The 57671-nt window shown below is 40.6% G+C and carries 54 protein-coding genes, 2 tRNA genes and 1 pseudogene (1 of these 57 running past the window's edge); 37 read left to right on the top strand and 20 right to left on the bottom strand.

From position 1 onward, the window contains the following. On the top strand, positions 1–787 hold the 3' portion of the coding sequence (locus FTU06_RS06670; RefSeq protein ID WP_180108842.1) for a cation acetate symporter. 929 nt of this gene lie to the left of the window's left edge; the window shows 787 of its 1716 coding nt (coding positions 930–1716); its start codon lies off the left edge, out of view; its stop codon occupies positions 785–787. An 88-nt stretch (positions 788–875) separates the two neighbouring features. On the opposite strand, the gene FTU06_RS06665 is transcribed toward FTU06_RS06670, so the two are convergent. Then, positions 876–1250 carry a hypothetical protein gene (locus FTU06_RS06665; protein WP_180008801.1) on the bottom strand — a complete coding sequence of 125 codons (375 nt, stop codon included), beginning with the start codon at positions 1248–1250 and terminating at the stop codon, positions 876–878. Between the two features lie 254 nt (positions 1251–1504). Between FTU06_RS06665 and FTU06_RS06660 the strand changes: the two genes are divergently transcribed. Further along, positions 1505–2200, top strand: a complete 696-nt coding sequence (locus tag FTU06_RS06660) for an ion channel (protein ID WP_180145665.1) — start codon at positions 1505–1507, stop codon at positions 2198–2200. 55 nt (positions 2201–2255) lie between these two features. On the opposite strand, the gene omp33-36 is transcribed toward FTU06_RS06660, so the two are convergent. Further along, the gene (gene omp33-36 / locus FTU06_RS06655) at positions 2256–3140 is read right to left on the bottom strand and encodes a porin Omp33-36 (RefSeq protein WP_180145662.1); all 885 of its coding nucleotides are present in this window, start codon (positions 3138–3140) and stop codon (positions 2256–2258) included. A 1100-nt stretch (positions 3141–4240) separates the two neighbouring features. On the opposite strand from omp33-36, the gene FTU06_RS06650 reads away from it, so the two are divergent. Continuing rightward, on the top strand, positions 4241–5947 hold the full coding sequence (locus FTU06_RS06650; protein WP_180145658.1) for a GGDEF domain-containing protein: 1707 nt from the start codon (positions 4241–4243) through the stop codon (positions 5945–5947). 59 nt (positions 5948–6006) lie between these two features. On the opposite strand, the gene FTU06_RS06645 is transcribed toward FTU06_RS06650, so the two are convergent. Then, positions 6007–6816, bottom strand: coding sequence for a toxin-antitoxin system YwqK family antitoxin (locus FTU06_RS06645; RefSeq protein WP_171262640.1), 810 nt, complete (start codon positions 6814–6816; stop codon positions 6007–6009). Between the two features lie 202 nt (positions 6817–7018). Between FTU06_RS06645 and blaOXA the strand changes: the two genes are divergently transcribed. Further along, positions 7019–7870, top strand: a complete 852-nt coding sequence (blaOXA, locus tag FTU06_RS06640) for a class D beta-lactamase (RefSeq protein WP_373684696.1) — start codon at positions 7019–7021, stop codon at positions 7868–7870. Positions 7871–8280: 410 nt separating this feature from the next. Here the strand turns inward: blaOXA and FTU06_RS06635 are convergent, their stop codons facing one another. Both FTU06_RS06635 and uvrA read right to left on the bottom strand, forming a co-directional pair. Further along, entirely contained in the window at positions 8281–8652 is a 372-nt protein-coding gene (locus FTU06_RS06635; RefSeq protein WP_180063012.1) for a hypothetical protein, read from the bottom strand. A gap of 199 nt (positions 8653–8851) precedes the next feature. After that, positions 8852–11683: an excinuclease ABC subunit UvrA gene (gene uvrA / locus FTU06_RS06630; protein WP_180063011.1), complete on the bottom strand. Its 2832-nt coding sequence runs from the start codon at positions 11681–11683 to the stop codon at positions 8852–8854. Positions 11684–11936: 253 nt separating this feature from the next. Between uvrA and FTU06_RS06625 the strand changes: the two genes are divergently transcribed. From FTU06_RS06625 to FTU06_RS06615, 3 genes are all read left to right on the top strand, one after another. Next, on the top strand, positions 11937–12290 hold the full coding sequence (locus tag FTU06_RS06625; protein WP_180145783.1) for a DUF1304 domain-containing protein: 354 nt from the start codon (positions 11937–11939) through the stop codon (positions 12288–12290). Positions 12291–12354: 64 nt separating this feature from the next. Continuing rightward, positions 12355–12693 carry a GlpM family protein gene (locus FTU06_RS06620; protein WP_180145655.1) on the top strand — a complete coding sequence of 113 codons (339 nt, stop codon included), beginning with the start codon at positions 12355–12357 and terminating at the stop codon, positions 12691–12693. A 188-nt stretch (positions 12694–12881) separates the two neighbouring features. Continuing rightward, complete coding sequence (locus tag FTU06_RS06615) at positions 12882–13604, top strand: hypothetical protein (protein ID WP_180145652.1); 723 nt, start codon at positions 12882–12884, stop codon at positions 13602–13604. 111 nt (positions 13605–13715) lie between these two features. Here FTU06_RS06615 and tenA read toward each other — a convergent pair whose 3' ends face one another. Next, positions 13716–14381: a thiaminase II gene (gene tenA / locus FTU06_RS06610; protein ID WP_180145649.1), complete on the bottom strand. Its 666-nt coding sequence runs from the start codon at positions 14379–14381 to the stop codon at positions 13716–13718. A gap of 207 nt (positions 14382–14588) precedes the next feature. Here tenA and FTU06_RS06605 point away from each other — a divergent pair, with 207 nt between their 5' ends. The 4 genes from FTU06_RS06605 (at position 14589) to FTU06_RS06590 (ending at position 18442) form a co-directional block, all read left to right on the top strand. Continuing rightward, entirely contained in the window at positions 14589–15674 is a 1086-nt protein-coding gene (locus FTU06_RS06605; RefSeq protein ID WP_078190525.1) for a DUF475 domain-containing protein, read from the top strand. 155 nt (positions 15675–15829) lie between these two features. Continuing rightward, positions 15830–17194: an MFS transporter gene (locus FTU06_RS06600; protein WP_180145646.1), complete on the top strand. Its 1365-nt coding sequence runs from the start codon at positions 15830–15832 to the stop codon at positions 17192–17194. A gap of 51 nt (positions 17195–17245) precedes the next feature. Beyond that, a complete protein-coding gene (gene ssb / locus FTU06_RS06595) occupies positions 17246–17833 on the top strand; it encodes a single-stranded DNA-binding protein (RefSeq protein ID WP_078190523.1) in 588 nt (195 codons plus the stop codon). Positions 17834–18181: 348 nt separating this feature from the next. Further along, positions 18182–18442, top strand: coding sequence for a helix-turn-helix transcriptional regulator (locus FTU06_RS06590; RefSeq protein ID WP_180145643.1), 261 nt, complete (start codon positions 18182–18184; stop codon positions 18440–18442). Between the two features lie 68 nt (positions 18443–18510). Here FTU06_RS06590 and FTU06_RS06585 read toward each other — a convergent pair whose 3' ends face one another. Next, positions 18511–18882 carry an XRE family transcriptional regulator gene (locus tag FTU06_RS06585; protein WP_180145640.1) on the bottom strand — a complete coding sequence of 124 codons (372 nt, stop codon included), beginning with the start codon at positions 18880–18882 and terminating at the stop codon, positions 18511–18513. Positions 18883–19140: 258 nt separating this feature from the next. On the opposite strand from FTU06_RS06585, the gene FTU06_RS06580 reads away from it, so the two are divergent. The 11 genes from FTU06_RS06580 (at position 19141) to FTU06_RS06530 (ending at position 34428) form a co-directional block, all read left to right on the top strand. Beyond that, on the top strand, positions 19141–19407 hold the full coding sequence (locus tag FTU06_RS06580; protein ID WP_180145637.1) for a hypothetical protein: 267 nt from the start codon (positions 19141–19143) through the stop codon (positions 19405–19407). A gap of 150 nt (positions 19408–19557) precedes the next feature. Next, positions 19558–21039: a class I SAM-dependent DNA methyltransferase gene (locus FTU06_RS06575; protein WP_180145634.1), complete on the top strand. Its 1482-nt coding sequence runs from the start codon at positions 19558–19560 to the stop codon at positions 21037–21039. After that, positions 21036–22229 (top strand): restriction endonuclease subunit S, encoded by a 1194-nt coding sequence (locus FTU06_RS17080; protein ID WP_180145629.1) that lies wholly within the window; start codon positions 21036–21038, stop codon positions 22227–22229. Before FTU06_RS06575 ends, FTU06_RS17080 begins: the two co-directional genes overlap by 4 nt. A 187-nt stretch (positions 22230–22416) precedes the next feature. Then, on the top strand, positions 22417–23790 hold the full coding sequence (locus FTU06_RS06565) for a WYL domain-containing protein (RefSeq protein WP_180145626.1): 1374 nt from the start codon (positions 22417–22419) through the stop codon (positions 23788–23790). A 10-nt stretch (positions 23791–23800) separates the two neighbouring features. Beyond that, positions 23801–25030: a PD-(D/E)XK nuclease family protein gene (locus tag FTU06_RS06560; protein ID WP_180145623.1), complete on the top strand. Its 1230-nt coding sequence runs from the start codon at positions 23801–23803 to the stop codon at positions 25028–25030. 248 nt (positions 25031–25278) lie between these two features. Continuing rightward, positions 25279–28719, top strand: coding sequence for a DEAD/DEAH box helicase family protein (locus FTU06_RS06555; RefSeq protein ID WP_180145621.1), 3441 nt, complete (start codon positions 25279–25281; stop codon positions 28717–28719). 28 nt (positions 28720–28747) lie between these two features. Then, positions 28748–29185 (top strand): hypothetical protein, encoded by a 438-nt coding sequence (locus FTU06_RS06550; protein WP_180145618.1) that lies wholly within the window; start codon positions 28748–28750, stop codon positions 29183–29185. Positions 29186–29508: 323 nt separating this feature from the next. Continuing rightward, positions 29509–30045, top strand: a complete 537-nt coding sequence (locus tag FTU06_RS06545; protein WP_180145615.1) for a fimbrial protein — start codon at positions 29509–29511, stop codon at positions 30043–30045. Between the two features lie 22 nt (positions 30046–30067). After that, entirely contained in the window at positions 30068–30766 is a 699-nt protein-coding gene (locus FTU06_RS06540; RefSeq protein ID WP_180145612.1) for a molecular chaperone, read from the top strand. 27 nt (positions 30767–30793) lie between these two features. Next, a complete protein-coding gene (locus FTU06_RS06535; protein WP_257234308.1) occupies positions 30794–33343 on the top strand; it encodes a fimbria/pilus outer membrane usher protein in 2550 nt (849 codons plus the stop codon). Next, a complete protein-coding gene (locus FTU06_RS06530; protein ID WP_180145606.1) occupies positions 33340–34428 on the top strand; it encodes a fimbrial protein in 1089 nt (362 codons plus the stop codon). The genes FTU06_RS06535 and FTU06_RS06530 overlap by 4 nt, the downstream gene beginning before the upstream one ends. A 113-nt stretch (positions 34429–34541) precedes the next feature. Here the strand turns inward: FTU06_RS06530 and FTU06_RS06525 are convergent, their stop codons facing one another. Next, a complete protein-coding gene (locus FTU06_RS06525) occupies positions 34542–34700 on the bottom strand; it encodes a hypothetical protein (RefSeq protein WP_180145604.1) in 159 nt (52 codons plus the stop codon). A gap of 74 nt (positions 34701–34774) precedes the next feature. Between FTU06_RS06525 and FTU06_RS06520 the strand changes: the two are divergent. From FTU06_RS06520 to ssb (FTU06_RS06510), 3 genes and pseudogenes are all read left to right on the top strand, one after another. After that, positions 34775–35074: pseudogene (locus FTU06_RS06520) on the top strand (transposase); the annotation flags it as partial. Between the two features lie 124 nt (positions 35075–35198). Continuing rightward, complete coding sequence (locus FTU06_RS06515; protein ID WP_180145601.1) at positions 35199–35582, top strand: hypothetical protein; 384 nt, start codon at positions 35199–35201, stop codon at positions 35580–35582. Between the two features lie 249 nt (positions 35583–35831). Further along, a complete protein-coding gene (ssb, locus tag FTU06_RS06510) occupies positions 35832–36410 on the top strand; it encodes a single-stranded DNA-binding protein (protein WP_373684695.1) in 579 nt (192 codons plus the stop codon). Positions 36411–36533: 123 nt separating this feature from the next. Here ssb (FTU06_RS06510) and FTU06_RS06505 read toward each other — a convergent pair whose 3' ends face one another. Next, on the bottom strand, positions 36534–36998 hold the full coding sequence (locus FTU06_RS06505; RefSeq protein ID WP_180065215.1) for a hotdog fold domain-containing protein: 465 nt from the start codon (positions 36996–36998) through the stop codon (positions 36534–36536). Positions 36999–37130: 132 nt separating this feature from the next. Between FTU06_RS06505 and FTU06_RS06500 the strand changes: the two genes are divergently transcribed. Together FTU06_RS06500 and ahpC are read left to right on the top strand one after the other, a co-directional pair. Next, entirely contained in the window at positions 37131–37769 is a 639-nt protein-coding gene (locus tag FTU06_RS06500; RefSeq protein ID WP_180065216.1) for a TetR/AcrR family transcriptional regulator, read from the top strand. A 162-nt stretch (positions 37770–37931) separates the two neighbouring features. Next, positions 37932–38495, top strand: a complete 564-nt coding sequence (gene ahpC / locus FTU06_RS06495) for an alkyl hydroperoxide reductase subunit C (protein ID WP_078190520.1) — start codon at positions 37932–37934, stop codon at positions 38493–38495. Between the two features lie 69 nt (positions 38496–38564). On the opposite strand, the gene FTU06_RS06490 is transcribed toward ahpC, so the two are convergent. After that, the gene (locus FTU06_RS06490; RefSeq protein WP_168378962.1) at positions 38565–39488 is read right to left on the bottom strand and encodes a LysR substrate-binding domain-containing protein; all 924 of its coding nucleotides are present in this window, start codon (positions 39486–39488) and stop codon (positions 38565–38567) included. A 106-nt stretch (positions 39489–39594) separates the two neighbouring features. Continuing rightward, the gene (gene ycaC / locus FTU06_RS06485) at positions 39595–40221 is read right to left on the bottom strand and encodes an isochorismate family cysteine hydrolase YcaC (RefSeq protein WP_180022376.1); all 627 of its coding nucleotides are present in this window, start codon (positions 40219–40221) and stop codon (positions 39595–39597) included. Positions 40222–40548: 327 nt separating this feature from the next. Between ycaC and FTU06_RS06480 the strand changes: the two genes are divergently transcribed. From FTU06_RS06480 to FTU06_RS06470, 3 genes are all read left to right on the top strand, one after another. Continuing rightward, entirely contained in the window at positions 40549–41427 is an 879-nt protein-coding gene (locus tag FTU06_RS06480) for a pirin family protein (RefSeq protein ID WP_180025915.1), read from the top strand. 430 nt (positions 41428–41857) lie between these two features. Continuing rightward, a complete protein-coding gene (locus FTU06_RS06475; RefSeq protein ID WP_180145598.1) occupies positions 41858–43156 on the top strand; it encodes an FAD-dependent oxidoreductase in 1299 nt (432 codons plus the stop codon). Between the two features lies 1 nt (position 43157). Continuing rightward, positions 43158–43985 carry a cyclopropane-fatty-acyl-phospholipid synthase family protein gene (locus FTU06_RS06470; RefSeq protein WP_180145595.1) on the top strand — a complete coding sequence of 276 codons (828 nt, stop codon included), beginning with the start codon at positions 43158–43160 and terminating at the stop codon, positions 43983–43985. Positions 43986–44036: 51 nt separating this feature from the next. On the opposite strand, the gene FTU06_RS06465 is transcribed toward FTU06_RS06470, so the two are convergent. The 3 genes from FTU06_RS06465 to FTU06_RS06455 all read right to left on the bottom strand — a co-directional run bounded on the left by FTU06_RS06465 (position 44037) and on the right by FTU06_RS06455 (position 45048). Beyond that, a tRNA-Thr gene (locus tag FTU06_RS06465) sits at positions 44037–44112 on the bottom strand. A gap of 190 nt (positions 44113–44302) precedes the next feature. Then, positions 44303–44530 (bottom strand): hypothetical protein, encoded by a 228-nt coding sequence (locus FTU06_RS06460; protein ID WP_078190515.1) that lies wholly within the window; start codon positions 44528–44530, stop codon positions 44303–44305. Positions 44531–44957: 427 nt separating this feature from the next. Continuing rightward, positions 44958–45048, bottom strand: a tRNA-Ser gene (locus tag FTU06_RS06455). Between the two features lie 122 nt (positions 45049–45170). Between FTU06_RS06455 and FTU06_RS06450 the strand changes: the two genes are divergently transcribed. Then, the gene (locus tag FTU06_RS06450) at positions 45171–47051 is read left to right on the top strand and encodes a potassium transporter Kup (RefSeq protein ID WP_078193161.1); all 1881 of its coding nucleotides are present in this window, start codon (positions 45171–45173) and stop codon (positions 47049–47051) included. Positions 47052–47254: 203 nt separating this feature from the next. Here the strand turns inward: FTU06_RS06450 and FTU06_RS17075 are convergent, their stop codons facing one another. Next, the gene (locus FTU06_RS17075) at positions 47255–47971 is read right to left on the bottom strand and encodes a hypothetical protein (RefSeq protein WP_180009245.1); all 717 of its coding nucleotides are present in this window, start codon (positions 47969–47971) and stop codon (positions 47255–47257) included. A 264-nt stretch (positions 47972–48235) separates the two neighbouring features. Between FTU06_RS17075 and FTU06_RS06440 the strand changes: the two genes are divergently transcribed. Then, positions 48236–49324, top strand: a complete 1089-nt coding sequence (locus FTU06_RS06440; RefSeq protein WP_180110435.1) for a DNA/RNA non-specific endonuclease — start codon at positions 48236–48238, stop codon at positions 49322–49324. A gap of 117 nt (positions 49325–49441) precedes the next feature. Then, positions 49442–49690: a hypothetical protein gene (locus FTU06_RS06435; RefSeq protein WP_180063004.1), complete on the top strand. Its 249-nt coding sequence runs from the start codon at positions 49442–49444 to the stop codon at positions 49688–49690. Positions 49691–49789: 99 nt separating this feature from the next. Here the strand turns inward: FTU06_RS06435 and aqpZ are convergent, their stop codons facing one another. Beyond that, positions 49790–50476, bottom strand: coding sequence for an aquaporin Z (gene aqpZ / locus FTU06_RS06430; RefSeq protein WP_180145593.1), 687 nt, complete (start codon positions 50474–50476; stop codon positions 49790–49792). A 73-nt stretch (positions 50477–50549) separates the two neighbouring features. Continuing rightward, the gene (locus tag FTU06_RS06425) at positions 50550–51560 is read right to left on the bottom strand and encodes an AraC family transcriptional regulator (protein WP_180009251.1); all 1011 of its coding nucleotides are present in this window, start codon (positions 51558–51560) and stop codon (positions 50550–50552) included. Positions 51561–51671: 111 nt separating this feature from the next. Here FTU06_RS06425 and FTU06_RS06420 point away from each other — a divergent pair, with 111 nt between their 5' ends. Further along, on the top strand, positions 51672–52292 hold the full coding sequence (locus FTU06_RS06420) for a hypothetical protein (RefSeq protein WP_180145591.1): 621 nt from the start codon (positions 51672–51674) through the stop codon (positions 52290–52292). Positions 52293–52666: 374 nt separating this feature from the next. Here FTU06_RS06420 and hisF read toward each other — a convergent pair whose 3' ends face one another. Then, positions 52667–53428 (bottom strand): imidazole glycerol phosphate synthase subunit HisF, encoded by a 762-nt coding sequence (gene hisF / locus FTU06_RS06415; protein WP_306674445.1) that lies wholly within the window; start codon positions 53426–53428, stop codon positions 52667–52669. A gap of 110 nt (positions 53429–53538) precedes the next feature. Between hisF and FTU06_RS06410 the strand changes: the two genes are divergently transcribed. The 3 genes from FTU06_RS06410 to FTU06_RS06400 are packed head-to-tail and all read left to right on the top strand — an operon-like array spanning position 53539 to position 55575. Next, positions 53539–54489, top strand: a complete 951-nt coding sequence (locus FTU06_RS06410) for a homoserine kinase (RefSeq protein ID WP_180009257.1) — start codon at positions 53539–53541, stop codon at positions 54487–54489. Between the two features lie 27 nt (positions 54490–54516). Next, the gene (locus FTU06_RS06405) at positions 54517–55143 is read left to right on the top strand and encodes a DUF1294 domain-containing protein (RefSeq protein WP_180022370.1); all 627 of its coding nucleotides are present in this window, start codon (positions 54517–54519) and stop codon (positions 55141–55143) included. A 39-nt stretch (positions 55144–55182) separates the two neighbouring features. Beyond that, positions 55183–55575 (top strand): hypothetical protein, encoded by a 393-nt coding sequence (locus tag FTU06_RS06400; RefSeq protein WP_180145589.1) that lies wholly within the window; start codon positions 55183–55185, stop codon positions 55573–55575. A gap of 90 nt (positions 55576–55665) precedes the next feature. On the opposite strand, the gene FTU06_RS06395 is transcribed toward FTU06_RS06400, so the two are convergent. Both FTU06_RS06395 and hisA read right to left on the bottom strand, forming a co-directional pair. After that, positions 55666–56553: a DMT family transporter gene (locus FTU06_RS06395; protein WP_078193152.1), complete on the bottom strand. Its 888-nt coding sequence runs from the start codon at positions 56551–56553 to the stop codon at positions 55666–55668. Between the two features lie 82 nt (positions 56554–56635). Continuing rightward, entirely contained in the window at positions 56636–57367 is a 732-nt protein-coding gene (gene hisA / locus FTU06_RS06390; RefSeq protein WP_078190493.1) for a 1-(5-phosphoribosyl)-5-[(5-phosphoribosylamino)methylideneamino]imidazole-4-carboxamide isomerase, read from the bottom strand. Positions 57368–57671 lie beyond the last annotated feature (304 nt).

Below are 57671 nucleotides of genomic sequence, written 5' to 3'. Positions count from 1 at the left end.
AGTGGTTGTAGCAACAGGTTTCATTGGTTACTTCTACCTACTGACTTTCATCATTGGTTTTGGTGCGATCCTTTACGTTTCAAACAACCCACAATTCCTTGATGTTGCAAAAATGGCGGTAACTGGCAAGCTAGAGCTTGTTGGTGGTAACAACATGGCTGCGGTGCATTTATCTGATGCATTAGGCGGTGATTTGTTCATGGGCTTCATTTCAGCGGTGGCATTCGCAACGATTCTTGCAGTTGTTGCAGGTCTAACATTGTCTGGTGCTTCAGCTATTTCACATGACTTGTATGCAAACGTATTCAAGAAAGGTCAAACAACGCCAGAATCTGAACTTCGTATGTCTAAAATCGCGACTTTAGGTCTTGCGATCTTCGCGATGATTTTAGGTATCTTGTTCGAGAAACAAAACGTTGCATTCATGGTTGGCTTGGCGTTCTCTGTAGCAGCATGTGCAAACTTCCCAGTACTTGTATTGTCTATGTTCTGGAGAGGCTTGACCACTCGCGGCGCAGTGATTGGCGGTTTAGTAGGTCTGCTTACAGCAGTGACCCTAATTATCTTATCTAAAGCAGTTTGGGTAGATACATTTGGTATTTCTGAAACACCAATTAACCCGTTCAATGGTCCTGCAATCTTTGCAATGCCATTAGCATTCATCTGCTGCTGGTTGTTCTCTGTGACTGATAATTCAGCACAAGCACAAGCTGAGCGTAAAGCATTCGATGCACAGTATGTACGTTCACAAACTGGTATTGGTATCTCTGGTGCTTCAGATCACTAATCTGAATCGCCTAAAAAGCCCCTAATAAGGGGCTTTTTTTATATTTAGTGAATGATATGACGCAGAGGTTTGTAGACAAATCTCTGTCCTATTTGCGTGTATAATTTTCTCCATTGATCGACATTTTCCAATGGCCTTGATCATCTTGATAAGGCGAGCGCTGAATGGTGAATTGTTGAGAGAAATTATCCTGACCGATGCTAAAGCTCTGATCACCAAAACTGCTCAAATGGGCTTTTATTCGCGACTGTTCAGCACCACTGAAGGTTTGGTTGGCAATACTTTTTTCAGTATGTTCTTGATGGTAATACGTCACTTCGCCCGACGATTTGATCACTAATTCACTGTGGTTGTTTTGCCAAGTCCCCACATAATTTTCATGGCCTTTGAGGAGCGGACTGTTTTGTGTACAGGCAGAGAGCATGAGCAGACAGAGGGGAGCAAATACGAGATGTTTTTTCATAATGAAATCTACCACGCAGGAGATTTCTTTAAATGTGCGCCTGAATGCTGAAACTTACAATAAGCTTTTTGAGTTTCAAGGGTGATCAAAAAATTGAGGCAGAACAGTAGGCATATGTGATGTTTTTCAGGTCACGCTCAACAAATCTTTGCAGTAGAAGAAACTTGCTTCATGCTAATTTAAAATCAATCAGTTGATGATGCTTCAGATTGATCATTTCAGCGCATGATAAAAAAATATAGAGATTGAACATAATGCAAGGATTCGTGGATTTTTGGAAAAGCTTTAGACTTTTGCCCTCAGCATGGCTGTTACTGGTGCAGTTTCTGATCTTGATTTTAACTGCAATTACCCGAGAAAGCCTGTCTTTTCGTGCGCTGATTTGGGTGCTTGGGGTATTGGTATTGTTGATCATCGCCAAAGTAATTCGCCAAACTCCGATGTTTACGATTCTTGGGCTGAGTTTTGTTGGCTGTGCAGTATTGTTTTCTACTTTGATTATGCTGGGTGTAAATCATCCGAATATTCAAATTATTGCGCATGGTTTTGAAGCCTGTGCGTATTTTAGTGCCGCTTATGGCGTATTGCGTTATATGTTTGCAGATCGCTATTTAACCAAAGATGAACTCTTTGCAGCAGGAGCAGTTTTTACCCTCATCGCATGGGGTTTTGCCTTTCTCTATAGTATTTGTCAGCTGATTTATCCGGATAGTTTTGTGAATCCTGCAGCGCCGGGCATGCAGTCGTGGTTAGATTTATTATTTTTAAGTTTTAGTTTGCAGTCCGCAACGGGCTTGTCGGATCTCATGCCCGTGAGTGCGCCAGCACGGGTCTTGGCCATGCTTCAAATGTTCTGCGGGGTGATGTATTTGGCTCTCATCGTTTCACGCTTAATCGCCTTGCAATATATTGCCCATTTACCCGAACGTCATGAACCTAAAGACAAATAATGGCAGTAAAAAAGGACGCACATGCGTCCTTTTTGTCTTCAGGATCTAATATAAATTAGAAACGGAATTTAGCATTTACGCCAACAGTTTGGGTATCAAGCGCAACAACTTCTTTAGCATTAGCATTTACATAGCTAGCACCAACTGCAACAGCAGGAGTGATGAAGTAGTTTACATTCGCGCCCCAAGCTGAGTCTGGAGTACCTTCAAAGCTAGATTCAGCGTAAGAAGCACCAACGCTTAATTTAGGAGTTACGAAAAGATCAGTTTTGAATTGGTAAGCAGTGTCATCACCGTAGATGATGCCTGATTCGAAACCAATTGCCATGTTAGTGTCGTCGATTGCGCCAACATATTTAGCACGTGCAGTGATTGCGTCTTGGTCTTGACCAATAGTTGTAGCTTCAGCAACAGCTTTAGCAACACCGTTACCCATAACGTTGAACGCGTCAACAGCAGCTTGGTCAGCAACGCTAGTGTAACCAACAGCAACTAAGAAGTTTTGAGTTGGAAGCGCACCAACTTCTAATGCATAACGGTCGCCATTGCCTTCTAATTCTTTAGATACTTGGTTTTTAGAATCTAAAATAGTGTGGCTGTAAGACGCGCTTGCATATACAGGAACAATTTTAGTTGGAACATAAGCTTCAGCTTTAGCGCCAAAGTTATGAGCAACTACGTCAACACCTTGTGAACCAACTTCGCCGTAGTTGTAAGCAACAGATACGTTAGAAGCTTGGTTTAAGAATGCAGCTTCTGCTAAAGGGCCTTTTGTAGAGTCAACATTTTTGAAGTAGTAAGTACCTTGAACACCACCAATGAAATCTTTGTCATTTGTAGTTGTGTCGATGTATTCTGCTTGGCCTTGAACTTCAAATTGGTAAGCTTGAGCACCGGTCATGGCTAATAATAAAGCAGTGGCTAAACCGAGTTTTTTCATGATTTTCTACCAGTTGTTACAAATGGATTAAACATTGAGCATTGTATTGTAACAATATATTAAGTCAATGATCCTAAAGGTTATTATTCAGTCTCTGACTCAGATCTTTATTTCATAATAAGAAATTCAGTTTTTACTCTAACTAATAAGTCACTGAAAAAAAATCATTGAGAACAATTAAGTAAGTTTGATTAAATTCTTAATTAAAAAAATACACTTGAAAAAATACACAGCTTTTTAATCTAAAATAACAATTATTATTGTTATTTTAATTCAAAATAACATTTATTGTAGTGGGCAAATTCTAACGCTTTTCACGCATTTGAAGCGATAAATTGCGGTTTTGACTGCCGATTTGTTGGGCGAAAACTGTTTATTTGCATAGTAAATGGACGTTTTTGTTTTAAATCTGAGGTCCATTTCACTTAAATGAATATCTTGGTGATAAGTTTAATACCATTATGAAATACTTGGCTTTACATCAGGTTTTATTTGATTCATAATTTGCCAATCGAGTCGTTACACAGTTTAAAAGTGTGACTTTGACCCTGATTCTCCATAGTTTGTTTTTTATTCGCCCAGCTTTCCCCAAGGTTGGGCTTTTTTTTTGTCTAAAAATGGAACTTTACCGCAAAGATTATAGATAAAACGGAGATGGAATAAAAATAAATGCCCTTTTATGGTGCATATATTATTGGATTTATCATCGAGTTGTGTAGGCACAGACAAAAAAAATCCTGATTTTCATGGAAAATCAGGATTTTTTAGCCAAAATTTTCGGGAAACTAAAATATTCTGCTGAGGAAGAAATCTAGTGTGCCCTAATACGGTGCATTCTGCACCAATTTATTGCAATTGTAAATATTTATTTAAGCAAGTTCATAAAAAAATTTATTCCTTTCAAATATGTTGCTGTTTTTTTAGCGAATTATCTCGTTTCAAAGTGATAAAAATGTGACAGGTTAAACACATTTGTATAGAATTTAGAGCTATAAATGTTCACTTTACAAATTAATAAATTATTGATCATTAATTTAAATATTCCCGCGTTTAGTTGAGAAGTGGGTTGGGGTATGCAACAAGTGTGGGGCATAAAATAGATGGAAACATTACGAACAGAGCATATTAGTAAGCGCTTGCAACTTGCGATGCTAGTAATCGTCTTGTCTATCGTATTTATCAGTGTTCCATTGATTGTGAGCAGCAATCAAAATTACCTCAAAAGTGCCGAAGCGCTGAAAGAAATTCAGATGCTGAAAATGGTGGCAGATTTAACCAACCAAATTTCTCGTGAACGTGCGCCAGCTAACAGTGCAATGTCGAGTCAAGGTGAACAGCGCGAGCAAAAAATTATTGAGTTGGCTGAATATCGCCAAGGTGTCGATCAACAATATCAAGATACACTGAAAGTTTTAAAAGAAACGGGCTTTGCACCGATCGCCCAGCAGTTAGAGTCCAATTTATATCCGTATTTGTTGCAGGGTCGCAAAACGGTCGATCAATATATTGCTTTGCCGATACAACAGCGTGACGCTGAAAAAATGGATCATGCCATTTTGGCGATGTTTCAAGCTTGGGATCAAAGCTATATTGCCTTGCAGAAATTGGTCAATCATTCACATGGTAAAGATACCCGCGTATCGAATTATTACACGCTGATTTTATTACTGGCAGAATTACGTGATCAGGCGGGACAAGTCGCATCAAACATTATGGCTGCGGTATCGTTTCAACAGGAAATTCCAGAGCAAAATCTAGCGCGGACTTTACAAACCCAGCGTCAAACACGCTATTTATGGGAATTGATCAATGTCGTGCAGTCCGAACATGACAAAACACCCGAGTTTAAACAGTTACATCATGCGGTACGGACGAAATTTTTAGATAAAGGTTTACCGATTATCGACGGTTTGGCGCAAAAAAGTCTTCAACATCAGCGTTATCACATGGATGGTACTCAGCTCACTGATGCAATGGTGGATAAATTTGTTACAGTGGTGGAATTGCAAAGTTATATTTTAGATTACAGTCTAAAAGTGGCTGCGGACGAACAACGTGAAGCGCGAAATAAATTGATCTTTACGCTTTTTCTCTCGCTCGTGTCATTACTGACTGCAGTATTAACCATGTTCTATGCCAAGAAATGGGTGTTTGAACCTTTAATTCGTGCACGTAATCAGTTATTTAAGCTGGCTCGGCACCGACAAATTGATCAAGGCGTGATTGAACCCAGCAAATTAGGTTATCTCAGTTTATTTGACGCCATTCAGCATATTGAAAATATGCTAGAACAACGTGATGCCTTTGAGTTTCAGCTTAAACATATTGCCAATACGGACTCACTCACCAATGTTGCCAATCGTTTTGCTTTAGATGAATATATTAAATTTCGCGACAGCCAAAGTTCAGGTTTTTTACATACAGCACTGATCGTGATTGATATTGATCACTTTAAACAGGTGAATGATCGCTATGGGCATATTGTTGGCGATTTGGTGATTCAACATGTTGCCAATCAATTACGCCAACATATTCGTTCATCTGACTTGGTGGTGCGATATGGTGGAGATGAGTTTTTAGTCCTGATCGAGGGGATTGATATGCTCAAAGCCCAGCACATTGCCGAAACCATACGGCATGATATTCAGCATGTGAATTTCAATTTGGCAGAAGACGAAGCAGATCTCATCGTGACGGTGAGTATTGGTGTGGCAGTGGGTGCCAAAAGCTGGATCGATTTATTAGAGCGCGCAGACCAAGCATTATTTAAAGCCAAAGCTGCGGGGCGTGACCGTGTTTCAGCCTAAACGCAGCTTGATATTCATAAATATCTTGGCAGATTCATAAAGTTAGCTAGAAAAATCAATTAATCTTCATCTTTATATAATTTATTGCAGGCTTGTTGGTTCATTTGACTACCATCTTCATTCCAACACTGGGCTTGGGTAATTTTGCCTAAATCGTACTGAAGCACCGCTTCAGGTTGCCCATTGTCATACCAAATTTTATAACTGTTATGACGAACGCCATTACGATAATAACCTTGGCGTTCTAGTTTGCCGTTTTCAAACCACATTTTCAGCTCGCCAATCAATTTATTGTTTTGAAAATTGGCATAGGTCCACGGTTTACCATTACTGTACCAGCGTTGGCGCAGGCCATTTTCGATCCCATTTTTATAATTTTGAGAAAAAGCCAGTTGCCCATTTGGATGCCAAATTTTGTAATCCCCCTGAGATTCACCATTGATGATGCTACTTTCTTGCTCTTTTATCCCATTGGCAAACCAAAACTCAAGTTTGCCCTCGTACTCCCCATTTTTATAGGCAATACGGCTACGGGGTTTGCCGTTGGGGAAGAAACTTTCAAATACGCCTGAGCCTTGAATACCATCTGGAAAGTGAATTAAATGTTCACATTCACCATTTTTAATTTTGCTGTTGCTCAGAAAGATGGTGGTTAGGGCATTGCCATTGGCATAGACATATTGATTTTCATAGATCCCTTTGTGTGAAGTCGGGGTACTGAGGGCTTTACACTGCGGCTTATCTTTCCATGGGCTAAGATCAGGGTCTTCTTGTGAGACAAACAGCACCATGTATTCGTTTAGATAGCCATCGGCAAAGCTATATATTGGACATAATAAGAGACTGAAACTTAAGATAAATTTATTCATTGTTAGTATGCTTTTATATTTTAAAAAGTTAAAAATTATTCGTTGTTGAGTCCACGATAGGCGTCATCATAAGGATGTTTTGTTTAAAAATAAATAGTCGATATGCTAAGTTTGGAACAGATACAAGACTGTTGAAAAGTACACAATTCAGGTTTGAACTTCATCTTATACTGTGGACTTTAAACGCCATAAAAATAGTGCAATGAAAAAAATATATCTATCGTTGATGACTGTCCTGAGTTTGTCCGCATGTACAGCAAATGAAGGCATGTTGGATTCATCTCAACACTTAAAACAAACGGCTCAAGCCAATTTAGCAAATTCACGGGTGAGTGAAATTCCGTCTTTATTTAATCAAGCACAGACACAGGCGGTATTTGTCACATTTGATGGTCAGAGCATGAGCCATTATGGCAATGACTTACAGCGCGCCCAGACAGCATACATTCCTGCATCTACCTTTAAAATGTTAAATGCTTTAATTGGTTTGCAGCATCAGAAGGCGACAACCACTGAAGTTTTTAAATGGAAAGGTGAAAAACGTGCTTTCCCATCATGGGAAACAGACCTGACTTTGGGTGAGGCGATGCAAGCGTCTGCGGTGCCTGTTTATCAGGAACTCGCAAAGCGAATAGGCTTGGCTTTAATGCAACAAGAAGTCAAACGGGTCGGTTTTGGCAATGCCAATATTGGCAAACAGGTGGATAATTTTTGGTTGGTTGGGCCGTTAAAGATTACGCCTGAACAAGAAGTCAAATTTGCGTATCAGCTTGCGACAGAGAAATTACCGTTTGATGTCGCGGTACAAAAGCAAGTCAAAGATATGCTTTATATTAAAAGCCGTGGGGATGCGAAGTTATATGCCAAGAGTGGTTGGGGTATGGATGTAGAGCCGCAAGTTGGGTGGTATACCGGTTGGGTAGATGATGGTCATGGCAAGATCACGGCGTTTAGTTTGAATTTGCAGATGGCAGCAGGGGATGATGTGGCGGAGCGTAAGCAGTTAACTTTGGATGTGTTGGATAAGTTGGGTGTGTTTCATTATTTACGTTAATTTTTTGAGTTTTGAGTTTTGAGTTTTGAGTTTTGAGTTTTGAGTTTTGAGTTTGCATTGGGGTTGAGTTCCATTACGTAGGAGATTCATACTTTTGAAAGCACAAAAATAAGCAAAATGCTTTTGTTTGGTTGAAGGTACGTCCGAACGGTTCGAGTAGAATGTATAAAATGATGGCACGAATTTTATGGATGGATTTAGTTCAGGTTATTTTCAAAAAAATATGCTTTTCTAAACGTCCTTGCTTAGCATTGGGTTCGAGTTTCCATTGTGTAGGAGATTCCTACTTTTGAACGCACAAAAGTAGACAAAATGCTTTTGTTTGACTGAGGGCACATCCGTGCTGCCCCACTCAAACAGGCGACATCCATGTCGCCGTCATGTGATTGAATATTGTGAAGAACAAGAATTTATGTAGAAATGGCTTTGTTTAAGCTCGTATAAAGTAATTTTCTAGCCTCTAAAATTTCAAATCTATATTGAGCAGTTGTTTCAACATTGATAGCTCCATTTTTACAAAGTGTATAAGCGTTAAATTTTCCGAGTAATTCGCCATAAATTCTTAGCTTTTCTTGTTGTTCAATATATCCATGTATAAGAAGTAAACCTTCATTTTTGCTAAGCAAATTAAAGTCATTAAAAAGTGCATGTCTTAGAGGTTTAAGTCTGTCTGAAATCTCATTAAGAGCTAGTTGAGATTGTTTTGTTTCAAATTCAAAAATTGCCCAAATTTTTAAAACGAGATGATTTATTTCCTCGAGATCTTTGGAAATATTGGTCAATAAATTACGATTATATAGAAGGTTATCTTTTGCAACTGATGCTGAAATATTTGCCTTTTGATTTTAGTAGGTGATTACGCCAGTTAGCAGTGCTCCTAAACCAATTTTTACGGATGTATCAATTATCTCTAATAAAGTCATATAAATAAAAACGGTGAATGAATCACCGTTTTATCATGCACTTAAAGGAAAGAGAATCTTATTTCAACATCGGCTTTAAAAACTTCGCTGTATGCGACACTTTATTCTTCGCAACAACTTCAGGTGTACCTTCGGCAATAATCATACCGCCACCCGCACCACCTTCAGGGCCTAAGTCCACAATCCAATCGGCAGTTTTAATCACATCCAAATTATGCTCAATCACCACGATGGTATTACCCTTATTACGTAGCTCATGCAGGATGTCGAGCAATTTGGCAATATCATGGAAGTGCAGACCTGTCGTCGGTTCATCAAGCACGTACAAGGTTTTGCCTGTATCACGTTTCGCCAACTCACGTGCCAATTTCACACGCTGCGCTTCACCACCTGAAAGTGTGGTTGCAGACTGACCCAAACGGATATAGCCCAAGCCCACTTGGTTCAAGGTTTCCAAACGACGGTGAATCACAGGAATAGCATCGAAGAAATGCATCGCATCTTCAACCGTCATTTCTAAGACATCTGAAATATTACGACCTTTATAGCCAACTTCTAACGTTTCACGGTTATAGCGTTTGCCGTGGCAGGCATCACAAGGCACATACATATCAGGTAAGAAGTGCATTGCAACCTTAATCATCCCGTCACCTTCGCAGGCTTCACAGCGACCACCTTTCACGTTAAATGAGAAACGACCTGCCGCATAACCACGTGCTTTGGCTTCAGGAGTTTGCGCAAACAGTTCACGAATAGGTGTGAACAAACCGGTATATGTTGCAGGGTTTGAACGTGGTGTACGACCGATTGGGCTTTGGTCAATATCAACGACTTTATCTAGGAACTGTAAGCCATCAATCGAATCAAATTTCTCAGCCGTTAATGTGGTTGCACCATTCAATTGAGTCGCTGCAAGCGGCAATAATGTCCGGTTAATCAGCGTCGATTTACCTGAACCTGATACACCTGTCACACAGGTCATCACACCTAAAGGAATAGTCAAATCGACATTTTTCAGGTTATGACCCGCAGCACCCATTAACTTAATTTGCTCTTCAGGTTTTGGCGGTTGTGTGCGTGTTTTCGGCACATCAATACTGAGCTTTCCTGATAGATATTGACCAGTTAATGAATCTGGATTTGCCAAAATTTCATCATACGTCCCTTCGGCAATCACATGACCGCCATGCACACCTGCACCGGGGCCGATATCAATAATATGATCGGCGGCACGGATCGCGTCTTCATCATGTTCTACAACTAGTACGGTATTACCTAAGTCACGCAAACGTACTAGGGTTTCCAATAGGCGGTCATTATCACGCTGATGCAAACCAATAGAGGGTTCATCCAGCACGTACATTACGCCCATCAGGCCCGCGCCAATTTGCGAAGCCAAACGAATACGCTGAGCTTCACCACCCGACAGTGTTTCTGCCGAACGCGATAAACTTAAATAGTTCAAACCGACAGAGACTAGGAAGTGCAAACGTTCACGAATCTCTTTGAAAATCTTGTCAGCAATTTCGCCTTTGGCACCGCTTAAGTTGAGGTCTTGATAATAGCTTTCAGCATCGCCGATCGACATCTTGGTGATTTGCGCGATGGTTTTATCTTTAACTCGAACATGACGTGAAATTTCATTGAGACGTGAGCCACCGCAAGCATCACATGCAGCATTGGATAAATACTGCGCCAAATCTTCACGCACGTAGTTTGATTCGGTTTCACGGTAACGACGTTCTAAATGCGGCAAAATCCCTTCAAAGGCTTGTACTCGTTTATGCGAGCGACCACGTTCATCAATATAACTGAGGTCAACTTTTTCCTTGCCTGTACCATAAAGGAATTTCTTTTTGGTCTCGGCATCCAGTTCATTCCATGGGGTTTCCAAAGAATAGCCAAAATGATCAGCGACTTTCTGAATCATACTATAGTAATACGGACGTTGACGGTCCCAACCACGGATTGCCCCTTGGCTAATCGAAACTTCATTATTGGGAATCAATTTGTCAGCACTAAAATGGCTGCGTGTGCCTAAACCATCACAAACAGGGCATGCACCGAATGGATTATTGAAGGAAAATAGACGCGGTTCGAGTTCACCTACGGCACGCTCACATTCAGGGCAGGAGTGTTTGGCTGAAAATACGCGGTCTTCTTGTTCGCCTTTCATCCACGACAAAATGGCAATGTCGCCGCCCATGCGTAAAGCCGTTTCAAAACTTTCTGCAATCCGGTTACCAAGATCATCACGTACTTTAAAACGGTCAACGACCACTTCAATGGTGTGCTTTTTCTTTTTGTCTAATTCGGGTGGTGTGTCGATATCAATGACTTCACCATCGACACGGGCACGGACAAAACCCTGACCTTGTAATTGTTCAAATAAGTTGGTGTATTCACCCTTACGGTCACGGACCACAGGGGCAAGCAACATAAGCGCCGTGCCTTCTTCTAGACCTTTGACGGTATCGACCATTTCAGACACAGTCTGAGCCACCATCGGGAGGTCATGTTCAGGACAATACGGCGTGCCGACACGGGCATAGAGTAGACGTAAATAGTCGTAAATTTCGGTGATTGTTCCCACTGTTGAGCGTGGGTTATGGCTAGTTGATTTTTGTTCAATGGCAATCGCGGGACTCAAGCCTTCAATCGAGTCGACTTCGGGCTTTTCCATTTGCGAAAGGAATTGGCGCGCATAGGCAGATAAGGACTCGACATAGCGACGTTGACCTTCAGCATACAAGGTATCAAAAGCCAAAGAGGACTTCCCTGAACCAGAAAGACCCGTAATGACCACAAACTTGTCGCGTGGAATATCGAGTGACACATTTTTTAAGTTATGGGTACGTGCGCCTCGAATACGGATATGGCTTTGGCTCATGCAAGGGGTCCTAAAAGATTCATCGAAAAACCTATATATGATAGCGCATGAAAAATGTTCAAGCTTTATTTAAATGAAATTAAACGTCAGCCTATGACGGCTAAATTAACCTATTGTCAAAGCTGTAAACTTTATCTAGGGTAATTAATAGAAAAATTGCATTCATCCAGTTTGAGCTGTTAGGGATGGATCATCATTTGGCAGTTTAGGCAATCTATCCTAAGCGAGTTAAAACAAAAAGGAAAATCACATGATTGTTGGAAAAATTTTCATCGCCCTGATTGCATTCTTGCATATTTATTTTTTAATTTTGGAAATGTTTCTCTGGGATAAACCTTTAGGCATGAAAGCTTTTGGCAATAGTGCAGAAAAAGCAAAACTGACTAAGGTGCTGGCACAAAATCAGGGACTCTATAATGGCTTTTTAGCAGCAGGGCTGATTTGGTCACTGTTTGCACCTGAAAGCTATGCCGTTGCACTGGCGAATTTCTTTTTGGGCTGTGTGTTGGTTGCAGGGATCTACGGCGGCATCACGGCGAGTAAAAAAATTATCTATATTCAGGCGCTGCCAGCCTTAATTGCTTTAATAGTGGTGAATTTGGTCTAAGCAAATTATGTTTTGAAGCGTAGACTACGTGGCTTGATGAATTGATGTGTGGAAATGGCTAGGCATGCTGTCCTTATTTCTCAAAAGCTTAATGGGTGCATTTGTTGTGGTATTAATTGCCTTGCTATCTAAAAGTAAGGCGTTTTATATCGCAGGTTTGGTCCCATTGTTTCCGACTTTTGCGCTGATTGCCCATGTGATCGTGGCAAATGATCAGGGTGCATCCGCATTACAAAAAACAGCGTTGTTTGGACTCTGGTCTCTCATCCCATATTTCATTTATTTATTAATGGTGTACCTGCTCGCTACACGTATGAGCTTAACGGCATGTTTGAGTGTAGCAACGTTGAGTTGGGTGCTTGCTGCAGCTGTTTTGATTTATGCATGGCAGAGTTTTCAGTAAGCATCAAAGCCTATATCGATGCTGTTTCAGATTAACTTTTTATAGGTTCTAGATCATTTATAAAACAATAGATTTGTATTAAATTATGATGAATTTCCAATCGTTAAATGTGTGATTTTAAATGTAAGTATTTGAATATTTAATTATAATTCTGACAGAACAGCAAATAATCATGATAAGAGCAAATAATGTTAAAACAATTTTGGGTGATCATCTGCCTCATGTTTTCAAGCCAAATCCTGTGGGCTGAAGACAGTCAAATCCTCGCGTTTGAACAGTTTATTGACCCTGCAGCCGAGCAGCGTTATAGCGTGAGCGTGCCTGCGGTCGGGCAAAATGAACAGCTATGGTCTGTGGTCTATATGGTGCTGCAAACCAACCAAGTCCCTGAGAATACTGTTCTGGACTTTAAAGTCGTTCCCCAAGGCTTATTGTTGAAAAATAATCCTGCACAAAAAATACAAGAGTATGCTTTTGACGGCGTGCAGTTGGCACAGAAAAAAGACTATGTATTGTCCCAATTTTCCAATCTGAGTGAGCAACTGGAAGATCAAACGGGCAAGAAAGTGCAGGATGCATCGCTCTTTGATACTAGTCGTGCCCATGTATATGCCCGCGTAGAAGATTGGGTGCCTGACTATAATGCACAAGCAACTCAATTGAATATTGAACTGGGTAAACTTAATGAAATGCAGGTGAAAGGGCTGTATTTGATTTTAGGCAAAGGTGAAAAGCCCAAGGATTTATTGGCCATTGCTCAATTTGATCCGATGATCAAATCACAATTTCATTCAGAAGAGATGCAGGAACGCAAAGCAGCGCGTAGTGAATTGCGTGAAGCACGTTTTGCGATTTTTTTGGTGATTATCGCGATGGGGATTTTTCTCGGATGGTATCGTTTTAAACGCTAATGCTTAAAATGATCATGCAAGGTCATTCTAAAAACCGAATCCAACCGTATAAAAAAAGGATCTAAAAGCAATTTTAGATCCTTAAATTTTTATACAGCTTAAATCACAGGTTTATTCAACAGGCCATGTCCGCTGTTGATACGCGCTGTCCCAGAACATCCATTCTAATTTTGCGCCGTTCGTGTAAGCCGCATGCATTTTTTCACGTGTATCTGCATCACAGCGAGCCGCCACTCGATCAATGGTTTGAATCACGTTTTGTACAGAGCTGTTGAAGTCTTCACCTGAGTAGGTGTCGATCCATGCTTGGTAAGGGTTATTTGGCACGGATTGGCTGACAATGGCTTTGCCGACTTCAGCATAGATCCAAAAGCAAGGCAGGAGTGAGGCAAGGACCACAGGGTAACTTTCTGACCATGCTGTCGCTGTTAGAAACGAAGTGTAATGATGGCAGGCAAGGGTCAGTGGAGTATTTTCAAACTGTTCTTTGCTGATGTTGAAACCTTGCATAAAGTCGTTGTGCAGACTACGTTCCACCACGATGGCAATTTTTGCCGCTTCAGAAAACTGAATCACATCGTCGGCATCAAACGCCTTGGCTGCACACACCGCAAGCGCACGACCATAGGCCAATAAATAATGGGCATCCTGAATGACATAGTGGCAAAAGGCGTCGCGGCTTAAACTGCCCTGAGCCAATTCCTGATTAAACGGTAGATGGAGAATCTGCTGATATAACGCGGTATTACGTTGCCAAACTTCTTCAGAAAAACGCATTGAACATTCCTGTCGTTAAAAATGAAAGACGGGTCTACACCATGATGCGATGTAATTGAGAGCCTCCATCTTAGAGTGTTTATTCAAAATGTAACGAATAATTTTTGGTTTCAATTCTGAAAAACGGCATAATTGCGCCATAAACTTAGCTTCAAACTGGGTATTCCCTCATTTTGAAATCTTATTGAATGAATAGGTCGATCTATCATGATGAAACATTTTGGTTTCTCAATCGTCTTTACGATCGTGTGTCTTGCTATTTCTGCATATTGGGGTCTGAATCATGGCCCAAATGCAGGCGTGCAAGCCATGCTGACAGCACTGACCATTACTGCCATTTTAGCGGTGATGGAAGTGTCTTTGTCTTTTGACAATGCCGTTGTCAATGCATCTGTACTCCGTGGTTGGGATCATTTTTGGAAAATGATTTTCTTAACCGTCGGGATCGTGATTGCTGTCTTTGGTATGCGTCTGATTTTCCCAATTGTGATCGTGGCTGTAACTGCAGACATGGGTGCAATGGAAGTGGTTCAAATGGCGTTGAATGATCCAATTCAGTATTCAGCTAAATTGATGGCACATCATGCAGAAATTGCGGCCTTTGGTGGTGCTTTCTTATTATTGGTGTTCCTGAACTTCTTCTTAGATGAAGGGAAAGATACCCATTGGTTCCGTTGGTTAGAGCGCCGTTTGGCCAATCTTGCAAACGTTCCTGCAATGTCCGTGTTTATTGCTCTAATTGCGTTATTGGTGATGGCGGCAAACGTGGCTGAAGCCTCTCGTTTAGCAGTTGTGATGGCGGGTATTTGGGGAATCGTGGTGTATATCGGTGTCCAAGTACTGAGTCATTTATTGGGTGGTGAACCTGAAGTCGATGAAAACGGTAATGCGGTTGGACATGACGCAAATGGTGTACCGACAGGCGTGATCAAAGCCGGTTTTGGTGGTTTTCTTTATCTTGAAGTACTCGATGCCTCATTCAGTTTTGATGGTGTGATTGGTGCATTTGCGATTACTTCTGATGTGGTAATCATTATGCTTGGTCTTGCCATTGGTGCCATGTTCGTGCGTTCGATGACCATATACTTAGTGGATAAAGGCACCTTAGATGCTTATATCTTCCTTGAACATGGTGCGCATTATGCGATTGGTGCTTTGGCCTTCATTATGTTGGCGAGTGGCACAGGTCTGCATGTCCCTGAAGTGGTAACGGGCCTGATTGGTGTGGCATTTATTGTTTGGGCGGTGATTGCCTCAATTCAATATAAAAAGCGCCAAGAAAGTCTAGGCTAATTTAAATTTGCCTGAAATCTCCCAAAAAGCGCAGCATTAGCTGCGCTTTTTATTTGTCCAATTATCAGGATATTTAAAATCAATAAAAATCCTGCTTCGTTTTAAGCTGAATGTCCTATAATCCCATTCCAAGATTAATGAATTTTTAACCAGCTATGATGAATGCTCTTGAACGACGCTCAACTTTTGCTTTGAGTAGTATTTTTGCCTTACGTATGCTGGGGCTGTTCATGATTATTCCTGTTTTCTCTGTGGCAGGTCAGCAATATGCAGGGGCTACACCGGCACTCATTGGTTTAGCGGTTGGTGTTTATGGTTTGACCCAAGCGATTTTACAGATCCCGTTTAGTTTGATTGCAGACCGTTATAGCCGGAAACCGTTGGTGGTGATCGGGCTGCTGTTGTTCGCTTTAGGCGGTGCAATTGCGGCGATGTCCGATAGTATCTATGGCGTAATTATCGGGCGTGCGATTGCTGGTGGTGGCGCTGTATCTGCGGTGGTGATGGCTTTGTTAGCCGATGTCACACGTGAAGAACAGCGTACTAAAGCCATGGCGATGATGGGGATGAGTATCGGTTTGTCCTTTGTGGTGGCATTTAGCCTTGGACCTTGGCTCACAGGTTTAGTCGGTATCTCGGGTTTATTTTGGGTGACCACCATCATGGGACTTGCCGCGATTGCAATGTTGCTGTTGGTGCCGAAAGTGACACGTCATCACCGAAATTTCCAACAAGGTTATCTGACGCAGTTGAAGCAAGTGCTGAAAATGCCTGATCTAAATCGTTTACATGTTTCAGTCTTTTCATTGCATTTACTGCTCACCGCGATGTTTATCTATGTGCCGTCTCAGTTGATTGACTTTGCCAATATTCCCTTGCATTCACATGGTCTGGTGTATTTGCCGCTTTTGGTCGTGAGCCTGTTTTTTGCCTTTCCGAGCATTATTTTGGCGGAAAAATATCGCAAAATGCGCGGCATTTTCTTGACCGCCATTGGTGGCATTATTTTAGGATTGGGCATCTTAATTTTTGGTTTCGAATCTAAATATATTCTGCTTACTGGCTTAGGATTATTCTTTATTGCATTTAATGTGATGGAAGCATTATTACCGTCATGGTTATCAAAAGCGGCTCCAATTCAATCCAAAGCAACAGCCATGGGCGTGAACGCCAGCAGTCAGTTTCTGGGGGCATTTTTTGGTGGTATAATTGGCGGGCAACTTTTGTTGCTAAATGATACGGCAATGGGATGGGGCATCCTGACAGGTCTAGCTATTTTATGGTTGATCATTAGTTTTGGATTGGCTCAGCCGCGTTATTTATCGTCTATGGTGTTTAGTTTGCCTGAAGATAAAGAAACGGATGAATGGACTTCTCAGCTTTTAGCAATTCGTGGTATTGAAGAAGTTGTGGTGATGTCTGACCAGCAAGTGGCTTATGTAAAAGTGGATAAGCAGCAGATGGATGAATCTGCGCGACAACATTTAACGCACTTGTTAGGGAAAGAGGTAGCCATTTAAGCATAACTCTTATAAAGTAAATAATAGAAACAAATAGGAAGAATACGTCTGATGCGTGGTGTAAATAAGGTCATTTTAGTTGGTACTTTAGGTCGTGACCCTGAAACAAAAACTTTCCCAAATGGTGGTTCTCTCACTCAGTTCTCAATTGCAACGAGTGATTCATGGACTGATAAAAATACAGGTGAGCGTAAAGAGCAAACAGAATGGCACCGTATTGTGTTACATAACCGTTTAGGTGAAATTGCACAGCAATATTTGCGCAAAGGTTCTAAAGTGTATATTGAAGGTTCATTACGTACTCGTCAGTGGACAGATCAAGGCGGTCAAGAGCGTTACACGACTGAAATTCGTGGTGAACAAATGCAAATGCTTGACAATAACCGCCAACAAGGCGAACAAGGTCAAGGCGGCGATTTTGGTCAGCCTCGTTTTAATAACCAACAAGGTGGTTATAACAATAACCAAAACCAAGGTGGCTACGGTAATAACTCAAACCAAGGCGGTTATGGCAATAACCAACCGGCTCAAGGCAACAGCTATGGCAACAACAACCCAGGTGGTTTTGCGCCAAAACAACAGCCTGCACCGACACCGGCTCCTGCAGCAGCAGATTTAGATGACGACTTACCATTCTGAGACACTCTAAAGATATAGTTTTGTAAAGTTTATAAAATTGTTCTTTAGATATAGTAAGTTAAAAGAAAGTTTACAGGCATTAGAAATAATTCTGTAAACTTTTTTTTATTGTGTATTTGCTATATTACATACTTAGAGTTTCTGTAAAGTTGAGTGGTTAAACTCAATATATTTATATTCGATTGTTCATTTAAAAATACGATAAATATTCTTTTCGTATAAATACTTTGGAACTATCTGCATATTTAAAATATCCATAGAATAAAAAGTTTGCTATATGGCGAAATATTTGTAAAATTCGCTATAAGTTAGCTATATGGATAACAAATTTTAGGAGCATAAACTCATATGGCTAATAGAGGCGAAATAGGTAAAGATATACGTTTGGCAAGAAAAGCCTTGGGCTATACACAAAAGGCTCTTTCGGAAAGGATTAAAGTAAATATAACAACTATATCTGAAATGGAAAATGGTCGCTTTACAGGCTCATTTGTCATATTTGAACGTGTTATTGATGGTGTTGGCTTACAATTTGAAGTTGGTAAAAAAAGGCATATACTTCCACAATGGGATGAAATAGAAGCACTCTTTGCAGAAGATGATGAATAAAAATTATAGTGGTTTTATAGTCCACAAATTATCAATACGTGTCTAAAGTTTTGGTGGATTTTCAGTTTTCATTCCTTGTATCTAATAGCTTCAAGAAACTGTAATACTAAAACTAAGCCGTATGCAGTCTCAATTTGTTTTATTGGGATGCCACCGGTTACGCGATTTTTAGAGTTAAGGAAATGGTGCATCCAATCTAGATCGCCACCGTTTAAATCATATAAAGCTATATACAGTTTGATAAGTAATAATGCTAATTCACCTTGCTTTGAAGCTGGGTCTAATTTAAGTTGGGTTTTTAACCGACTTATTGTTGGCTGAGATACCCCTAGAATAGCAGCAAGTTGAGTTTGGGTTAGATTAAGTTGTTTAGCTGTATTGAAAAAAGATTTTGCTAAAATTGTTTTTTTATCAACAATTTGTGCTGAAAATATAGGCATGGCAAAAACTCATCTCATATATGTAAAATTGTATTTTTATTCGTGCTATAAATTCAAAATAATTAATGTTGGGTTTGTATCAATATACATTTTTAGGTTAAGACTTACCTAGATTTTTAGTCAGTTTTTATTCATTTGAATTAATGGCCGATAATTATATGAGTAACATAAAAAAACGATGCCTTAGTGTAAACCGAATTTTCTACTGTATCAAAAAGGTTTCAGATCAGACAAAAACTCTTAATAAGGAGGGAATTTATGGATGTTAAAGAAGTTAAACCTATTGAAGTAATTACTGATGTCCTATGTGATATTTGTGATCAATCAACTAAATTAGAGTTTGCGACATTCTCTGCTAATTGGGGATATTTTTCTCAATCTGATGGTGAACGATACAAACTTCAGTTATGTGAAAAATGTTTCTTTAATGTCTTAGATATATTAAAGAAACAGCGCATACTACTTAATTCGGATAAATTTTTTGATCAATCAGCACTAGAAAAATTTGGATTAAACTTTGATTAATATAATTAAATAAGTTTTTAACACTTTAAGTTTGTATTTAAAGAGAAATACTACATCCTTATAAAAATATCAGCCTCAATCTTTTAATATGATAGCTTTCTACTTTAATTTCTCCCACAATACTCTCAAAGAAATTTGAGAGTCATCTACGTGATTACAGGCGAAATTAAAAGCAAAATTGACCAGATTTGGAATGCATTTTGGAGTGGTGGTATTTCCAATCCCTTAGAAGTCATGGAGCAAATGACTTATTTGCTGTTTATTCGCCGACTTGATGAAATTCAGATCACCAAAGAAAAGAAAGCCAACCGTTTAAAAAGAGATGTTGAGCAACCGATTTTCACCGCTGAGCAAGATCATCTTCGTTGGTCGAAGTTCATTACTTTGGGCGATGCTGCAACGTTATATAACACAGTTGCCAATGAAGTCTTTCCTTTCATTAAAAACTTAGGTGCAGAAGACGAAACCACCTATAGCCATCACATGAAGGATGCTCGTTTTACCATTCCTACCCCTGCGCTTTTAACCAAAGTGGTGGATTTGGTTGCAGATGTGCCAATGGATGATAAAGATACCAAGGGCGATATATACGAATATATGCTTGGTAAGATCGCTTCAGCCGGTCAAAACGGTCAGTTCCGTACACCTCGCCATATCATTAAGATGATTGTGGAGCTGATGCAGCCTAAGCCAACCGATACCATTTGTGATCCTGCATGTGGTACAGCAGGATTTTTGGTGGCTGCAAGTGAATATTTAAACGATCACCACAGCACTGAGATTTTTGCCAATCCTGAAGCAGCAAAACGTTTTAGTGAAGAAACCTTCTTTGGTTATGACTTTGACAGCACTATGTTACGCATTGGTTCAATGAACATGATGCTACATGGTGTGGAAAATCCAAGTATTGAAAACCGTGATTCTTTAAGTGAAGCGCATTCACATATTGCTGAAAAGTACAGCCTGATTCTTGCCAATCCGCCATTTGCAGGCAGTTTGGACAATGAAAGTTGTGCCAAGAATATTCAAGCCGTAGTTAAAACCAAAAAGACTGAATTGTTATTTTTAGCCTTGTTCTTACGTCTACTTAAAACAGGTGGTCGTGCTGCGGTGATTGTGCCTGATGGTGTGTTATTTGGCTCATCGAAAGCGCATAAAGATTTGCGTCAAAAGATTGTGGAAGAGCAAAAGCTTGAAGCGATTATTTCAATGCCTTCTGGTGTGTTTAAGCCTTATGCAGGCGTTTCAACTGCAATTATAATTTTTACCAAAACCATGTCTGGCGGTACGGACAAAGTTTGGTTTTATGATATGCAGGCAGATGGTTATTCGCTGGATGATAAGCGTAATGAACTGGATGCATCTAAGCATGAAAATAATAACATGCCTGACATTATTGCCCGTTTTAAAAACTTGGAAGCGGAAAGCACTCGTAAAGCCACAGAGCAAAGTTTTATGGTGAATAAAGCGGATATTGCTGCCAATGGTTATGACTTGTCGATTAACCGTTATAAGGAAGTTGTGTATGAACAAGTGGAATATGAAGCACCAAGTCAGATTTTGGCGGATTTAGAAGCGCTTGAGCAGGATATTTTAAAAGGAATGGCTACGCTTAAGGAGATGCTTAAGTGAGTTATCCTTTAGTTTGTTTAGGTCAATTAGCAAAATTTATTAATGGAGATAGAGGAAAAAACTATCCATCTAAAGATTCTTTTGTTGATGCAGGGATTCCATTTATTAATGCTGGTTGTCTGTCTGATCAATGGTTATTAGATTCTTCTAAGTTTAATTATATATCTGAAGAAGCCTACGATCGTTTGAGTAGTGGCAAGATTCAAAAAAATGACATTTTATTTTGTTTAAGAGGTTCTGTTGGTAAGTTCGCTGTAATACGTGATGACAATAAAGGAGCTTTAGCATCTTCGTTAGTTATTTTACGAGTAAATGGTAAAGTTGACATTGAATATTTGAAGCATTATTTGGCGAGTTCACTGTGTACAAAAGAGTTAGATAACTATCAAAATGGTGCTGCTCAACCTAATTTATCTGCAAACGATTTTAAAAAGTTTTTGGTTCCACTCCCACCACTTGCAGAGCAACGTCGAATTGCGTCTATTTTGGATCAAGCGGATGAGTTACGCCAAAAACGTCAGCAAGCGATTGAAAAGTTAGATCAGCTTTTACAAGCCACTTTTATTGATATGTTTGGTGATCCTGTCAGTAATCCTAAGGGGTGGGAAATATTCAAAAGTAAAGCACTTTTTCAAGACCCTCCTCGAATTGGTACAACAACACCTGCAAATGGCGAAGGTATACCTGTTGTACGAGTAGGTGAATTAGGACAATTTTATATTGATTTTGAAAAATGCGGACGAGTGCAAATCTCTGAAAGTGATTTTAAAAAATATGAATTAAAAAATGGGGATTTAGTATTAGCTCGGGCAATAGGTAGTAAAAACCAGTTAGGGAAATGTTCGTATTTTTCAGAATATTTCGAGCCAGTATGTATAGATTCTCATGTAATGCGTTTAAGACCTGATTCAGAAAAAATGCATCCTTTATGGTTCTACTTTTTATTATCGAGTGATCAAGGTAAGAAAATACTTCAATCTAAAGGTGGTGCAACTGCTGTACAATTTAATATCAACTCCGCTCAAGCAAATGACTTAAATATTGCTTTACCTCCTTTAAGCGAACAGGCTAAGTTTGTTGAAATAGCTAATAAAATATTGAAAAATAAGGATAGCCATATTAAATCTTTAGAAAAAAATAATTTATTATTTAGTTCATTACAAAACCAAGCATTTAACGGCACTTTATAAAATTTAATTAAAAAATATGAGGGGAAATATACATGAGCAACTTTCAGTTTTTAGAAGCTGAAGAGTCCGTGTATATCCCCCTCTAAAATCTACTTACCTAAAATAAATATAAAAATTTAATAGCGAGACAAATCTTGTCTATCAAATGCATTATGCTAAACCAAGTTCAAGAAATAAGCATAAAACGATGAATACAAAAGAATCTTTCGTATCCCAATTTTTTCGGATTTTAAGTCTCTTTCAGGCTTTGCCAAGATCACCAAATCACCATATCTCTATTGAAGATTTACTTGAAAGCTTAAAAACAACCTATGAACCATTCCATGCTCCGCGTAAAACTCTGCAACGTGATTTAAAAACATTAAATGAAATTTTGCATCGAGGTCATATAGATCAAGTTGCAGCAAGCGGTCGCCGTTCTGCTTGTTACCGCTTGTCTTCAGATGCACAACTTAATTTAAATAAACAAAATATTATTCAAGATGAGTTTCAATCCCTTGCAACAATTCATAGTTACAATTTTTTAAAACCTTATTTCCCAGAATCTTGGCAAAAGACACTCTCTCAACAGTTTGAACAAGCTCAAAACACTTTAGAACTAAAAAACAAAAATGTATGGCTGACAAAATTTGGCTTTGCGTTAGACGGGGCTTTTCAAACGCATCTCAATCCAAAAAATGAAGTCAAAGAACTTATTTTTAAATGCATTCACCAAGATAACTCATGGTTAGAAATTTTATATCACCCTGAAGCTTTTGAAAGAGAAGCTACACGCTATACGATCAAGCCACACGGGGTCATTGTGAGAGGACGAAAGCAGTATCTCATCGCTTCTAAAATTAATCTTAATCGTAAAATCCAGATTCGTACCTTTAGCATGCATCGAATTTTACATGCTGAACTAACACCAGAAAGCTTAAGCATCGATATACAAGATATTGATATGCAAAAAGCCATTGAACAGTATGAGTTTGAAGGTTTCTACAATGATGACAATCAACCGAAAGAAATTCAGTTGAATTGCTCAAACGCCTTATTATCTGAGCTGAAATTTTCAGAAATTCATCCATCACAACAGATATGGAGTGATGATGCAGACGCTTATTTTACCTTAACCGCTGAAATGCCGATTACTCAATCTTTTCTTGAATGGTTGGTGCAGAAGGCTCAATGGATTGAAGTCGAATACCCTGAGGACTTAAGAGAAGAAGTCAAAAATAGAATTATAGAAATGGCACAAAATTATGCACTTGAAGTCATAGATGATGATATTGAATGGCAAGAGGATGTTGAGGAAAATTTCGATGAAGAAAGTGCAATACAGACGCTTGAAAGTATTCTCGCTGAGCCAGAGGACGATAATGTAATAACCCTACATGATCTGTTCCCACAAGCTGTTGAATTTGTTAGTGAGAAAGAGATGATTAGCACAGCTGAACTGCAAAGAAAATTAATGATTTCTTATAACTCGGCTGCAAAAATCATAGATCAGCTGTTACATGTGGATTTTATACAAAAAAGTGAAAGTGCAGGCAAATACTCAGTTTTAATTAAAAAATAAGGAAAGATGCATGGAAGATGCTCATGTGATACCTCTAAATTTGCAGACCGCTCAGGGTAGTTTAGAGCAATTTAAACAACTGATTGAGGCATCGCCTTTAGACCAGGAAGAAGATTCATTTATACCTTTAAGTATTTATCGGGCTGAAAATGCAATTCAAGCTTTTAAGAAGCTGCCTCTGACTAAAACATATCGCAAGTCTTTTATTGAAATAATGGGGCTGAGCCATTTAGAAAATGTAAGTTCAAAGACCCTTGCATTTTTTATGGACAGTAAAGAAGAACATAACTTAAAAGACCTTGTAGTCAATGCGTTGTTTAGTGTTATGGGTGAAAGTTTTCCCTATCAAATACATACGGAGAATATTGTTCTAGAAAAAAGGACTGATCTAGGACGCATTGATCTTTGGGTTGAAACTGACGAACACATCCTCGTGATAGAAAATAAGATTCATCATCATGCAAATAATAATCCTTTTCCAGATTATGTTTCACATGCACATGCCAATAATCCTAAGAATAAAAAATTAATCTTTATTCTATTGGTTATTAAAAAACCAGAAGTAACACCGGAAAATTATATCGTCGTGACTCACTTTGACTTGTCCAAACATATTTTAAAAGAGCTTGGGCAAAAGAGCTTACAGGCAGATCAATATTATCTTACTTACCTCATTGACTATATTTCAGCAATCGAAAAATTTAACCCACATTCGGAGTATGCAAAAATGCAAATGGACATCGTTAATTTTTATCGCAATAACCGTGAAATTTTAGAAAGTATTCAAGATGAGAATAATAAAGCATCTGTATATCAGTATTATGAACAAAAAGCGCGTGAAATTGTTGAGTTATTAAAAGATCAGGAAATAGATTGTTTTTCAGATGATACAGAATTTGTAAAATATGAAGGTGATTTATCTTCTATAGGTGGCGCCTTAAATAGCAATACATTGCAAACTACATTAGATGATAACCAACTAGAATTTAGGATTTTTAAAAGTACAGCATGTACCACTTTGTGGTTTAGTCGCTTTAAAGAGCAATATATGAAAAAACAAGATTCTCTTGAATTACAGGTATTTCTAAAAAATGAGAACATTCCTTTTTTTGAATATGATGGTCATCATGAACTGTTATTACTTGAAGAAAGTGAATCGATTTCTGCTGAAGAATTTGTAGAAAAAGCACACACTGTCATTAAAAAAATACTGAATAAAAGTGGTGTAGCTAACCATTAAAGTCACCGATTTTTTAAAGGCAAATGAGCTATACGGATTGTAAACATCCGTATAGTGCGTAAATTTTTAGCGTGAATGCACAGCTACAGACGGCTTTTAAAGACTGCTCTCAGTTGCCGGTATTTTATTTTTATAAAGCTATTATTCAAATTAACCTTATACTTTAGATAATTAGCTATTAAATCAAAAGGTTGATTCAGTTATAGTGTGAAAATAAAGCATATTTAAAAAAATTACTTGAGGGAATGATGAGCAATTTTCAGTTTTTAGAACCTGAATTTAAAAGCTTGGCAGTCACTGCCAAAGAAGCTGAAAAGCTTGTGTATATCTCCCCGCAATTTGCTCTTGCAGCAGCGCGTACTTCGCTTGAAAACCTCGTGCTGTGGCTGTATCAATACGACAAAAAACTCACTCAGCCTTACGATGCTTCACTGCATAACTTACTCAACGACCTCAAATTCAAAGACCTTATTCCGCCTTATATTTGGGACAAAATGGATAACATCCGCATGGTCGGCAATAGTGCCGTACATGGGAAAAAGTTCAATCAACTCACAACAGAAGAAACCGTAAAACACATCAGCCATTTATTCTTGATGTATGTCTGGTTTGAACGTAACTACGGTTCACCGTCCAAAGACCGTTCACAGCCGCATATCTTTAAAACCGAACTGATTCCAAATGCGGACAACACACAGCAAATCACTGCAAACAAAGAACAACTGCAGAAAGAAACTGAAGCCAAAGAAAAGCAATTTGCAGAACAACACAAAGCTTTACGTGAACGTGAACAGAAACTCTTTGAACTTTCGGCAAGTTTAGAAGAACGTGAAAAAATCCTCGCCAATATTGATGCAGAACTTGCCCAAAAGCGTGCCGAAGTCGAACAAGCCAAAATTGCTAACAGCAAAATTGAAGACCATACCGACTATAAAGAAGACGAAACCCGAAAACTTAAAATTGACCTCATGCTTGAAGAAGCAGGTTGGGACATTGGCACAACGGTTCGGGAAGAAGTTGCTGTTACAGGTATGCCAAGCCCATCGGGTAAAGGTGCAGTGGATTATGTGCTGTATGATGCCAATGGCTTGCCTTTGGCTGTGGTTGAAGCTAAACGTACCTCGGTTGATCCTGATATCGGACAGCAACAAGCCAAGCTCTATGCAGATTGCTTAGAGCAACAAACAGGTCAACGTCCTATCATTTTTTATACCAACGGCTACAAAACTCGAATTTGGAATGATGTGCAAGGTGGTCCACCACGTTTGGTGCATGGCTTCTATACACAAGCAGAACTCAAACGCCTGATCGAAAGACGTAAGAACAACCCTGATTTAAGCAGCTTCCCGATCAATGCGGACATTGTCGAGCGTTACTACCAAACACGTGCCATCAAAGCCATGCTCGCAGCCTATCAACGTAAAGAACGTGCAGGCTTATTAATTATGGCAACAGGCACAGGTAAAACCCGTACTGCTATTGCATTGGTCGATGTATTAATGAAAGCCAATGTGGTGCAAAAAGCCTTATTCCTTGCAGACCGTACTTCATTGGTCAATCAGGCACACAACGCCTTTAAAGCCAATTTAAAAGATGCCTCATTTGCCAATTTGCTTGAAGATAAAAACCAAGTCGGTCGAGTGTATTTCTCGACTTATCAAACCATGATTGGCTTGATTGATGAAAAAAATGCCGATGGTACACGCCAATTCGGTACAGGCATGTTTGACCTGATTATTATTGATGAAGCACACCGTAGCGTTTACCAAAAGTTTGGTGAAATTTTTAAATACTTCGATAGTTTGCTTGTCGGTTTAACCGCAACACCACGAGATGAAGTTGATCGTGATACCTATGGGTTGTTTGGCTTGGAAAGCGGTGTCCCAACCGATTACTACGATCTTGACCAAGCCATTGCAGATGGTTATCTCGTACCACCGAAAGCATATGATGTACCGCTTAAATTTATGCGTGAAGGCGTGAAATATGATGAGCTCTCAGAAGAAGAAAAACAGCACTGGGATAGTCTTAATTGGGGCAATCAAAATGCACCAGAAGAAGTCTCAGCCTCTAAAATCAATAAAGAGTTGTTTAATACAGGCACGATTGATTTAATGCTCAAACATTTGATGGTAAATGGCATTAAAACTGAAGGTGGGGATCGTCTAGGCAAAACGATTATCTTTGCCGTCAATCAAAAACATGCTCAATTTATTGCAGACCGCTTCAATGAAAACTATCCGAAATATGATGGTAAGTTTGCACGTGTGATTACCCATGCCACCAAATATCCACAAAGCCTGATTGATGACTTTAGTAAGAAAGACTTGCCTGAACCTCAAATTGCGATTTCAGTCGATATGCTCGATACAGGGATTGATGTACCTGAAGTGGTTAATCTTGTGTTCTTTAAAGCAGTACGTTCTAAAGTGAAGTTTATGCAGATGATTGGGCGCGGTACACGCCTTTGCAAAGAGTTGTTTAGTCCTGAAGAAGATAAGAAAGAATTTTATATTTTCGATTACTGCTCTAACTTTGAGTATTTCAACGATCATCCTGAAGGCGCACCTGTATCAACGACAGAACCTCTTGGACAACGTTTGTTTAAAGCGCGTTTAAATATCCTCAATTTGCTGAATGCAAAGGACTATGACACCGAAGAACTGAAAACTGTGCAGCAAGATATGCGTCAGAGTTTACAGACTGAAGTGAAGTCGATGAACAATGAGAACTTCATTGTGTTATCTGAACTTGAGCATGTAGAACATTTTAAGAATGATGATGCTTGGAACAACTTAGATGACCTTGCGATCGGTACATTACGAGAACACATCTCTAAACTACCGAATCAGCTTGAGCCTGAAGCCCTAGAAGCCAAATTGTTCGATATGCTGTGCTACAACTTAGAACTTGCTGTGTTGGAAAAAAATAATACAGCGATTCAAAACTATGCCAATAAAGTCATTGAAATCGCTTCTAAATTGGAAAGCAAAGCAAATATTCCTGTTGTTGCTGAACAGATTGCATTAATCCAAGAAATCCAAACCTTAGACTATTGGAAAGACATTACCTTACCGATGCTTGAAGCGATGCGTAAACGTATTCGTGGCTTGATTAAACTCATCGAAAAATCGACCTCCACCATTGTCTATTCCATGCTTGATGATGAGATTGGTGATGCTGTAATAATGGGTATTCCGATTGTTTCAAGTGGTGTAAACCTTGCGCAGTATCGTAAGCGTGTAGAGAGCTTCATTAAAGCCAATGAAAATCATATTACTATCGCTAAGTTAAAGCGTGGTTTAGCCCTTACACCGACTGACTTAAGCGAGCTAGAGCGCTTTGTTTTTGAAGCTCAGGAGGTAGAAAGCCGAGATAAATTTGAACAATGTTTTGGTACAGAAAAAACACTACCTCTTTTCATTCGCTCTTTAGTAGGTCTAGATCGTCAGGCTGTTCAACAAGCGTTCTCAAAATACCTACAAGGTTCAACGTATAACGAGAAACAGATCCGTTTTGTGGAAATGCTGATTGAGCATTTGACACAAAATGGAGTATTAGAAGCAACGCAGTTATATGAGCCACCATTTAACCAAATCCACTATGAGGGAATTGATGGTGTTTTTGGTGAAGCTGATGCTGATAACATATTTGGGGTTGTTGAAGCATTTAATGAAGCGGTGGCTTAAAGTTTTATTTTAGAGGGGGGAGATAGATATGTTTAAAAAGGGTTCTGAATGGAGAATATGGGATTTACACGTCCATACACCGGCATCTTATGAATGGAAAGGTACAAAGTTTAACAACAATAAAGAGCATGACGATAAACTTATCGATGAAATGATAAAACATCTAAATGAAGCCGAACCTGAAGTCTTTGCTTTAATGGATTACTTTACTTTTGAAGGGTGGTTTAAGCTTAAAAATCGTTTAAATGATGAAGATGCTCCAAAGCTAAATAAAAAAGTTTTTCCAGGGATAGAGTTAAGAATTTGTGCACCTAAAATTAGATTAAATGTACATGCTATTTTCTCTGATCAAGTAAGAGATCAAGATCTAAGAGATTTTCTAGCAGAACAAGAAATTGAGGAAAGTAATAAAAAATTATCAAACGATAATTTAATTCACTTTATTAGAAACACGGGTAAAGATTAGATCTCTTGCGAAAATATCATTTTTGACTATTTTAGATTTTGATATTTATTTAAAAATCAACGTTTATCACGGATTAAATTTTGACTAAAGCAAGAGGTCTAATATATCAAAAATTTAGTAAAGCGATTTTGAGCTGTTTCGTTGATATTTCCCTGTCTTGTTTACAAAAAATGTATCAAAGGAGTTTTCAAATATTTTTTTTCTGCTATGATTCAAAAAATGTAAGATATGTCACATTTTGTATTTTCTTTGTATTTGTGATCGTATTTTAGCAAGTCCCGCAATAAGCGGAAAAAATTATTGATTATCTTTAGGTTAAGCAAATGAAAACACAAATTTCTTTGGCATTCGCAGCAGTTTCAGCATTGGCTTTCACAACTTCAGCATTTGCTGCGGGTCAAATTAACTTTACTGGCGAAATTGTGAATGCCGCATGTGATATTAAAATCAACAACAGCAGCAGCAATGAAGTTGTTTTAGGCAAATGGCCAACGTCTATGTTTAAAGCAGCTGGCGATAAATCAACTCCAGCAAATTTTACGATTGATGTAGCCAACTGTGTTGCCGGCAACTATCAAGTTAACTTTGCAGGTACTGCAGATGCAACGAACACTAAACTGCTGAAAGCATCAGTTGCAACAGGTGTCGGCATTGCAATTGCAAACGCAAACAGTACATCAAATTTAGTGAATTTAAATACAGTAGTCGGTGCTGATTCTAACGCTGCTTTAACTGCGTCTGGCACTGACGGAAGTGCTGCAGGAACTTTGCCATTGCAGGCGTTCTATCAAGCGACTAGCAGTACTGTGACTGCAGGTGAAGCAGACGCAACTGTAAGCATTACATTGCAGCAAAAATAATTTAGCACCCTGAGGAACAGTCATGCGCCTGAATCCATCTTTATTCGCCATTGTTTTGTCCGGCCTTGCGTTTGCATCGCCAAGCAATGCTGCGATTCAGGCCATGGCTAGCCGCGTGATTTATCACAGTGACAGCAAAGCTGCCACGCTAAATCTGAAAAATAACGCGTCTAAACCTTATATTGTGCAAACTTGGCTGGAAGCTGGTGAAGATAAAACAGCTTCAGCTAAAGTGCCTTTTATTGTGACGCCGCCATTAATCAAAATTGAACCGCAAAAAGAATCTGTTTTACGATTCATTTATTCGGGTTCAGGCTTGCCGACAGACCGCGAAAGCCAAGTTTGGATTAATGTGCAGGAAATACCGCCAAAGCCGGAAGAAGAAAACACTTTACAGCTGGCAGTGCGTTCAAAACTCAAATTATTCTACCGTCCGCAGCAAATTGAAGATGATTTTCCGGCAGCGGTGAAAAAACTTCAGTGGTCTGTTGAACATGGCACATTGAAGCTGAAAAATAATAGCCCGTTATTTATCACGATCGGTGATTTAGCTTTAGGCAAAAATGGCCAGCCGATCACCCATATGAATCAGGATATGGCGCCGCCATTCCAAAGCATTGATGTGCTGCGCAACGTGCCGGAAAATGTAAAAAGCCTTAAATTTACCTATATCAATGACTATGGCAGCAATATTGAGATGCCCGAAGTTATTTTGAAATAATGATTTGAACTGCAGTTGGATTTGAACTTGCATTATTTAAAACTGTCTTTGCTTAGTCTGAGCCTTGCTGCATTAAATACACAGGCAGAAGATTCAGCGTTCAATACAGCATTTCTTAAAGATGTTACCGACCAAGTGGTTTTTGATGCTGTCACCAAAGGCTATAGCATTTTGCCGGGTGATTATGATTTCAGCATTTATCTGAATAATCAGCGCATAGAAAAAAGAAAAGTAAAATTCTATCAAAAAGATCAGAATGTTGTTCCTTGTGTTGATGCCAGTTTTATTGAAGACTATCAAATACTTTTAGACACTCAAACGGATGCGCAGCCATCTACGGCCTGTTATGACCTGACGGCATTGTCCGGCGCAAAACTGAATTTTGATGCTGGCCTGCAAACCTTGAATTTATCCATTCCACAGGTTTTTTTACAGCAGAATGCGCGCGGCTATATTTCACCAAAGCTGTATGATCAGGGGATTAATGCGCTGATCATAAATTACAGCGCCAATACGAATACCTATAAAAGCCAGTCAGGTCCTGATACGAGCAATAGCAGCCTATTATTGAACAGCGGCTTTAACTGGGGCGCGTGGCGTTACCGCAATCAGAGCAGCTTTTTAAAAAGCACCGGGCAGTCTGTATCTTGGGACAATGTCATCAATAAGCTTGAACGTGACATTATTCCATTAAAGGCGCGTCTGGAACTGGGCGATGCCAATACCCGCAGCGATATTTTTGAAAGCATTAATTTCCGCGGCCTGCAATTCAGCAGTGATGAGGCGCAATTGCCAATCGGCTTGCAAAACTATGCGCCTGTGATCCGTGGCACAGCGCGCAGTAATGCGCTGGTCGAAATCCGTCAAAATAATTACTTGGTGTACAGCATGAATGTTGCGCCGGGCAATTTTGAAATCGCCGATTTATCTGGCGTGAACGACAGCGGCGATTTGGAAATCAAAATTATTGAAAGTGACGGCTCCGTCCGTACTTATATGCAGCCGTATGCATCTATACCGAATATGGTGCGCGCTGGGCAGCATAAATATCAGATCACTGCAGGGCAATACCGCAGCGGTTCAGGCGCGGAGCTGCCGTATTTTGGCCAGCTGACCTATACGCTGGGCTTCAACAATTTTCTGACGCCGTATGTAGGCGTGCTGGTTGCAGAGGATTATCACTCCGTTGCAGGTGGCACCGCGTGGTCATTGGGAAATTGGGGCGCCGTTTCTGCCGACCTGAGCTATGCCCGCAATACCTTATTCAGCGGCCGTCAAGAAGACGGCTTAGCTGTGCGTGTGAACTATGCAAAATCCATCAATACACTGGGAACTGATATTCACCTGACCGGGTCTCATTACAGTGAGCAGTATTTCAGCTTTGCAGATGCTGTACAAGAAAAAGCGCAGTGGCAGAATGGCGCGTATAAGTATCAGTACCAAAACTCATCGGCAGTCAATGACCCCGCAAATTCTGCTGATATTCAAACACAGTCCTATTATTCGCCTGTGTTTTTCAATAGAAAAACTCAGTATCAAATTTCACTGAATCAGCGTCTTGGCAAATGGGGGCAGCTGTATGCCAATGTGTCCGATACTCAGTTTTGGCAAAAGGAATACAATCAGCACAATTGGCAGATTGGCTATAATAACAATATTCAGCGTATGTCTTATGGCCTGTATTATCAAAACAGCAGGAGCCTCTTCAGCGGTTCTGAGTATTCTGTTGGGCTGAATTTGAGCCTGCCGATTGATACGCCGAAATCCTTTAAGCAGCATGATGTTATTGTCAATAACAGCGCGCTCTATTCTGAAAGCTCGGGCGCAACCCTGCAAAGCGCGCTGTCTGCAAGCTTTTTGAAGGATAAAAACCTGCAGGCGCAGTTGCTGGCGGGGCATTCTGAAAAAAGCGGCGATCATTTTAATGTGAATGCAGCATATCGGGGAATCAAAGGCAATGCCAATGTCGGATATGCTTATGCAGATCAATACCAGCAGCTGTATGCAGGGGTGAGCGGCGGCCTGCTTGTGCATTCTCAAGGGGCAGTCTTCGGGCAGCAAATGTATAATTCGCCGATTTTGATTGAAGCCAAAGGCGCCAGCGATATCCGTATTGAAAATCAAACCGGTTTAAAATTGGATAAGCATGGCTATGCTATTATCAGCAGCAGCAACCCTTATGCAAAAAACCGTGTAGCGCTGCAGGCGGAGGATTTAGGGCAAAATATCTTTATTGATGAATTGGTGAAGAATGATATTGTTCCTACTAAATACGCGATTGTGAAAGTAAAATTTGATGTCAAGACAGGTTACAGCGTGCTGGTCAATTTGAATTATAAAGACCGTGAATTAGCGGCCGGCACGGAAATCAGCGATGTGAAAGGCCTTAACCGTTATGGCCTGGTGGGACTGAACGGCCAGGCTTACCTGACCAATGTTGAGTCAGGGCAGGTTTTGACCGCGAAATGGGGCAGTGCTGAAAACCAGCAGTGTCATTTTACTTTACCGCAGCTCAGCAGCCGTGATATTGGTTACGATGAACTGGCATTAACATGTGAAGCTGGAGAATCTAAATGAAGAGCAAATGGCTTCAGCTGTTTTTGAATGCATTTTTAATCGCCATCAGTTTAACCGCTGCGCAAAGCGCATCGGCTATGCGCTGCCTGTCCGGCGGCAAGGCGACCAGCAATTTTAATATTGACACAGCAAAAAACACCACCAATACCACAAACGTCGGCACCATTACGGTCACCAGCTTTAATGACGATGCCAATACCCTGCTTTGGGAATCCCAAACTTATTCGTCGACGTTTACCTGTTATGATGATGCAACGACCAACTCCAGTGAAGATGCTTATTTATATGTCGATGACGCTGCGAAACAATTAGCGACAGATTTTGGCAACTCTAATTTAATTATGGGCATCCGTTTTAATGGCCAAGAGTATCCCATTACAAAAACCACCGATAAAATCGCGACCGGCAAGCGCGCGCTCAGCTATCAATCTGATAATTACAGGTCTACGTCAACGGCCGCAAATAATTGCCGGCTGATTGGAAAATATGCGTCGGGACGGCGCTGCAGTGATCCTCAAACCATTACCTTAACCTATTCTTTATATATTAAGGCGCGCGGTTCAGGCAGCAACTTTCCTGCAACGGTGAAAAACTATGATGTTTTCCAGCTGGACGGTACTGGCGGGCGTAACGGCAACGGCAATTTTCAGGAAAAAGTCAGCGGGGTTCAAATCAATTATGTGGAATGTGTCCCTGTGCTGAGCACGCAGAGTGTGGATTTGGGCAAATACTATGCTTATCAGGATTTAAATACCGTTCTAAGAAAAACGCCATTTACCATTAATGTCACCATCAATGGCAAAGACTGCGCAAAATATCCTTTTGTTGGCGTGTTTAGTTCGGCGTATAAAGTGGATGATCAAACGGTCACTGCCATAGAAACAGGCATGAAAGATGTGGTGGGAATCCGCCTGTTTGAATCAGGAAACAGCGCGCCTTTGAGCTTAAATGACACGGTTGATTTTGGCTACAGTACAGGAACGCAGCTGAGTAAAAACTTTGAAGCGGGCGTATTGTTTCTGAAAAAGCCTGTAAATGCTGGAAAATTCACCTCTGTCATTAATTATGAAGTCTATTTTAAATAGCGGCTGAACCGCTGTAGCCTCGGTATTTATCAGGCTGAGGCAGTTTCCTGTGATGTTTACAATCTTGGAAATGAGCAGGAGCTTGAGCCTAAATTCATTCGGCCTGTTTGAGTCTAAGGTTTGGATTGACTGTGCAAAATATAGCGGATTGCATCTATGTATTTAGGATGCATGTGGCTGGCATCCATGCCCAGAAAATATGGCGCAGCCATCCAGAAAAAACTAAAGGCATAGCCATAATCATCTAAGGTTTGATATTGCCACTGTTCCACTAAGCTTAGAGCCTATCCAGTATTAATTTCATTCTTTTTTAGCAATTGAAAAAATAATTTGTTAAATTTCCCCCATGAGAAAACCATATCCCAGCGACATTAGTCGAGAACCTTTTAAAAAAATTGAACCGTTACTATTGAGCGGAAAAAAACAAACACGTCCAAGAGTCGTTGATGTCTATGAAGTATTTTGCGCATTGCTCTATATTCTAAAAAGTGGATGCCAATGGAGTATGCTTCCTCGAGACTTCCCACCTAAAAGCACTGTGCATTATTACTTCTCGATTTGGAATAAAAAGTCTTCAGAAACTGAACCTAGCATACTTGAGCAAGCTTTAAAAAAATTAACAAGAAAAGCTAGCTCATCCAGAAAATTTTTATACCTATTTTTTTAAAAATATCATTAGCTTAAATTTCATCACAATTTAGGCTCTAGGCTTTCTCATGCTCAAAAAAAGCCCTTATGAAATTTTTAGAATAATGAATTTGGAGCTAATAATGTCCAAAAAACAAGCTAAATCAAAGAAGAGTTTTAAGCTATCTCGTTTGAAACAAGTCAACTTAATTGAACGTTCGCTAAGAAAATATTCCAACATAATCGACCAAACAGTAAAACTTACTGTTGTTGGGGGTGGTGAGCAAAAAATTGCAAAAGAGAGACTGAAAAAGTCAATGATTAATCGCGTTATGAAAGACTATTTGAGCCTTACTCAACATACGTATCTTTTATCCATTGAAAGCAAAAGTCATGAGGATTGGTTTAAAAACCAAGCTAACTGTATTTTTTGGCTAGAGTTGTTTAGTTATCTTAAAAATAACAAAATAAAATGTGAATATAGGATTAATTTCTATAATAGACTTCTTGCGTTAGTCAAAAATTAAATAGGTATAAGCTATATTTTTATAAGATTTTAGCTAATTCAAAAATTAGGTAAAAGCATACTTTCGCAAGGTCTATTGAATTTACGCAGCCTCCAACATCTTTTTTAACAAAATAATTTAGCAAAAAATGAATTACGTGTTCAAAAAGTAGTCTGTTATTGTTAGGAAAATAAAAATAGAGTTAAAATATAAAATACTAATTTAATGAATTGATATAAAACAATTAAAAAATAATTATAGTAAATATTAGTGAGCAAAGTCATTTTAGTTGGTACTTTGGGTCGTGACCCTGAAACAAAAACTTTCCCAAATGGTGGTTCTCTCACTCAGTTCTCAATTGCAACGAGTGATTCATGGACTGATAAAAATACAGGTGAGCGTAAAGAGCAAACAGAATGGCACCGTATTGTGTTGCATAACCGTTTAGGTGAAATTGCACAGCAATATTTGCGCAAAGGTTCTAAAGTGTATATTGAAGGTTCATTACGTACTCGTCAGTGGACAGATCAAGGTGGTCAAGAGCGTTACACGACTGAAATTCGTGGTGAACAAATGCAAATGCTTGACAATAACCGCCAACAAGGCGAACAAGGTCAAGGCGGCGATTTTGGTCAGCCTCGTTTTAATAACCAACAAGGTGGTTATAACAATAACCAAAACCAAGGTGGCTACGGTAATAACTCAAACCAAGGCGGTTATGGCAATAACCAACCGGCTCAAGGCAACAGTTATGGCAACAACAACCCAGGTGGTTTTGCGCCAAAACAACAGCCTGCACCGACACCGGCTCCTGCTGCAGCAGATTTAGATGACGACTTACCGTTCTAATAAACCTTAAACACAGCGTTTAAAACGGTAGATCATCATCAAAAAAAGCCCTCAATCTTGAGGGCTTTTTTTCGCAGGTCTCATTTTGAAAGATCAGTTTCATTTTGCAATTGAGTCGACGACTTATGTTTTTGCAGAAACCCACATGGTAATCACGGCTTTAAAAACCGCTTCATTACGTGTGTTGTTCACCACGACATTCACCAAATAATCACTCCCTGCATTCCACGTAAAATTGGCATCGACAGGCGTGGCAATGGCCGTTAAATCTGTATCGGCTTTTTTCAAATATTCCACAGTCATGCCTTTGGGAATCCAACGATGGCTGCTCGGAACGGTCACATCGGTCATGGTTCCGCCAGCCAATTCAGCCATATTACACATGGCAATCGCGTGGACAGTGCCAATATGATTCAGCACGCTGCGCTGTTTTTTTATATGTAGTTCACAGTATTGGGGCTTTAATTCATCAAAAACAGGCGAAATGCTACTGAAATACGGTGCTTTCAAACACAGCAATTTAGAAAAAGTCCATTTCCCTGCGGGTTTGTTTTGGAAGGTCTTCCATAATTTTAATGCTTGGCTCATGCTTAATTATCCTTCATTATTCAGAATATAATTCTAATACAGAATAATATTCTGTTAATGGCGTAAATGACGTCACAGCTATTAAAAAAAGCCAACATTGTTTTAAAATGACCCGACAAAGGGAAGGTATCGATGTCGTCAAATCAAGCATTATTGCAACGAATTTACAACGGTCGCCGAGCGGAACTTAAACGGCAGATCTTAGGAGAAGCCCTCGCGTGTTTTTTAGAGCAAGGGATTGAAACGGCGACCATTGAACATGTACGAGACCGTGCAGAGACCAGTGTTGGCGCGATTTACCATCATTTTAAAAATAAAGATGGTTTAGTAGCAGCATTGTATTTTGCGGCATTGCAAGATCAATTTGCGAAAAGGGCAGACGCCTTGACACAGGCCCAATCGCTGCAGGAAGGCATTCAAGCTATTTTGTGCTCGTATATCGACTGGGTCGAAGCGTATCCTGATTTTGCAGGATTCTTGTATGCGGCAGGGTTTAGTATGCGTAAGGAAACGCTACAAGCCGAGTTAAAACAACATAATCTACAACGCAATAGCGCGCTGCTGGATTGGTTGACCGCACAATCCGATTGGCATTTGATCGAGCATTTACCCAAAGAATTAATGATGTCTTTGGTCTTAGGGGCAACGGAAAATTATTGTCGGGCATGGTTATCACATAAAGTCAAAACGCCACCATCACACTATAAACAACAGTTTATACAGGCTGCTTGGCAGGCCCTCTGTATGGATATAAAGCCTTGCTCTCATTGAAATTGATTGGTTTGCTCGATGGAAAGGCAAAGATTGATTTAAATAGTGAATCTAAAAATCCGATAGTTTTTATAAAAAAGTTCGGTTTTACCTATGGTTTGATATTTCGTATTCTAGCTTCAACAGATAAGCAATCCCTGAAATGAGTTAGAGGAATATCAAATGAGTTTAATTAATACTGAAGTAAAACCATTTAACGCTACCGCTTACCAAGACGGTCAATTTATTGAAGTTTCAGAAAAAGACTTCTACGGTAAATGGTCTGTGGTGTTCTTCTATCCTGCTGACTTTACGTTTGTATGTCCAACAGAATTAGGCGATCTTGCTGATCACTATGCTGAATTCAAAAAAATGGGTGTAGAAATTTATTCAGTATCTACTGATACACACTTCACGCATAAAGCTTGGCACGATTCTTCTGAAGAAATTAAGAAAATCGAATACCCAATGGTTGGCGATCCAACTTGGACACTTGCGAAAAACTTTGATGTTTTAATTGAAGCGGATGGTCTTGCTGACCGTGGTACTTTCGTGATCGACCCTGAAGGTAAAATCCAAATCGTTGAAATCAACGCAGGTGGTATCGGCCGTGATGCTTCTGAATTGATGCGTAAAGTAAAAGCTGCTCAATATGTACATGCACACCCAGGTGAAGTATGTCCTGCAAAATGGAAAGAAGGTGAAGCGACGCTTGCACCATCGATCGACCTAGTGGGTAAAATCTAATTTAGTGATCCAACCGTAGATTTAAAAAAGCCAGAACTCAGTTCTGGCTTTTTTTTGTGGTCTAGAACATTAAACTAAATAGCCATCATGCTCCGGAGCATAGTCACGAATTCCAGCGACTAAATAGTCAATTAATCTTTCCATGACTAGGCGCTGACCTTTTCGCGAAGCATATACCAATTGTACCGTACCGACATTTGAGCACCATTCGGGGAAGAGGTGAATTAAACGACCTGCCTCAATATCTGCTTGTACCGTTAAATACGGTAAGTCTGCGATGCCTAAACCATCGAGTACCGCATAATAAGCACCGGCTAAGTCATTGCTTTTAATCCGAGGTTGTAAGGCAATTTCAATCTGCTCTTGCTGTCCCGTATGATGCAAATGCCATTGATAGCGGTTTTTCTGTGTACCCAAAACGATACTCGGAAATTCTGTCAATTCGAAAATATGCTTTAACTCGCGTCCTTGTAAAAGTTCAGGACTAATCACTAAGCAATGCACGGTTTTAATCACGTCACGTACAATAATGCTCGAGTCTTCATTTTTACTAAAATTGGTACGAATCGCTAAATCAATGTCGTCATGCAAGACATCTACACGGCGGCTAGACAGCTCAAGTTCGACCTGAACTTTGGGATGATCTTTTAAAAATTGATTTAACAAGGGGCGAATTTGATGTTCCATCATGACCGGTGGACAACTAATTTTAACCAAGCCTTCAAGTTCACTTTTTTGCTTCAGGAGCACCTGATGCGCACATTCAACTTGTTCGATTACTTTTATGCATTCTTCATACAATTCTTGGCCTAATGTCGTGACCTTAAAGTGTCGGGTAGAACGCTGAATAAGGGTGACATTATATTTGGCTTCAAGATCTAAAATGCGTCGGCTTAATTTTGATTTTGTAATATTCGATGCTTCACTTGCAGCGCTAAAACCGCCATGTTTCACCACCAAGTAAAAGTAGTAATAATCATCAAATGAATGCATGGATCACCTTATGCAGTGAAAATTATTTCAATTCAAATCATCATACGTCAATTTATACATCAGGTATCAAAAAAGCGGCTCGAAGCCGCTTTTTACTACTGAAGGATTATTTCTTTTCAGTATTTTGCGTATAGCTGTTGATTAGGTTGCGGTAGTCCGGTATATGGTTGCCGAAAAGCGCACCTAAACCTTCAATATCATTACGCCAGTCGCGGTGTAATTCACACGCGGTACCAAACCACGTCATAAGCTGCGCACCCGCTTGCGTCATACGTTGCCAAGCTGAGTCACGGGTTAAATGGTTGAATGTACCTGAAGCATCGGTCACCACAAAGACGTCAAAGTCTTCTTCTAAAGCAGACAAGGTTGGAAATGCAACACAAACCTCAGTCACTACACCGGCAATAATCAATTGCTTTTTGCCTGTTGCTTTGACGGCTTTCACAAAGTCTTCATTGTCCCAAGCATTAATTTGACCTGGGCGTGCAATATAAGGTGCGTCAGGGAACATCTCTTTTAGTTCTGGAACCAATGGACCGTTTGGACCTTGTTCAAAACTGGTGGTGAGAATCGTTGGAAGATTAAAATATTTTGCGGCTGCAGCCAGTGCGAGCACATTATTTTTAAATTTATCTGGATCAATGTCGCGAACCAATGAAAGTAGACCTGTTTGATGGTCAACTAAAAGTACCGCGGCATTATCTTTGTCTAAACGAACGTAAGGTTTGCCCATTTTATTGTCCTCTTTCCTGTTTGCAAGTACGCAGGATCAGATGAAATCTGCGTGTTAACTAGATTTAGAATAGTTGTAAAAATGAGACAATGAAATGGGTTTAAATGAGAAGCTCAATCATAAAATTGGGATAATTCATCGTTATATATGACTTAAAGCTTAGAATTTCTGAATTAATGCTTGGTTTTGAGTGAGGTGCAGATTGTATGTCTGAGTATTGTTCTAAATTTGAGATATAGAATGCTATCTGGATGATGGCCATCAAGTATTTCAAAGCTTAAAATAAGCGCTATGTTCATCCTATCGTATGAATATAGGAGCTAAGAAATGAAAAAAGTAATTGGTGTTTATCGTAATCAGCAAATGCACTGGGTGGGCGATGGTTTTCCAGTCAAAAGCTTATTTTCCTATGATCGTCTAGGTCAGGCGATTAGCCCATTTTTGCTTTTGGATTATGCGGCACCTTATCAGTTCGATCCCACCACTGCACGGCATGGTGTAGGTTCACATCCACATCGTGGTTTTGAAACGGTGACTATCGCCTACAGCGGTGAAGTGACTCATAAGGACTCAAGTGGTGGTGGCGGCACAATTCAAACAGGCGATGTGCAATGGATGACCGCAGGGTCGGGTCTGGTGCATGAAGAATTTCATTCGCCTGAATTTGCTCAAGCAGGTGGTCTTTTTGAAATGGTTCAATTGTGGGTGAATTTACCGGCAAAAGACAAAATGACCCAGCCTCGTTATCAAGCGATCACACGCCAAGATATTCCTCGCATAGACATGGATGAAGGTGCAGGGCATATTCGGGTGATTGCTGGTGAAATGGGTGGTCACCTTGGGCCTGCACAAACCTTTAGTCCAGTGAATGTCTGGGATGGTGAATTGAAAGCTCAATATGAAACCACCTTACATGTACCTGAAGGGCATAACACCATTTTGGTGGTCTTGAAGGGTGAGGTTGTGGTGAATGAAAGCCATAAAGTTCAAGACAGTTCGATGGTCATGTTTGCCAAAGATGATATCGCCATTCAGCTACAAGCGTTGCAGGACACACAATTTCTGTTACTTAGCGGTGAGCCACTAAATGAGCCGATTCAAGGTTATGGCCCATTTGTGATGAATAGCAAAGCTGAAATCATTCAAGCCTTTGATGATTTCAATAACGGAAAATTTGGTGAAATTGCGCTAGCGCATGAGGCTTAAGTGAAATTCATGCCGTTGAAATAGCCGAAAAAAAAGCCTCTGAACAGTCAGAGGCTTTTTTATTGAGCGCTGTAGTATTTATAGTCGTCATGATTTAAATATCATTTTACTTTTTATAAATTGTGATGAATTTATCACTTTCTTATGTGGCGCATCTTAGCGAGACTTGGCTTTAAAGTAAACCGAAAGTTATAAAAATGGTTAATTTAATTGTTTGGTTTTATAGAGTAATTAAAATTTTAAAGAAAAATATGTTTAAAAAACAAAGCTTAAATTGTGTGCTTTTTGACTGTAAATATTTGTAAATTTAACTTAAAAACGGTTGTACTGAAATCCATACAAAAAGTGCGAATCTGGTATTTTTTAATAGCTATTTTTAACTTCTGATCAGTCATACTTTTAAACTGTGTTTTATAGATGGAAAAGAAAATTGGAAATTGCAGTCATCGGTAGTGGCATGGCTGGGCTGGCTACCGCAAGAATTCTTAAAGACGCAGGGCATAACATTACAATTTTCGAAGCTCTGCCTGGTCGTGGTATGGATAGCCACAGCACTGAGTTTGAAGGCGGCTTGATCGATGCCCCTTTGCGTGTGATGAATCCACACCTCTGGAAAAATACCTTAAGTTTGGCGACCCATTTAGGGATTAAAACTTTCCCAGTCCGTACCTATATGGCATGCAGTTGGCTATTTGAAGATCGTACAGAAACGTGGTTGACCACCAGTCGTAGCCGTATTGGTAATTTCCCAATTATTAATAACCGTAAAGGCTTACAACAATATGGCTGGCGTTTAGTCAAAGGGATGTTGCAACTCAAAGCAGCGATCACTCGATTTTTTAAATCAAAAAATCAGGACATCACGCTTGCCGAGTTCATTAATAAAAATGAAATTGAAGAAGTATTTTGGCATGGTGCGGTCATGCCTGTGTTGTATACCATTTGCACCTGTAACCCGAAAACGATTGGGGAATGGCCTGCGAAACCGTTGTTGATTTTCTTGCGTCAATTGACCAATGGCGATGCCTTGCTGCGTATCCAAGGTGGTACACCTGCGTTGGTTGATAAACTGATTGAAGGTTTAAATATTCAAAGTGGTACGGTAATTACCAAAGTGCACGAGCAAGACGATAAAGTCTTGGTGGAAACTGAGGCCGGAGCACATCATCTATTCGATCGTGTGGTAGTCGCGACACCAACCACCAAAACGGAAGAATTTTTAGATTCAACCCAGTTTGCTGACGATATTGAGCTCTTAAAGAAATTTAAATTTGAGCAAGGTCAATTGGTGATTCACACCGATCAAACAGTGATGCCGCCGAAGCGTAAAGATTGGTCTGTACTAAGTTATATGATGGATCGTAAATTTACCCGTCAGCAATTTACCGTATGGCTCAACTCCATTGAGCCGAGCTTGGTGGGTAAAACCCCTGTGTTCCAAACCTGGCAGCCAGTGACACCGATTGATCCTAAAAAAGTGATCTCTTCGGTCAGTTTGACACGTGCAGTGGTGGATTCACATACCGTGGCGCTGAATAAAGAGTTACAGCAACGACATTTATCCCCTGAACGTAAAGTCTTCTTCTGTGGTTCATGGTCTTGTGACGGTCTGCCGATTTTAGAGTCTGCGGTAACGTCTGCTATGCATATTGCAGAAATTTTTGGTGCACCATTGCCGTTTGTGGGTTTAAAACCTAAAGTGGAGGTAGCCCCTCAACTCGGTTACTAACATGAAATGGCTTCAAGCAATTCGTCAGCACATCCCTAGCCATAAATATGCGATTAACAGTCGACTACTCGGAGATGATGCGGAACTTGCTTGGAGCAATTTGGGCTATTGGGATGATGCAAAATCATCCTATCCTGCGGCCTGTCAAAAACTCGCTTTATATCTTGCCGAATCCATTCAATTAAAATCTACAGATCGTGTTTTAGACCTCGGTTGTGGGCAGGGTGCGAGCTTGGTTTTTTGGATGGAACATTTTCAAATTCAAAACTTATCCGCAGTCGAATTGCAAACCGCATGTGTGGAAAAAATCCAAAAAAATTTAAATTCAAAGATTAAAATCCAGCAAGATTCATTTTTGAATTTAAAAAATATTTATCCACAAAACGCTATGGATGCCGTACTGTGTATTGATGCTGCGTATCATAGTGAGTTGAATTCATTGCTTTTATCAGTCGTTGATGTTTTGAATTCAAAAGGACGTTTTGCTTTTCACTATTTGATGTTGGCCGATGCGTTTTTGAATTTAAATTCATTGCAGCGACTGAAATATCAAAGTCTGTTGAAAGCAGCAGATGTGAATTTGAAAAATTTAAATTCAAAGCAAAATTTACAACACCAAGTGCAACAGGCAGGTTTCGAAAATATCCAGATCGAAGATATCAGCGAATTCGTATTTCAGGGTTTTGCCGATTATATTCAAGAACAACAACGTCAGACGAGCCTGAGTCATGTGGATCAATTCAAAATCAAGATGACGGCAAAATTGTGCGAAAAGTTGTATCGAGACGGGCTGATTCGTTATGTGCAGATTAGCGCGAGGAAGCCATAAAAGAGTGGCTCTAAAAACATCAAAGCCTCACTAAAAAGTGAGGCTAAGAAATGGTGCCGGCACACGGATTCGAACTGTGGACCTACTGATTACAAGTCAGTTGCTCTACCAACTGAGCTATGCCGGCGTTGTGGAATGCATTCTACAGATTTTTTGAAGTGGTGCAAGTTAAAAAAACAGCAAATCGAATGTAATTTATACGTTTGATTTATTCAGCATTCAACCGATGTTTGGCTCTAAAAACCAGAAAAATAAAATTAGGCAATGTTTCGCCCACAAGATGTGGGCGAAAAAATAGGATGGATGAACGTTGAGTGCTATTTCATTCTTAAAATTTGGTCTAGATCCTGTGCGCATTCCTCAAGTGTATATGCCATCTCCAGTTGCATTTGGGGGCGGAGTTCATTGGCGAGCTTTCGCCATTCGTCAATCAGACGCTGTGCTTTTTGAATTTTATGTTTATTGATGTCTTTGGCAAGGGTTGGGGTATAGCCACCACGTTTGGCATTCTTGATCTGCTTAACATAATTCTGGCTGTTATTCATGTTCTCTCCCGAATAGCAGTGATATATGAAAGGTGTTTTTTAAGTTTTTCGTTGATCAAGTTAAAAGTACCGCAATCGCGTTTCAGTTCTATGATGTTTAAATTAATGAATAATTTTTTGAATAGCACCTATATTGAGAGGATGATTTATTTTTAGCATAGGCTTAAGTAATTGTCTTTAGAATATAAAATTTGTATTTGTAAATAAACGTGTCTTTCTTACTGCCAATAAAAAATCCATAAGTCGTGCATTAGGAAAAAACGTGTGATTTAAATCCATCAATCAGGACTCAAATACTGTGAAGTTATTGAGCTAAACAAATAGAAGATCAATTAGGGGAATATTTAATATTGAGAACAATAAAATTAAAAAAGGCCTAAATTTTATCAATTTAGACCTTCATTCTGCTTGGTATAGCAGTTTATTCTGGCGGTGAAAGAGGGATTCGAACCCTCGAAACGCTATAAACGTTTACACACTTTCCAGGCGTGCTCCTTCAGCCACTCGGACACTTCACCTTTTGCGCGGTGGATAATAGCGAAAAAAATATATTCTGCCAAGAGAAACAATTGAATTAGACAAAAACATCTTGAGCGGTGCTATGATTCGCAAAAATCCTGTCTAAATTGAAGACAATTATATGCAAAGTACTGCACAAAAAGCCGCATTGCCTGCCATCACCTTGGCAGCTTTGGGCGTAGTATTCGGAGACATTGGGACGAGCCCATTATATGCGCTGCGCCAATGTTTCCTCACAGCACACTTGGCGATTAGCGAAGCGTCTGTGCTGGGTATTCTGTCCCTGATTTTCTGGTGCATCATGCTGACGATTAGTTTTAAATACGTCAGCATCATCATGCGTGCAGATAACAATGGCGAGGGCGGTATTATGTCGCTGTTGGCCTTGAATCTACGAACCACACGAATTGCCGAAAACAAAAAAATTTACCTGATTGCCCTTGGCTTTATTGGGGCATCTTTGTTCTTTGGTGATGGGATCATTACCCCCGCAATCTCTGTGTTATCTGCGATTGAAGGCTTAAGTATTGCGACGCCGATGTTTAACCAATGGCTGCAACCCTTATCGATCGGTATTTTGGCGGGGCTATTTTTAGTGCAACGCCATGGCACAGGCACGATGGGTAAATTCTTTGGTCCCTTGACGCTTATGTGGTTTTTATCCATTGGTGGTTTTGGACTATGGAGTATTTCGCAAACACCATTTGTGTTGACCATGATCAGTCCGCATTGGGCTTTCAATTTTGTGGTACAGCAGCCCTATGTTGCATTCTTGACCATGGGTGCGGTCATCTTGACGATGACAGGTGGTGAGGCAATCTATGCCGATATGGGGCATTTTGGCCGACTCCCAATCCGCTTGGCATGGTTTATTGTGGTCATGCCGTGCTTGCTGTTGAACTATGCAGGCCAAGGTGCCTTGCTACTGCGTAATCCAGAAGCTCTAGCCAATCCATTTTATATGCTGATTCCTGAATGGGCACTGTACCCAATGATTGCATTGGCGACAGCAGCCGCGGTGATTGCCTCTCAAGCGGTGATCACAGGGGTATTCTCTATGGTCAATCAGGCGATTCAATTGCGCTATTTGCCGCGTTTGACAGTGAAACATACCTCCGAAGTTGAACGTGGTCAGATTTATTTGCCATTTATTAACTGGGCATTGTTTATCTCGGTGCTGATCTTGATCTTGCTGTTTGAAAACAGTGCGAATTTGGCCAGTGCGTACGGCGTAGCTGTGACCATGACCATGCTCTGCGGTACGATTTTGATCTCAGTTTTAGCTTATGGTTTATGGCGTTGGCCGGTTTGGAAAGTGGCGATTTTTGCAGTGCCATTTTTATTGATTGATTTGATCTTTGTTGCATCGACATCATTAAAAATCGCAGCGGGCGGTTGGGTTCCAATCCTGATTGGTGCGGTATTGTTTACGATTTTAATGACGTGGAAAGATGGACGGGCATTGGTGCTCAATCGGCTCGGTAAAGATGCTTTGCCTATTGACCTGTTTATTCGCAGTGTCAGCATGGGTAGTGAAACCAAGTTTGTTCCAGGTGATGCCGTATTCTTGACAGGAACGCCTGAGATCGTGCCTCATGCCATGTTGCATAATATTAAGCACAACAAAGTTCTGCATGAACGCAATATTATGGTTACGGTCAACACCCGAGATGTGCCATTTGTACCCGAAAATGAGCGGGTGATCACGGAAAAACTAGATGATCGATTCTATCGAATCACAATGTTTTATGGGTTTAAAGATCAGCCGAATATTCCTGCCGCTTTGGAGCATGCGTATCGTGAATTGGGCTTTGAATTTGATCTAATGCAAATCAGTTTCTTTATTTCCAGAGACCGTATTATTCATACCTTGGGTGAAGGCATGGCACCTTGGCGAGAAAAGCTGTTTATCTCTATGCAGCGAAATACCAGTCCAGTCAGCGACTTTTATCAAATTCCAACTAACCGTGTGGTGGAGTTGGGAAGTCAGATTGAAATTTAAGTCCTAGATTGAACTTTTAGGCATAGATTTAATAGTTAAACACGAAAAAGCCAGATCAATTCTGGCTTTTTTTTATCTGTGATAATTGAACTTTTTTAGTCCAAAGACATAGAGATCATTCTGTTGCTTTTTCTTGGGAGGAGTATGCGAGCAAAGCAACAGAATGAAGATGTTGCGTTATTTCATCCTTGAAAATACGCTGATTAGTTGATTGTCGCGTCTACATCTGCAGAGGCTTCAGGCGCAGCTTGGATGGCTTCGTCAGCAACAGGTGCTTCTGGGTTGGCTTGAATTGATGCGTCTGCAGGATTTGCACTTTGAGTTTCAGGTGCTGCCATAAAAGCATCCTGCTGTGCTTGAGGTGCTTCAGGCAATGCCGCTGATGCACTATCGGCATTGACTGGCGCTTCTGCAGAAGAGGCAATGACGGGTGCAGCATTGGCATCCGTTGCTACGGCTTCAGGTGCTTGCTGTGCTGTTTCCACAGGTGCTTCAGTTACCGTGGCTTCGGGTGGATTGGCCACTGCCGTTTGTTCAGTTGGCACAGACTGCTCTGTAGGTACAGCTGCTACACTTTGCTGTTCATTTGCGAGTGCATTTTCCGCTTCAGTCGCCGCTTGTTCAGCATTTGCAGGGACTGCAGGGGCATTCGGATCGATTTGGTTTGCCTGAGCCTGTTCAGGGTTTAAGGGCTGTTCTGTTGCAGCGGCATTGACTTGTCCGGCAGGTGCTTCAAGCAATTGAACTTGACCACTTGATACCAAGTCCTGAATAGAACCGGGTTGACCATTCACAGTGGTCACAATTTTGACTTTAGACAAGCTTTCTAAAGTGTCACCGGGTTGAATCGGCGGCTCTGCAAATGCTGCTGCGCTCATTAAACCTGAAATTAAACCTAAACCTAAAATTTTAGAATGCATAGTCACTCCGTATATTTTTATCGCAATTTTTCGTATTTTTACCTTGTCATAATTCTTGAGGCGAATTCAATGAAACATACGCAACTGCTTCATGACTTCCTATAAAGACCTGCACAACTGCGACATAAAGTTACATCAACTGCTGCTTTGTTAAACAATATTTGTGTGATTGTTAAGCAAATTAAAAAAGAAAAGTGTACTAAAATTTTCACCCTTGCTAAGCTGCGGAAAAATAGTCCTTTTTAGAAGTCATTGTTGTAAGTCATGGTCAAAAAGAAACGCAATTCAGCAAATCCGCTTTCACAGTTATTTGGGCAAAATGGCATAAAAGTGCTGTTAGGTCTGGTGGCAACAGGGAGCTTTGCAATTGCTTTCGGGCAAGAAAAAATTCAACAACTTGTTTCCATGAGTAGCAGTTCAAATAGCGCCTGTTTGGACCAGTTTTACCGTGAAGTACCGCCTTATTTGGTTCGTGAAAGCCTACACAAAAATAGTTTCCCCCTGTGTTTTAATGGCTTTAATGTCATGTATTCAGGAATATCCAAGACACCGCTTTGGGTTGCAGAAGCCTTAACCCCCGCACGGCTGAGTCAAAAAATTCCGCGTGAAGATAACTTTCATGAAGAGACTCGCGTGCCGTCTGAATATCGGGCATTGCTGTCAGACTATAAATCTTCAGGCTATGACCGTGGACACATGGCGCCCAATGCCGATATGCCCAATAAAGCTGCACAGTTAGACAGTTTTTCTTTGGCCAATATGGTGCCGCAAGCCCCAAAAAATAATCAGCAAGTGTGGCGCGAGTTAGAAGAAGCCACACGGGCGATAGTGACCAAACAAAAGCAAGATGTCTATGTGGTGACGGGGCCGGTTTACAGTGCGAAAAAATTAAAAACCATTGGGCAAGGGGTCATTGTGCCGACCGCCACTTATAAGGCGATCTATTTGCCGAAAAAAGGCGTTGCAGGCGTGTACTATGCAGACAATACCTTGCGTGATACCGCACCGACAGTCAAAGTGATGAGTATTTGTGCGCTAGAAGAACTGACTGGAATTAATTTTTTTCCAGAATTAACCGAAGACCAAAAGCGCAATACCTACCGTTTGCCACTCAAAGCCACCCAAGTCAAAGCAAATCAAGACATTGCTTATTTGCATTGGGATGCTGAAAGCCAGTGTGCTGCAGATGTCGCAGAAGACAAGATTTTAAGTTTGCAAAAAGACTTTAAATCGAGTGGTGGTTCTGTGGGTGAGACAACTACGGCAAGCAGTGGAAATGACAACAATCAAGATGCCTTGGTCAAACAATTGATTGAAGAAATTCTGCAATATCTGCTACAGATTTTGAAATAATCGAGCAGATAATAGCGCTGAACTGTGAGTGATGAAGAAGATCATTGCTTGCAGTTGAAATCTTTTTCACGTATTTCTATTGCTGCATCACTACAACAAAAAAGAAGGATATCTATCATGTTCAAAGCATTTGAAAATGACACAGCGTCGCATGCAATTCATGACTTAACACTAGAAAATGGCCAAGATCGAATTAATATTTATGGCAACCTACAGGTGACGAAAGACCAAGCTGGATTAGCTGCAGCGAAAGCTTTACAGGCATTTTTCAATGATGTGGTGACCACACTTGAGGCAGAAACCAACTTAGCTGAAAAAATAGTGCAGGGCGGTGAAGACAACGAAGTGGAAAATCCATTTCTTTAATGCTGTGTCATCGACCGTCGAAGGAAGCAATGCTCAATTCGGGATGAATGAAAAAAAAGCTCACAGATTGTGAGCTTTTTTTATGGTGTCTTCTTCTATTTATGCGTCTTTTGCCATCAGTTTATAGATGACAGCACCAATCACCGCGCCAATGATAGGGGCTACCCAAAATAGCCAAACTTGTGAAAGCGCAGCAGTTTCAGCAAAGAATGCCACACCCATACTACGCGCTGGGTTGACCGAAGTATTGGTGACGGGAATGCTGATGAGATGGATCAATGTAAGCGCAAGACCGATTGCAATTGGGGCAAATCCGGCAGGTGCACGTTTATCTGTTGCTCCCATGATCACAATCAGAAAGTCAGCCGTCAGCACAATTTCAATAACTAACGCTGAGAGCATAGAGTATTTGCCCGGAGATAACTCACCATAGCCATTGGTGGCAAAACCGCCGACACCGGTAAATCCGGCCTGACCTTGTACAATGATGAATAGAATAAATGCGGCGAGGGTTGCACCCAGCAATTGAGAAATAATATAGGGTGCTAGTTCTTTCGCTTCAAAACGACCACCGGCCCACAAGCCGATACTCACGGCAGGGTTAAAATGTCCCCCTGAGATATGACCCAGCGCATAAGCAGCCGTTAATACGGTTAAACCGAAGGCCAGTGCCACGCCAGCGAAGCCAATGCCAAGTTCAGGAAAGGCCGCAGCCAAGACCGCACTACCACAACCACCAAAGACCAGCCAAAATGTACCGATCAGTTCTGCTAAATATTTATTCATTTATCGAATATGCATAGATTTAATGGATTTTGCTGAAAATCACAATATATAAAATGATAGCTGTGTCACATTTTTAACTTACTGCTTCAATTTGCGATAAGCGCCATTGCTGTGGGGTCAAGTTTCGCCATTGTTTAAAAGCGCGTTGAAACGCACTCTGTTCTGAATAACCCAGCAGTAGAGCAATTTCCTGCAAACTTAAATGCGGGTCTCTTAAAAATTCTTCTGCCATCATGCAGCGGACCTCCTGCATACGTTGCTGATAGGTGCTGCCTTGTTGTTGTAAATGGCGTTGTAATTGTCGGACGGACAGATTCAGTTGCGTAGCGACATGTTCAATTTGGAACTGATTTTTTTGCAAACCCATTAAGATGGCTTGTTGTAAGCGTTGGTCGATTTGCGTGGTATTCGGCAGCTTTTCCAATAAAGACTGTGCCTGCTGCATTAACAGTTTTTGTAAGGTCTGATCGCCTTGGGAAAAGGGGCGAGACAGTTCTTGAATGGGAACAATAACCTTTGACTTTTCTTGGGAAAATCGAACTTTACAGCGAAAATATTGTTCATATTGTGCGACATTTTTCGGTGCAGGATTATGAAAATGCACTTCGTGTAAATTGATATCTTCAAAACGCATGAATAATTTTAGAAACTGCAGCATTAAGGCAATCGCAATTTCATCGGTCAATTGATTGGCCATATTCATGGGTAAATCATTCCAACCGATCGAGAAAAAATCATTTTGAATATCAATCAGCAATGGGCTGCCATCGAAGATTAAGCGATGAAAATCATGGTAGCGGAGCAGCGCTTCGCCCAAGTTTTCACAGGACAGAGCAATATACGCAATAATGCCAATATGTTTGGGTTGCACATGTTCTGCAATTTCTAAACCCAGCGCCGGCTTTTGGATCTTTTGATCTAAATCCATCAATAAATCACGCCAAATGGCATAATCAAAACGCTCTAAGTTTTGAACTTTATTCAATTTTTCAGGAATAGCAATGCCTTGGGCTTGGTGATAAGCATAGAGCAAATGGCCCAGTCCTCCATAGACCGATCCTGTATAGTCCTTGAGTTGTTGCATATTTTTTTAATTCTAAATTTTGTCGTGTTTTGTCAATAATATTAAAAAAAACGGTCAATATCTAGCCCTTTTCATTACCTATAGTGGAGCTAAGAAAAGGAGATATTGGTCATGTTAAAAGGTTTTATTGCAGGGTTGGTCGTCGCCAATGCCTTTGAATGGTTCGCACATAAATATGTTTTGCATGGGACGCATCGGTCAGGCAAGCCACGTTTTAGTCCAGTACCGAAAAGCATGAAATCACATTGGGAACATCATCGTGAAGTTCGAAAAACAGATTTTCATGATCATGGTTATGTTGAAGGTGTACAGAACTGGCGCACGAAAAATGAAATATTGTCACTGGTGGCAGTTTCAGCCGTATTTGTCCCGCTTTTTTATCCCATTTCCAAAGGAATGAGTTTGTCTGTGCTGTACTGTGCAGGGAATTATTATTATATCCATCGTCGCGCACATCTTGAGCCAGAGTGGGCGATGAAAAAGATTCCATGGCACTATGACCACCATATGAACTCAAATCAGGATGCCAATTGGTGTGTGACCAAGCCGTGGTTTGATTATATTTTAGGGACTCGGGTGATTTCCTCGGCGAAATTACAGGAACAAAACCCATTGGGTGTGCTACTGCCGACAGCGATTGCCAAGCCGTTGTCGCACTGGGTCAATCGGGTATTTCCTGCAAAGTGGGTGGCTGAGCGCGAAAAGCCAGTTGCACTTCTTGAATCGGTCTAATATGAATGCACTGTGCGTTTTGACAACAAGCTTTGCTACCCAATTGAGCTGTCGCAATTTGTCAATAAATTATGAATCTACTGTCAATCAAATACGGTGTAAATGCCCTATATTTAAATCATCAAAAGGCTTGTACACGACGAGTTGATTGATGAAGTTGCTATGTATATTTTTTCATTTGTTTTAAGTATCAGACCAAGTGCTGTAGTTTTTCTTGGTTTATAGGAGCCGACAAGGCTCCTTTTTTTATGTCTATAGTGGATGAATTAAATCGACGATTCGCTGCTACAACTCCATGGCGTTGCATCAAAAACACCAAAGCAAAAAAAGAGCGAATCATCGCTCTTTTTCAATCCTCATTGAAAACGAATCAATTAAAGACGCATTTCAATGCCTTGTTCTGCAAGATATTTTTTCGCTTCAGGAATGGTGTGCTGACCAAAGTGGAAAATAGAGGCTGCAAGCACCGCATCTGCGCCACCTTTTAAAATGCCATCGGCCAAATGTTGGAGATTACCGACACCACCAGAAGCAATGGTTGGAATGGTCACACGGTCATTGATGTTACGCATCAGTTCAAGGTCATAACCGGCTTTGGTTCCGTCAGCATCCATCGAGGTGATGAGTAATTCACCTGCACCGAAGTCCGCCATTTTTACTGCCCATTCGATGGCATCGATACCGGTTTCTTTACGACCACCGTGGGTGAAAATTTCCCATTTATTGTCGCCAGTTTTTTTTGCATCAATCGCAACCACAATACACTGTGCGCCAAAACGCTGAGAGGCTTCTTGTACAAATTCAGGGTTATAAATAGCCGCAGAGTTAATCGAAACTTTGTCCGCACCCGCATTTAATAACAGGCGGATATCTTCTACTTTACGCACGCCACCACCGACTGTTAATGGCACAAATACAGACTCAGCCATACGCTCTACCGTACGGTAAGTGGTATCACGACCATTTGAGGTTGCGGTAATGTCTAAGAAGGTAATTTCGTCCGCACCTTGTTCGTTATAACGGCGTGCAACTTCAACTGGATCGCCTGCATCACGAATATCAAGAAATTGAACACCTTTCACTACACGACCGTTGTCCACGTCGAGGCAAGGAATAATACGTTTAGCAAGCATAATTTTTTCCAAAAATAACAGCCGATTATGAAACTTCGCGACTTAGATGCTACACCTTAGTAGTCGGAGCGGTTATTCTATCAAAAATATGTAAGTTTTTTCGCAGGTTTTCTATGTCGGTTTATACCACTTTGACTTTAAAGGAAGTTCAGGATTTTGCAGCACCTTATGGACTGGAGGTGATTGACCTGATTCCGATTCAAGGCGGTATTCAAAATACCAACTATTTTATTGTTTGCGAAAATGGCACGCAGTATGTATTAACTGTTTTTGAAGAGATGGACGAGCAAGGTGCAGGGGAACTGGTCCCTGTACTTGAACATTTGGGGCAGGCTGGTCTAGCTGTGCCTGTACCGCTGAATCATTCGGGTAAAGCGATTCATAGCTTAAAGGATAAACCTGCACAGATTGCGCCACGCATGCAAGGTCAACATCCGATGCCTGCGAGCTTAGCGCAAGCAGAAGTGATTGCTGTTGCCCAAGCGAAAATGCATGTGGCTCTACAAGACTTCCCTTTGGAACGTGCAGAATATCGTGATCATGCTTATTGGTTACAAGTTTCACGCGATATTCGTCCAACATTAAATGAAGCAGATACCACGTTGCTCAACAATCTGTTGGGCTTATATGACATCTTAACGGCGATGTATCCAGACCGTCCTGCCGGTTTTATTCATTCTGATCTGTTCCGTGACAATACTCTATTTGAAGGCGATCAACTCAACGGTATTTTAGACTTTTATGAGTTAAATAAAGACGAACTCTTGTTTGATATTGCTATTACTTTAAATGACTTCTGTACTGAATATCCGGATGTGCATTTGAATGAAGACAAAGCCATTGCCTTTTTAAATGCATATGAAAGCGTGCGCCCATTAACCGCAGATGAAAAATCATGTCTAGAGTTATATTTGGCAATGGCGGCGGGTCGTTTCTGGATGATGCGTTTACAGGTGGCACAGAAAAATGCTGCAGAAGGCCGTACAGGGGATGATATTTTGCAGAAAAACCCTGCTGAAATGCGTAATATGCTGATTGAACGATTAAAATTCGTCACAGCATAAATTTTAAAAACAACGAGAGGGAAAAGCATGCGTGATCAAGGACGCTTAGTAGAATGGTTTGATGATAAGGGCTACGGCTTCATTCAACCGAACGATAGCACCAAAGATCGCGTATTTTTGCACATTAAAGACTTTTCCCGTCCCGGCCCACGACCAATCGTGGGCTGCGCGTTGGATTATGCTGTGATCTTAGACGAACGCGGACGCTTTCGTGCACAGCAAGTGCATTATTTAAAAGCCTCACAAACCAAAGCTACACAACGCCCCAATAAAAAAAATGTGGTGCAGATGCCGCGTCAGGCAGAGCCGATGCAAATCTTGTGCATCATTTATATCCTCGCCTTGGCGGGTTTGTCTGTGGCGGGTTTACTCAGTGGCATGGTGCTGCTTTTTGTAAGTATTATCAATGTCCTGACCTATTGGTTCTACGCTCAAGATAAAGAAGCTGCGCAAATGGGGAACCGACGCGTGCCAGAAAATACACTGCATCTTTTGTCTTTTTTAGGTGGGTGGCCGGCGGCATGGCTGGCTCAGCAACGTTTGCGGCATAAAACACAAAAACAACCATTTCGAAAAATATATTTCTGTACTATAGCCTTTAACATATTACTGATTTTATGGCTGATTTCACCATTTAATATCCTGCATATCTAGGGTGGAATGATCCGCAAAATCATCATGACGGAGAGCGAAATGAATTATTCCATTGATAAAGATCCAAACCGCCTGCTCACGATTATTTTGTATATTCTTTATATTGTGGCGATTTTTTCTGCCGGCTTGCTTGCGGTCCTCGCGTTGATTATCAATTACGTCAAATACAGTGATGTGCGCGGCACGATTTTTGAAAGCCATTTTACTTGGCAGATTCGCACGTTTTGGTGGTATCTCATTTGGAACATCATTGCTTTCGTGCCTTTTATTTTTCTGTTCTTTACCGGCAATAATGCCAATGCTTTTGCAGGTGTAGCACTGGGAGCGAGTACCTTCTGCGTCACGGTAATCGGACTGTCTTGGTTATGGATTGTGTACCGCGCGATTAAAGGTTTAATCCGTGTCAATGACAACAGACCGATGTATGAGTAATACGAGTTCAGAACTTTTTGGAATAAAAATCTTAGCATCAAAAAAGCGACCGTATGAGTCGCTTTTTTGATATAATAGAGGATGCAGAAATTAGCGTTTTTTTAACCATTTCGGCCGCCATTCACTCACAATCACACCAAGCACTACACACAGTCCGCCAATGAGAGCGAGCGGTGTTAAGCGTTCACCCGCAAGTCGCCCAATGATTGCGGCCCAAACCGGTTCACCTGCATAGATGATTGCCGCCTGTGCAGGATCAACCATACGCTGCGCCCAGTTCATCACCAGTTGAATCACGGCGCTGGCCAGACCCAATCCGCACAGTACAGCGATTAATGGCCATTCAAATTTGGGCAATGTGGTTTCACCTACCAGTGGAGCAAAGCAAAAACAGAACAGTGAGGCAAATGCCAGTTGTAGAACCGTCACTCTGCGTAGATTGACGTGGGGTGCAAAATAACTGATCAAGATAATTTCAAAGGCAATGGCAATCGACCCGAGCAGCGTAATGATTTGTCCAAAGTTGAGCTGAATGGCGCCAAAACCATTACCAGTTAAAAAGACCAAACCAACAAAAGCCAAACACACACCTAGCCATGTCATCACATGCGGTTTATGCCTAAAACACAGCCACATAAAAATCGGAACCAGTGGCACATACAATGCAGTTAAAAAAGCCGATTCACTGCTGCTGATGCTTTGCAGGCCGATTGTTTGCGTCGCATAGCCGATCGCAATCACCGCGCCGATACTTGCGCCCGCAATGACATCATATTGAGAAAAGTGTCTAAGATATTTGAGTGATAAAAGACTCACAGCCAATGTGGCTGCGGCAAAACGTAGACCGACAAACAGAACGGGACTGCTAAAATTTAAACCGTATTGCACGGTGATAAAACTGGCGCCCCAAATCATGGTAATCAGGATGAGTGCGAGCTGCGGAAACTTGGCTTTCCAAGCAGATTGTACGGTTGGCATGTGTATTTGATTGTTCGAAGAGGGGAAATAAAAATGAGAAATAAAAAAAGAGGCCCGAAGACCTCTTTTCTGCTCGGGCAAATTATAAGCTTTGTTGATCAAGCAGTAATTGAGCTTCACGAAGGTTCAATGTCCCTTCATAAATTGCACGACCAGTAATCGCACCTAAAATGCCCGGTTGGCCTTTTAAGTTACGTACGTCGTCAAGGTTAGTCACGCCACCCGATGCAATAACAGGTAAGCCTGAATACGTTGCAAGGTTAACTGTTTGTTCAACGTTCACACCTTGCATCATGCCATCACGTGCGATGTCGGTGTAGACAATGCTTGATACGCCAGCATCTGCAAAGCGTTTTGCCAAATCAGTCGCTTTCACGTCAGTGACATTTGCCCAACCATCTGTTGCTACCATGCCGTTCATGGCATCGATACCGACAATGATATGGCCTGCAAATTTTTTGCACGCTTCTTCAACAAATTCAGGCTCTTTTACCGCTTTTGTACCAATGATGACAAACGAGACGCCTGCATCAAGGTAGTGTTCAATGGTTTCAAGAGAGCGGATACCACCACCAATTTGAATTGGCAATTCAGGCTGTGCTTTAGCAATCGCTTCAACCACAGGCTTATGAATCGGTGTACCAGCGAAAGCACCGTTTAAATCTACCAAATGTAAGCGACGCGCGCCTTCATTTACCCAATGCTGTGCAGTTGCCACTGGATCGTCAGAAAATACGGTATCGTCTTCCATACGACCTTGTTTTAAACGGACACATTTGCCATCTTTCAGGTCAATTGCAGGGATGATCAGCATGCTTTCGCTCCTTGCTCAATCAAATTAAGAATGAATTTGTGCCTAATCTTATCAAATAAACGGCTATTCACTAAATGCTAATATCAGAATTGATGAATTAAAAAAGCCTGACATGTGTCAGGCCAGTGTAAATAGAGGATTGGATTTTATTCTTGGTCTATAAAAATGCGCTGTGTATTAGGGTCTGTTGACATTTGTTGATTAAAAAAATAGCGAGATAGTAAAATTAAATCGCCAAACCCAATTTTACACTCGCTATGCCTCGAACAATGCTAAATGATCAACACTGGTCCAAGTTACTTGC

The organism is Acinetobacter sp. YH12052 (assembly GCF_013419835.1).
In the GTDB taxonomy this organism is placed as follows: Bacteria; Pseudomonadota; Gammaproteobacteria; order Pseudomonadales; family Moraxellaceae; genus Acinetobacter; species Acinetobacter amyesii.
This window is presented reverse-complemented; position numbering and strand designations above follow the sequence as displayed.

Excerpts from the sequence above, each read along its gene's own strand:
- FTU06_RS06665 (WP_180008801.1), bottom strand. The coding sequence starts at position 1,250 with ATGAAAAAACATCTCGTATTTGCTCCCCTCTGTCTGCTCATGCTCTCT.
- FTU06_RS06660 (WP_180145665.1), top strand. The coding sequence starts at position 1,505 with ATGCAAGGATTCGTGGATTTTTGGAAAAGCTTTAGACTTTTGCCCTCA.
- omp33-36 (WP_180145662.1), bottom strand. The coding sequence starts at position 3,140 with ATGAAAAAACTCGGTTTAGCCACTGCTTTATTATTAGCCATGACCGGT.
- FTU06_RS06650 (WP_180145658.1), top strand. The coding sequence starts at position 4,241 with ATGGAAACATTACGAACAGAGCATATTAGTAAGCGCTTGCAACTTGCG.
- FTU06_RS06645 (WP_171262640.1), bottom strand. The coding sequence starts at position 6,816 with ATGAATAAATTTATCTTAAGTTTCAGTCTCTTATTATGTCCAATATAT.
- blaOXA (WP_373684696.1), top strand. The coding sequence starts at position 7,019 with ATGAAAAAAATATATCTATCGTTGATGACTGTCCTGAGTTTGTCCGCA.
- uvrA (WP_180063011.1), bottom strand. The coding sequence starts at position 11,683 with ATGAGCCAAAGCCATATCCGTATTCGAGGCGCACGTACCCATAACTTA.
- FTU06_RS06620 (WP_180145655.1), top strand. The coding sequence starts at position 12,355 with ATGCTGTCCTTATTTCTCAAAAGCTTAATGGGTGCATTTGTTGTGGTA.
- FTU06_RS06615 (WP_180145652.1), top strand. The coding sequence starts at position 12,882 with ATGTTAAAACAATTTTGGGTGATCATCTGCCTCATGTTTTCAAGCCAA.
- tenA (WP_180145649.1), bottom strand. The coding sequence starts at position 14,381 with ATGCGTTTTTCTGAAGAAGTTTGGCAACGTAATACCGCGTTATATCAG.
- FTU06_RS06605 (WP_078190525.1), top strand. The coding sequence starts at position 14,589 with ATGATGAAACATTTTGGTTTCTCAATCGTCTTTACGATCGTGTGTCTT.
- FTU06_RS06600 (WP_180145646.1), top strand. The coding sequence starts at position 15,830 with ATGATGAATGCTCTTGAACGACGCTCAACTTTTGCTTTGAGTAGTATT.
- ssb (WP_078190523.1), top strand. The coding sequence starts at position 17,246 with ATGCGTGGTGTAAATAAGGTCATTTTAGTTGGTACTTTAGGTCGTGAC.
- FTU06_RS06590 (WP_180145643.1), top strand. The coding sequence starts at position 18,182 with ATGGCTAATAGAGGCGAAATAGGTAAAGATATACGTTTGGCAAGAAAA.
- FTU06_RS06585 (WP_180145640.1), bottom strand. The coding sequence starts at position 18,882 with ATGCCTATATTTTCAGCACAAATTGTTGATAAAAAAACAATTTTAGCA.
- FTU06_RS06580 (WP_180145637.1), top strand. The coding sequence starts at position 19,141 with ATGGATGTTAAAGAAGTTAAACCTATTGAAGTAATTACTGATGTCCTA.
- FTU06_RS06565 (WP_180145626.1), top strand. The coding sequence starts at position 22,417 with ATGAATACAAAAGAATCTTTCGTATCCCAATTTTTTCGGATTTTAAGT.
- FTU06_RS06560 (WP_180145623.1), top strand. The coding sequence starts at position 23,801 with ATGGAAGATGCTCATGTGATACCTCTAAATTTGCAGACCGCTCAGGGT.
- FTU06_RS06555 (WP_180145621.1), top strand. The coding sequence starts at position 25,279 with ATGAGCAATTTTCAGTTTTTAGAACCTGAATTTAAAAGCTTGGCAGTC.
- FTU06_RS06550 (WP_180145618.1), top strand. The coding sequence starts at position 28,748 with ATGTTTAAAAAGGGTTCTGAATGGAGAATATGGGATTTACACGTCCAT.
- FTU06_RS06545 (WP_180145615.1), top strand. The coding sequence starts at position 29,509 with ATGAAAACACAAATTTCTTTGGCATTCGCAGCAGTTTCAGCATTGGCT.
- FTU06_RS06540 (WP_180145612.1), top strand. The coding sequence starts at position 30,068 with ATGCGCCTGAATCCATCTTTATTCGCCATTGTTTTGTCCGGCCTTGCG.
- FTU06_RS06530 (WP_180145606.1), top strand. The coding sequence starts at position 33,340 with ATGAAGAGCAAATGGCTTCAGCTGTTTTTGAATGCATTTTTAATCGCC.
- FTU06_RS06515 (WP_180145601.1), top strand. The coding sequence starts at position 35,199 with ATGTCCAAAAAACAAGCTAAATCAAAGAAGAGTTTTAAGCTATCTCGT.
- FTU06_RS06505 (WP_180065215.1), bottom strand. The coding sequence starts at position 36,998 with ATGAGCCAAGCATTAAAATTATGGAAGACCTTCCAAAACAAACCCGCA.
- FTU06_RS06500 (WP_180065216.1), top strand. The coding sequence starts at position 37,131 with ATGTCGTCAAATCAAGCATTATTGCAACGAATTTACAACGGTCGCCGA.
- ahpC (WP_078190520.1), top strand. The coding sequence starts at position 37,932 with ATGAGTTTAATTAATACTGAAGTAAAACCATTTAACGCTACCGCTTAC.
- FTU06_RS06490 (WP_168378962.1), bottom strand. The coding sequence starts at position 39,488 with ATGCATTCATTTGATGATTATTACTACTTTTACTTGGTGGTGAAACAT.
- ycaC (WP_180022376.1), bottom strand. The coding sequence starts at position 40,221 with ATGGGCAAACCTTACGTTCGTTTAGACAAAGATAATGCCGCGGTACTT.
- FTU06_RS06480 (WP_180025915.1), top strand. The coding sequence starts at position 40,549 with ATGAAAAAAGTAATTGGTGTTTATCGTAATCAGCAAATGCACTGGGTG.
- FTU06_RS06470 (WP_180145595.1), top strand. The coding sequence starts at position 43,158 with ATGAAATGGCTTCAAGCAATTCGTCAGCACATCCCTAGCCATAAATAT.
- FTU06_RS06460 (WP_078190515.1), bottom strand. The coding sequence starts at position 44,530 with ATGAATAACAGCCAGAATTATGTTAAGCAGATCAAGAATGCCAAACGT.
- FTU06_RS06450 (WP_078193161.1), top strand. The coding sequence starts at position 45,171 with ATGCAAAGTACTGCACAAAAAGCCGCATTGCCTGCCATCACCTTGGCA.
- FTU06_RS17075 (WP_180009245.1), bottom strand. The coding sequence starts at position 47,971 with ATGCATTCTAAAATTTTAGGTTTAGGTTTAATTTCAGGTTTAATGAGC.
- FTU06_RS06440 (WP_180110435.1), top strand. The coding sequence starts at position 48,236 with ATGGTCAAAAAGAAACGCAATTCAGCAAATCCGCTTTCACAGTTATTT.
- FTU06_RS06435 (WP_180063004.1), top strand. The coding sequence starts at position 49,442 with ATGTTCAAAGCATTTGAAAATGACACAGCGTCGCATGCAATTCATGAC.
- aqpZ (WP_180145593.1), bottom strand. The coding sequence starts at position 50,476 with ATGAATAAATATTTAGCAGAACTGATCGGTACATTTTGGCTGGTCTTT.
- FTU06_RS06425 (WP_180009251.1), bottom strand. The coding sequence starts at position 51,560 with ATGCAACAACTCAAGGACTATACAGGATCGGTCTATGGAGGACTGGGC.
- FTU06_RS06420 (WP_180145591.1), top strand. The coding sequence starts at position 51,672 with ATGTTAAAAGGTTTTATTGCAGGGTTGGTCGTCGCCAATGCCTTTGAA.
- FTU06_RS06410 (WP_180009257.1), top strand. The coding sequence starts at position 53,539 with ATGTCGGTTTATACCACTTTGACTTTAAAGGAAGTTCAGGATTTTGCA.
- FTU06_RS06405 (WP_180022370.1), top strand. The coding sequence starts at position 54,517 with ATGCGTGATCAAGGACGCTTAGTAGAATGGTTTGATGATAAGGGCTAC.
- FTU06_RS06400 (WP_180145589.1), top strand. The coding sequence starts at position 55,183 with ATGAATTATTCCATTGATAAAGATCCAAACCGCCTGCTCACGATTATT.
- FTU06_RS06395 (WP_078193152.1), bottom strand. The coding sequence starts at position 56,553 with ATGCCAACCGTACAATCTGCTTGGAAAGCCAAGTTTCCGCAGCTCGCA.
- hisA (WP_078190493.1), bottom strand. The coding sequence starts at position 57,367 with ATGCTGATCATCCCTGCAATTGACCTGAAAGATGGCAAATGTGTCCGT.